Source organism: Chryseobacterium indologenes (assembly GCA_016025055.1).
Taxonomy (GTDB): domain Bacteria; phylum Bacteroidota; class Bacteroidia; order Flavobacteriales; family Weeksellaceae; genus Chryseobacterium; species Chryseobacterium indologenes.
Genome location: CP065590.1, coordinates 2,537,543 through 2,595,213 on the forward strand (window position 1 = coordinate 2,537,543; position 57,671 = coordinate 2,595,213).

Annotated in this window: 47 protein-coding genes, 14 tRNA genes and 3 pseudogenes (2 of these 64 running past the window's edge); 48 read left to right on the forward strand and 16 right to left on the reverse strand. The window is 36.0% G+C overall.

Annotated features, from left to right (window positions below):
• Positions 1-852 carry the 3' portion of a T9SS type A sorting domain-containing protein gene (locus H3Z85_11575; protein ID QPQ50194.1) on the forward strand. Its footprint begins 588 nt before the window's first position, so 852 of the gene's 1,440 nt are visible here — the last part of the coding sequence; its start codon lies off the left edge, out of view; it ends in the stop codon at positions 850-852.
• Positions 853-923: 71 nt separating this feature from the next.
• Here the strand turns inward: H3Z85_11575 and H3Z85_11580 are convergent, their stop codons facing one another.
• The 8 genes from H3Z85_11580 to H3Z85_11615 all read right to left on the reverse strand — a co-directional run bounded on the left by H3Z85_11580 (position 924) and on the right by H3Z85_11615 (position 10,072).
• A complete protein-coding gene (locus H3Z85_11580; protein QPQ50195.1) occupies positions 924-1,730 on the reverse strand; it encodes an ATP-binding cassette domain-containing protein in 807 nt (268 codons plus the stop codon).
• Positions 1,714-3,114, reverse strand: a complete 1,401-nt coding sequence (locus H3Z85_11585; protein QPQ50196.1) for a hypothetical protein — start codon at positions 3,112-3,114, stop codon at positions 1,714-1,716. Before H3Z85_11585 ends, H3Z85_11580 begins: the two co-directional genes overlap by 17 nt.
• A gap of 8 nt (positions 3,115-3,122) precedes the next feature.
• Positions 3,123-3,974 carry a hypothetical protein gene (locus H3Z85_11590; protein QPQ50197.1) on the reverse strand — a complete coding sequence of 284 codons (852 nt, stop codon included), beginning with the start codon at positions 3,972-3,974 and terminating at the stop codon, positions 3,123-3,125.
• 248 nt (positions 3,975-4,222) lie between these two features.
• Positions 4,223-5,254, reverse strand: a complete 1,032-nt coding sequence (locus tag H3Z85_11595; protein QPQ50198.1) for a hypothetical protein — start codon at positions 5,252-5,254, stop codon at positions 4,223-4,225.
• Between the two features lie 133 nt (positions 5,255-5,387).
• Positions 5,388-5,558 (reverse strand): hypothetical protein, encoded by a 171-nt coding sequence (locus H3Z85_11600; GenBank protein ID QPQ50199.1) that lies wholly within the window; start codon positions 5,556-5,558, stop codon positions 5,388-5,390.
• A gap of 110 nt (positions 5,559-5,668) precedes the next feature.
• A complete protein-coding gene (locus H3Z85_11605) occupies positions 5,669-5,827 on the reverse strand; it encodes a hypothetical protein (GenBank protein ID QPQ50200.1) in 159 nt (52 codons plus the stop codon).
• Between the two features lie 128 nt (positions 5,828-5,955).
• Positions 5,956-8,127, reverse strand: coding sequence for a TonB-dependent receptor (locus tag H3Z85_11610; protein QPQ50201.1), 2,172 nt, complete (start codon positions 8,125-8,127; stop codon positions 5,956-5,958).
• A 226-nt stretch (positions 8,128-8,353) separates the two neighbouring features.
• Positions 8,354-10,072 carry a helix-turn-helix transcriptional regulator gene (locus tag H3Z85_11615; GenBank protein QPQ50202.1) on the reverse strand — a complete coding sequence of 573 codons (1,719 nt, stop codon included), beginning with the start codon at positions 10,070-10,072 and terminating at the stop codon, positions 8,354-8,356.
• Positions 10,073-10,273: 201 nt separating this feature from the next.
• On the opposite strand from H3Z85_11615, the gene H3Z85_11620 reads away from it, so the two are divergent.
• From H3Z85_11620 to H3Z85_11655, 8 genes and pseudogenes are all read left to right on the forward strand, one after another.
• Positions 10,274-10,456, forward strand: a complete 183-nt coding sequence (locus tag H3Z85_11620; protein ID QPQ50203.1) for a hypothetical protein — start codon at positions 10,274-10,276, stop codon at positions 10,454-10,456.
• 11 nt (positions 10,457-10,467) lie between these two features.
• Positions 10,468-12,648, forward strand: a complete 2,181-nt coding sequence (locus H3Z85_11625) for a prolyl oligopeptidase family serine peptidase (GenBank protein QPQ50204.1) — start codon at positions 10,468-10,470, stop codon at positions 12,646-12,648.
• A 1-nt stretch (position 12,649) separates the two neighbouring features.
• Positions 12,650-14,838: pseudogene (locus H3Z85_11630) on the forward strand (lantibiotic dehydratase family protein).
• 8 nt (positions 14,839-14,846) lie between these two features.
• Entirely contained in the window at positions 14,847-15,692 is an 846-nt protein-coding gene (locus H3Z85_11635; GenBank protein ID QPQ50205.1) for a lantibiotic dehydratase, read from the forward strand.
• A 95-nt stretch (positions 15,693-15,787) separates the two neighbouring features.
• Positions 15,788-17,542 (forward strand): alkaline phosphatase D family protein, encoded by a 1,755-nt coding sequence (locus H3Z85_11640; GenBank protein ID QPQ50206.1) that lies wholly within the window; start codon positions 15,788-15,790, stop codon positions 17,540-17,542.
• Positions 17,543-17,640: 98 nt separating this feature from the next.
• Positions 17,641-18,327, forward strand: a complete 687-nt coding sequence (locus H3Z85_11645; protein ID QPQ50207.1) for a hypothetical protein — start codon at positions 17,641-17,643, stop codon at positions 18,325-18,327.
• Positions 18,328-18,586: 259 nt separating this feature from the next.
• The gene (locus H3Z85_11650; GenBank protein ID QPQ50208.1) at positions 18,587-20,167 is read left to right on the forward strand and encodes a Na+/H+ antiporter; all 1,581 of its coding nucleotides are present in this window, start codon (positions 18,587-18,589) and stop codon (positions 20,165-20,167) included.
• Positions 20,168-20,178: 11 nt separating this feature from the next.
• Complete coding sequence (locus H3Z85_11655; protein ID QPQ50209.1) at positions 20,179-21,225, forward strand: MBL fold metallo-hydrolase; 1,047 nt, start codon at positions 20,179-20,181, stop codon at positions 21,223-21,225.
• A gap of 52 nt (positions 21,226-21,277) precedes the next feature.
• Here the strand turns inward: H3Z85_11655 and H3Z85_11660 are convergent, their stop codons facing one another.
• Positions 21,278-22,117, reverse strand: a complete 840-nt coding sequence (locus tag H3Z85_11660) for a DUF4822 domain-containing protein (GenBank protein ID QPQ50210.1) — start codon at positions 22,115-22,117, stop codon at positions 21,278-21,280.
• A 422-nt stretch (positions 22,118-22,539) separates the two neighbouring features.
• Here H3Z85_11660 and H3Z85_11665 point away from each other — a divergent pair, with 422 nt between their 5' ends.
• The 3 genes from H3Z85_11665 (at position 22,540) to H3Z85_11675 (ending at position 24,760) form a co-directional block, all read left to right on the forward strand.
• Positions 22,540-23,253, forward strand: coding sequence for a DUF434 domain-containing protein (locus H3Z85_11665; GenBank protein QPQ50211.1), 714 nt, complete (start codon positions 22,540-22,542; stop codon positions 23,251-23,253).
• Between the two features lies 1 nt (position 23,254).
• Positions 23,255-23,905, forward strand: a complete 651-nt coding sequence (locus H3Z85_11670) for a hypothetical protein (protein ID QPQ50212.1) — start codon at positions 23,255-23,257, stop codon at positions 23,903-23,905.
• Positions 23,906-23,974: 69 nt separating this feature from the next.
• A complete protein-coding gene (locus tag H3Z85_11675) occupies positions 23,975-24,760 on the forward strand; it encodes a TatD family hydrolase (protein QPQ50213.1) in 786 nt (261 codons plus the stop codon).
• 75 nt (positions 24,761-24,835) lie between these two features.
• On the opposite strand, the gene deoD is transcribed toward H3Z85_11675, so the two are convergent.
• A complete protein-coding gene (deoD, locus tag H3Z85_11680; protein QPQ50214.1) occupies positions 24,836-25,546 on the reverse strand; it encodes a purine-nucleoside phosphorylase in 711 nt (236 codons plus the stop codon).
• A gap of 277 nt (positions 25,547-25,823) precedes the next feature.
• On the opposite strand from deoD, the gene H3Z85_11685 reads away from it, so the two are divergent.
• The 28 genes and pseudogenes from H3Z85_11685 to H3Z85_11820 all read left to right on the forward strand — a co-directional run bounded on the left by H3Z85_11685 (position 25,824) and on the right by H3Z85_11820 (position 41,903).
• Positions 25,824-26,213, forward strand: coding sequence for a VOC family protein (locus H3Z85_11685; GenBank protein ID QPQ50215.1), 390 nt, complete (start codon positions 25,824-25,826; stop codon positions 26,211-26,213).
• Between the two features lie 155 nt (positions 26,214-26,368).
• Positions 26,369-27,013: a hypothetical protein gene (locus tag H3Z85_11690; GenBank protein QPQ53879.1), complete on the forward strand. Its 645-nt coding sequence runs from the start codon at positions 26,369-26,371 to the stop codon at positions 27,011-27,013.
• Positions 27,013-28,146, forward strand: coding sequence for an AAA family ATPase (locus tag H3Z85_11695; protein ID QPQ50216.1), 1,134 nt, complete (start codon positions 27,013-27,015; stop codon positions 28,144-28,146). Before H3Z85_11690 ends, H3Z85_11695 begins: the two co-directional genes overlap by 1 nt.
• Entirely contained in the window at positions 28,119-28,862 is a 744-nt protein-coding gene (locus tag H3Z85_11700) for a hypothetical protein (GenBank protein QPQ50217.1), read from the forward strand. Before H3Z85_11695 ends, H3Z85_11700 begins: the two co-directional genes overlap by 28 nt.
• Entirely contained in the window at positions 28,853-29,365 is a 513-nt protein-coding gene (locus H3Z85_11705; protein QPQ50218.1) for a hypothetical protein, read from the forward strand. The genes H3Z85_11700 and H3Z85_11705 overlap by 10 nt, the downstream gene beginning before the upstream one ends.
• On the forward strand, positions 29,319-31,232 hold the full coding sequence (locus tag H3Z85_11710; protein ID QPQ50219.1) for a hypothetical protein: 1,914 nt from the start codon (positions 29,319-29,321) through the stop codon (positions 31,230-31,232). Before H3Z85_11705 ends, H3Z85_11710 begins: the two co-directional genes overlap by 47 nt.
• Entirely contained in the window at positions 31,222-32,919 is a 1,698-nt protein-coding gene (locus tag H3Z85_11715; protein QPQ50220.1) for an APC family permease, read from the forward strand. Before H3Z85_11710 ends, H3Z85_11715 begins: the two co-directional genes overlap by 11 nt.
• On the forward strand, positions 32,912-33,931 hold the full coding sequence (locus H3Z85_11720; protein QPQ53880.1) for a hypothetical protein: 1,020 nt from the start codon (positions 32,912-32,914) through the stop codon (positions 33,929-33,931). Before H3Z85_11715 ends, H3Z85_11720 begins: the two co-directional genes overlap by 8 nt.
• 302 nt (positions 33,932-34,233) lie before the next feature.
• Entirely contained in the window at positions 34,234-34,362 is a 129-nt protein-coding gene (locus H3Z85_11725) for a penicillin-binding protein (protein QPQ50221.1), read from the forward strand.
• A 568-nt stretch (positions 34,363-34,930) separates the two neighbouring features.
• Positions 34,931-35,003, forward strand: a tRNA-His gene (locus H3Z85_11730).
• A 9-nt stretch (positions 35,004-35,012) separates the two neighbouring features.
• A tRNA-Ile gene (locus tag H3Z85_11735) sits at positions 35,013-35,086 on the forward strand.
• 5 nt (positions 35,087-35,091) lie between these two features.
• A tRNA-Lys gene (locus H3Z85_11740) sits at positions 35,092-35,168 on the forward strand.
• Between the two features lie 3 nt (positions 35,169-35,171).
• Positions 35,172-35,245: transfer RNA gene (locus H3Z85_11745), tRNA-Arg, on the forward strand.
• Between the two features lie 8 nt (positions 35,246-35,253).
• Positions 35,254-35,325, forward strand: a tRNA-Asp gene (locus tag H3Z85_11750).
• A gap of 68 nt (positions 35,326-35,393) precedes the next feature.
• Positions 35,394-35,465: transfer RNA gene (locus tag H3Z85_11755), tRNA-Pro, on the forward strand.
• 83 nt (positions 35,466-35,548) lie between these two features.
• Positions 35,549-35,622: transfer RNA gene (locus H3Z85_11760), tRNA-Met, on the forward strand.
• Positions 35,623-35,627: 5 nt separating this feature from the next.
• Positions 35,628-35,699, forward strand: a tRNA-Asn gene (locus H3Z85_11765).
• 300 nt (positions 35,700-35,999) lie between these two features.
• A tRNA-Cys gene (locus H3Z85_11770) sits at positions 36,000-36,081 on the forward strand.
• 159 nt (positions 36,082-36,240) lie between these two features.
• Positions 36,241-36,324, forward strand: a tRNA-Tyr gene (locus tag H3Z85_11775).
• Positions 36,325-36,405: 81 nt separating this feature from the next.
• Positions 36,406-36,476, forward strand: a tRNA-Glu gene (locus tag H3Z85_11780).
• A gap of 180 nt (positions 36,477-36,656) precedes the next feature.
• A tRNA-Leu gene (locus H3Z85_11785) sits at positions 36,657-36,732 on the forward strand.
• Positions 36,733-36,773: 41 nt separating this feature from the next.
• Positions 36,774-36,846 (forward strand) — tRNA-Phe (locus H3Z85_11790).
• A 146-nt stretch (positions 36,847-36,992) separates the two neighbouring features.
• A tRNA-Trp gene (locus H3Z85_11795) sits at positions 36,993-37,063 on the forward strand.
• 109 nt (positions 37,064-37,172) lie between these two features.
• A pseudogene (locus tag H3Z85_11800) lies at positions 37,173-37,659 on the forward strand (hypothetical protein).
• A gap of 142 nt (positions 37,660-37,801) precedes the next feature.
• Positions 37,802-38,086: a hypothetical protein gene (locus tag H3Z85_11805; protein QPQ53881.1), complete on the forward strand. Its 285-nt coding sequence runs from the start codon at positions 37,802-37,804 to the stop codon at positions 38,084-38,086.
• Positions 38,087-38,089: 3 nt separating this feature from the next.
• Positions 38,090-39,103, forward strand: coding sequence for an RNA ligase, Rnl2 family (locus H3Z85_11810; GenBank protein QPQ50222.1), 1,014 nt, complete (start codon positions 38,090-38,092; stop codon positions 39,101-39,103).
• A 154-nt stretch (positions 39,104-39,257) separates the two neighbouring features.
• A complete protein-coding gene (locus H3Z85_11815) occupies positions 39,258-39,809 on the forward strand; it encodes an exonuclease domain-containing protein (GenBank protein QPQ50223.1) in 552 nt (183 codons plus the stop codon).
• Between the two features lie 111 nt (positions 39,810-39,920).
• Positions 39,921-41,903: an AAA family ATPase gene (locus H3Z85_11820; GenBank protein ID QPQ50224.1), complete on the forward strand. Its 1,983-nt coding sequence runs from the start codon at positions 39,921-39,923 to the stop codon at positions 41,901-41,903.
• A gap of 30 nt (positions 41,904-41,933) precedes the next feature.
• Here the strand turns inward: H3Z85_11820 and H3Z85_11825 are convergent, their stop codons facing one another.
• Genes H3Z85_11825 through H3Z85_11835 form a run of 3 tightly spaced genes read right to left on the reverse strand, consistent with a single transcriptional unit; the run spans position 41,934 to position 43,600 of the window.
• Positions 41,934-42,824: an alpha/beta hydrolase gene (locus H3Z85_11825; protein ID QPQ50225.1), complete on the reverse strand. Its 891-nt coding sequence runs from the start codon at positions 42,822-42,824 to the stop codon at positions 41,934-41,936.
• Entirely contained in the window at positions 42,821-43,165 is a 345-nt protein-coding gene (locus H3Z85_11830; protein ID QPQ50226.1) for a GIY-YIG nuclease family protein, read from the reverse strand. Before H3Z85_11830 ends, H3Z85_11825 begins: the two co-directional genes overlap by 4 nt.
• A gap of 9 nt (positions 43,166-43,174) precedes the next feature.
• On the reverse strand, positions 43,175-43,600 hold the full coding sequence (locus H3Z85_11835; protein ID QPQ50227.1) for a MarR family transcriptional regulator: 426 nt from the start codon (positions 43,598-43,600) through the stop codon (positions 43,175-43,177).
• Positions 43,601-44,359: 759 nt separating this feature from the next.
• Here H3Z85_11835 and H3Z85_11840 point away from each other — a divergent pair.
• On the forward strand, positions 44,360-47,056 hold the full coding sequence (locus H3Z85_11840; GenBank protein QPQ50228.1) for a hypothetical protein: 2,697 nt from the start codon (positions 44,360-44,362) through the stop codon (positions 47,054-47,056).
• 3 nt (positions 47,057-47,059) lie between these two features.
• On the forward strand, positions 47,060-48,409 hold the full coding sequence (locus H3Z85_11845; protein ID QPQ50229.1) for an SWIM zinc finger family protein: 1,350 nt from the start codon (positions 47,060-47,062) through the stop codon (positions 48,407-48,409).
• Positions 48,410-48,477: 68 nt separating this feature from the next.
• On the opposite strand, the pseudogene H3Z85_11850 reads toward H3Z85_11845, so the two are convergent.
• Positions 48,478-48,923, reverse strand: a pseudogene (locus H3Z85_11850) (VOC family protein).
• Positions 48,924-49,196: 273 nt separating this feature from the next.
• On the opposite strand from H3Z85_11850, the gene H3Z85_11855 reads away from it, so the two are divergent.
• The 3 genes from H3Z85_11855 (at position 49,197) to H3Z85_11865 (ending at position 52,080) form a co-directional block, all read left to right on the forward strand.
• Positions 49,197-50,714 (forward strand): TROVE domain-containing protein, encoded by a 1,518-nt coding sequence (locus tag H3Z85_11855; GenBank protein QPQ50230.1) that lies wholly within the window; start codon positions 49,197-49,199, stop codon positions 50,712-50,714.
• Positions 50,715-51,033: 319 nt separating this feature from the next.
• Entirely contained in the window at positions 51,034-51,558 is a 525-nt protein-coding gene (locus tag H3Z85_11860; protein ID QPQ50231.1) for a hypothetical protein, read from the forward strand.
• 300 nt (positions 51,559-51,858) lie between these two features.
• Positions 51,859-52,080 carry a phosphate ABC transporter substrate-binding protein gene (locus tag H3Z85_11865; protein QPQ50232.1) on the forward strand — a complete coding sequence of 74 codons (222 nt, stop codon included), beginning with the start codon at positions 51,859-51,861 and terminating at the stop codon, positions 52,078-52,080.
• Between the two features lie 1,012 nt (positions 52,081-53,092).
• Here the strand turns inward: H3Z85_11865 and H3Z85_11870 are convergent.
• Together H3Z85_11870 and H3Z85_11875 are read right to left on the reverse strand one after the other, a co-directional pair.
• On the reverse strand, positions 53,093-53,431 hold the full coding sequence (locus H3Z85_11870; GenBank protein ID QPQ50233.1) for a helix-turn-helix domain-containing protein: 339 nt from the start codon (positions 53,429-53,431) through the stop codon (positions 53,093-53,095).
• Between the two features lie 11 nt (positions 53,432-53,442).
• Entirely contained in the window at positions 53,443-53,874 is a 432-nt protein-coding gene (locus H3Z85_11875; GenBank protein QPQ50234.1) for a transposase, read from the reverse strand.
• 628 nt (positions 53,875-54,502) lie between these two features.
• Here H3Z85_11875 and H3Z85_11880 point away from each other — a divergent pair.
• The 3 genes from H3Z85_11880 to H3Z85_11890 form a co-directional block, all read left to right on the forward strand.
• Positions 54,503-56,041 (forward strand): SulP family inorganic anion transporter, encoded by a 1,539-nt coding sequence (locus tag H3Z85_11880; protein ID QPQ50235.1) that lies wholly within the window; start codon positions 54,503-54,505, stop codon positions 56,039-56,041.
• Positions 56,042-56,305: 264 nt separating this feature from the next.
• The gene (locus tag H3Z85_11885) at positions 56,306-56,974 is read left to right on the forward strand and encodes an HAD-IA family hydrolase (GenBank protein ID QPQ50236.1); all 669 of its coding nucleotides are present in this window, start codon (positions 56,306-56,308) and stop codon (positions 56,972-56,974) included.
• A 6-nt stretch (positions 56,975-56,980) separates the two neighbouring features.
• A protein-coding gene (locus H3Z85_11890) for a phosphoribosyltransferase family protein (protein QPQ50237.1) crosses the window boundary here: on the forward strand, positions 56,981-57,671 show its 5' portion. The gene runs 134 nt beyond the window's last position; 691 of the gene's 825 nt are visible here — the first part of the coding sequence; the start codon lies at positions 56,981-56,983; its stop codon lies off the right edge, out of view.

Consider the following 57,671-nt stretch of genomic DNA (forward strand, 5'->3'; position numbering starts at 1 on the left):
AATGCAGATGTTAAGACTATTGCCTTGCAATCTGACGGTAAAATTGTTGCGGGTGGCAGTTTTAAATCTTATTCGTTCGCCAATGTAAATTATATTGTCCGTCTGAATATGAATGGTACTATTGACAGTTCGTTTAATATTGGGACAGGATTTGGTGGCAGTCCCGGTGGAGCAGTTGTTCAGACAATCGTAGTTCAACCTGATGATAAGATCCTTGTCGGAGGATATTTTACCACTTATAAAGGAACGACCCAAAACCGGATTGTACGACTCAACACAAATGGAAACGTAGATACATCATTTGTGGCAGTCGCAGGTGTAGATAATTATTTTGTGAATGACATTGAATTACAGCCGGATGGAAAAATCCTTTTAGGAGGTGGCTTTTTAAGCTATAATGGAATTGCCAGGAGATGCCTGGCGAGAATTAATGCGAATGGAAGTCTTGATACCTCATTTGACATCGGAACCGGATTTTTTGGAACACTCAGCAATGTAGAGACCGTTTCATTACAACCTGACGGGAAAATTGTGGTTGGAGGATATTTTACCAGTTATAAAGGGGTAGATCAGAATAGAATTGCACGTCTGAGTGTTGCAGGAACTTTGTCTGCTTCCAGTTTCAATACAAAAGAAATGATAACGGTGTATCCGAACCCTGTAAGTGAAAATCTTCATTTTTCGGAAGAGATCTCCACAATCAAAATACTTGATATTTCGGGAAAAGTGATCATTCAGACTTTCACTGCCGGAAAATCTTTCAATTTGGGGAAACTTGTTAAAGGAGTATATTTTGTCACAGCAACTACAAAATCAGGGAAAATCATCACGCATAAGGTCATAAAGGAATAAGCTTTTGGGGAAATAAAAAAATCAAACCACTTACAGTAATGTAAGTGGTTTTTTTTAGCTATAAGTTGTGATCAACTGTCAAGTTCCAGCTGATTTTTTACAAGGGTATAATATTCTTTTTTATTATCCACCAGTTGCTGATGGTTTCCGGCTTCCACCACTTTTCCTTGTTTCAGCACTAATATCTGATCGGCATTTTTTACTGTTGAGAGTCTGTGAGCAATAATGATCACTGTTTTTCCTTTGAAAAAATTTTGCAGATTGTGGTGTATTATTTTTTCATTTACAGAGTCTAATGCACTTGTTGCCTCATCTAAAATGAGAATTTCCGGGTTTTTGTACATAGCCCTTGCGATAAGAATACGTTGTTGTTGCCCTTTGCTTAAACCTAATCCGTTTTCACCGATTTTTGTTTCAGCATTTTGAGGGAGTATATCTATGATTTCATTTAAATTGGCCTGAGAAATGATGTGATTAAACTTGTTTTCATCGTATTCCTGTCCCATTACAATATTTCCTTTAACGGAGTCTGAAAAAATATACCCATCCTGAAATACGACACTTATTTTTTCTCTCCACTTATTAAAATTGAAATTTTCGATCGAATTATTGTTGAGTGTGATCTCTCCCGTGAAGGGCTCATAAAATTTCATTAGGAGTTTTATTAAAGTCGTTTTGCCGCTACCACTTGTACCCACGATGGCTGTTGTACAATTGGATTTTAAAGTTAAATTTAAATTTTCAAAAATTTTGTATTCATTGGGATTCTGATAGCCGAAGCTCACATCCTTAAAAATAATATCACCATGGGCTGAAACTTCATTAATAGAACCGCCTGAAATATCCTCTTCATCCTTTTTTTCATAGACATCTATCAACCTTTCCAGGCTTATCTTGGCATCTTGTAAGGAATAGATAAAGAGTACGAAATGTTCCAGAGGGGGCATTAAGCTGGCCAATAATAAATGAAATGGCCAGCATGGTTCCTAATGTTATGGAGTCTTCAATAACCATAAAGGCAGCCAGACCGAGAATGATAGTGTTTTTGATCTGAGTCAGATAATTAATTCCAAATTCCTGAGTATTGGATAGTCTTAGATTCTTTTTGTTGACTTCAACTAATTCTTGTTGTGTGTCTCTCCATTCTTTTACTTTTTTAACCTCAAAATTGTTGATTTTTATGTCAGAAATACCATTGACAACTTCATAGAGAATATTTCTGTTTAAAGATTCAAGTTCAAATTTTTTATAATTTAAAAATTTTCTGACTTTATGGAACCAAAGAACCCATAAAACCGAGATTATTGATCCTGTGAAAAAGACCAAAAAAATCATATTTGAATATTGGATGAGGACGATGGAGAAAATAAAAAAAGAAAGAACAGAAATAATGAACTGCATTGTATGCTGAGAAAAGAAGTTCTCAATTTTGTCATGGTCAGCTATTCTTAAAAGAATGTCAGAAGATAGCTTGTTCTCAAAAAATGAGATGGGCATTTTCATCAGTTTAATGAGAAAATCATTAACCAGTTTTAACCCAAACCTAACCTTTACAGTAAGAAATATCCATCCCTGAATAAATTCCATAATCATGGATGAAGTATAGGTGATCAACTGTGCTGCAAGGAAATAGATGATAAAATATACGCTTTTATCCTTCACTCCTTTATCAATCAGTTGCTGATTAATATAGGGATAAAGAAAATTAAATGATGCGATGAGCAAAATTAATGTGAATATAATCGCCAGTTTTCCATACACGGGTTTGAGGTACTGCAGGAAATACGAAAATTCAATTTTTTTTACTTCACTATCCATATGGGGATTAAAATTGGTATGAGCTTCAAAAAGGAGCGTAATTCCTTTTTTCTCATGATCCACATTCCATAGGGACTCAGTTTCTTTTTGCTGTAATTTTAGTTTTCCATAGGCCGGATCGGCAATATGAATAAACTGTTTGTTGTTTTTCTTTTCAGATTTATAGGCAACCACATAATGGGAGTTTTTCCAATGCAGTATTGCAGGGAGTGGAACATCATTACATAATTGGTCGAAAGTTATTTGTGTAGGAAGAGTTTCAAAGCCAATGGTGTCTGCAGCATTAATCAGGGAAGACAACGTTACTCCGTTTTTATTGGTATAGGCAATCTCCCTCAGATATCGGATATCTATCTTTCGATTGTAGAACTGTGCTATCATTTTAAGGCAGGTAGCTCCGCAATCAGCACTCTCGAGCTGTTTAAAAAAAATGAACTTTCCCATGGCCTTTTTTAATTTATTATTTCATATAAGCCCTCTGCTGTTTTTCTAAGGTCGTTGGACACAAGCCGGCTGTATCTTAATTCATCATCCTTCAGACCAAGTATCATATCATGTGATACATGCCAAAGCTCTTTAATTTTCGTTTCTTTTAGAATTTGAATAATACTGTTTTTGTTAATATTACCGAATATCAGTTCGTTTTTCAAACAATTTTTTATATTTCCCAAATAGTCAATACATACTTTTTTATTGTAATATGGATTGTACTGCAGGGATTCTCTGTAGTATTCAAAATCAATAATTAAATCTGTTTCCTCAAAGTTTTTGCTCCTGATATATTCCATGTTTTTTTTCGTGAACAGGATATTTTGCGAGACATAATTTGCCTTTGTTTTATCTGATTCATAAAATACAATAGCTTCAAGTTTTTTAAACTTTTTTAGTGTATGATAAATTTGTAAGGATGCCTTATGACTGACGTAGGGAAGGTATATTTTAAGGGATCGTAAAACCAGATCATTACAGTACTTCAGAATTTCTTCTATGGATGCCATATTTTTCTTTCCGCAAGCCAGAAACCGGATTTCCAGGAACTGACAATTTAAGTCATCAAGCTGTTCAATGGCCTTAGTAATAGTATAGTTTTCAAATCCGTATTCTATGATAGCATTGTTTATCACCTGTGGTGATTCCCAGATATCTGATATGGGGATAAATTCGTCCCGCAGATCGGAGAAAAATGCAAACTTTTCTGCAAGCAATAGAGTGATATAGCTATTGAAAATCTCCTTTTGATCTGAGAAAGCATTTTCAACTTCAAGGTAAGGTAATGTAGAAAGCATTTTGATGACTTCCACCATCGATGAGGGGATATATTTTATATTTTTCTTTTGAAAATCGCAAATAATAGCATTTTCTTTTCCCTCAATCACTTTGCAAAAAGAAAAAATATTCAAATACTTATTCATCTTTCTTTATAATAAAATTTGATATGGGTTTTGTAGAAATGTACATTTTATACCCTGTTGAAAAATGTTTTTTACTGTTGGTAAAAATGGATCGTGTGTAGAGTTCTCCTACGCTGTCGGTATCCATTTGTGTCATCAATCTATAGGTTAACGGCAGTTCCTTCAGCGTTTTTTTGCTGAATATGGTGGTTTTCTCTTTCTTTTTCATCATTTTCAACGAGCCAGTGGGCAATTTTTTTTTCAATTTTATAATTACATTTGTTACCAGGGGCTGTATACTGGCCGGCCGGGTTTATGTCCAATAAGATGTATTCATTGTCATGAGTAAGCATCACATCAAAGGAGCAGGTATTTAAATGTAAACTCTGGAAAAAATCAATAAGTTGTACTCTGTAATCCTTTGGGAGTTCGTAAGGTATCCAGTTGATGCTGTCTGTGCCGAAGCTTAATTTTACATCTGTTTCCTTGTTCTCTTCGGTAAGGATAATTGCTGTCGCATAAAAACTGCCGTCAATATAGAAGACCCTTATTTCCATTTTAGAGTCTACTTTTTGCTGGAAAAGGGTAGGTGTAAAATGTTCCGGTAAGGTTTCAATAAAATTCTTTTTTACGGTATTGGTATATATAGAAAATGTTTTTTCTCCTTTTGTAAAATATCCGCTGTGTCTGATGGGCTTCATGATAATCCCATGTGTATGCTTTTCATAAAATGATAACAGGTCTGCTTTGCAATTGCAAAGTATTGTTTCAGGCATTTTTACGCCTCTTTTTTTAGCGTGAAAAATGTGATCAAGCTTATTTGCATTTATTCCCAGATAATGAGGCATCCATGTCTTTTCCTTAAATCGCTGGAAAAGATATTGCATCAGCTCTCTGATTTCCAGTTGTAATTCGTAGTCGGCTTGTTTTAGTAAAGGATCGTCAGTTTTTTTTGAAAAATCAAAAGGGATATCATGCTCAAACCTCCTGAACCAGATGACATTTATCTTATGGCTTATTTCAATTCCATTGACCCATATTTCTCCGGTATTGATGTCAAGTCTGGTATCGGTGGTTCTGTTAACCAAATCATTAATTGTAATTTTGGCGAAGTCTGCCTTCTGATAGATAAGCCAGTCTATTACAGGGTCGGTTCCCTGCTCATACCAGTCATAAGATAGTATAAGTATCATTTTTTTTGATGTTAAAGGATGGATGATCTTAAAAGAATACTTTCTGACTTTCTGTAGGGCAACTTTGAGTATGTAGAGAATTCTTACGCGATGATTTGTATTGGTAAGACTGCCTTATACAGAAACGTATTTGTTACATATTGTCGCTCCAATGCGATTCTATATCGCGGGCCTGGCTGTCTCTTCCGGTACTTTCAATGTCTTTTGAAAGGCTTCCTCCAAAGGTAATAGTCATTGCTTTTTTATTTAATAGCTTGACTGTTTTTAGAGTTGTTAATTTGATTTTAGTTTTGTTTGGTGTCATTTTTTTTTGTTTTTGAAGGTTATGGCATAATAAGTAATATTTGTGATATTCTATTGTAGAAAACCGTATACCGTCAGTAAAAGCCTGACAGTATACGGATATTCCTTATATTAGTCTCTCTTCAAAGAGTCATTTGAAGTAGATTCTACATCTCTTTTCTTAGAGCCTTCTGCGATTTCAAGGCTGTCTTCGATCTGATATCCTCCAGATACAAGTTTAATAGTTTTAAGATCTAATGGTTTAACTGTGTTTAAATTTGCTAATTTCATTTTAATTAATTTTAGTTGGATTAATAATTTTATTTTTTGTCATACTATCCCTGACAAGGGTTTTTGCTAGCTAGCGATTTATTATGGTCTTTTTGTACTGTACACTTACAAAAAGAATCATTCAAAGTTTATTTTCCTGTTCTGTTTTTTTCTTCCTGGTTTCCAAAATTATGTTTTGAAACTTTAAGTTTTTGATTTCCAAACTTATAAGATAGGGATAAGGTAAAAAACTGCGTGTCATAATAGTTTCGATACATCGTTTTTATACCGTTGGAATATGACGTATAAACAGGTTTTTGTGTTTTTAAAATATCATTTGCTATAATGGAGAGCTGTAAATTTTTATCTAACATTAAAAATTTAAGTCCTGCATATAAAGATTGGTTGGTACCCACTTTATCTACTCCGTTTACTCCGGGAAGGCTTATCCAGTATCCTACATTAAATGATAATGTTTTTTTTGAATTTAAAGAAAATTCATTATCTGTAGAAAGGTAAGTATTCCATCCATTCAGAGAACCAACCGTTATCGGGGTGTCTGATGTAGATTTTGTATAATTAATATCAAATGAATTGGTTGTTGTCCAGAACTTTACAGGATTAAACGATATGTTTTCTGTAAGGCCAATATTGTAGGTTTTAAGGAAGTTTAATACAAAATAACGGGTTATTTTTGTATCATTATCCAATATACCCAGCTGTTCAAAACCATTTTTTTCATATGAATAGTATATCTTAGACTCCAGATTATCAAATGTATAGATGAACTCAAAGTTACTGGTATAAGAAGGTTTCAGAAAAGGGTTTCCTTCTACATACGAGTAAGGATTATCATATATCCTGAAAGGGTTCAGTTGATTATAATTGGGTCTGTTTATTCTTCTGCTGTATGTCATATTAAATGAGTGGTTGTCATTTGGAGTATACGCAAGATAGGCGGTAGGAAAAAGCTGAAAATATGTATTTTTATTTTCCTGATCAAGATTCCTTGAATATCCTTTCGTCTGTGTATTCTCGGCTCTCAGTCCTACATTTGCTTCCCATTTTTCACCCAGTTTTTTGTTGGCTGAAAAATATAATGCCTGTGTATTTTCTGTAAAATCAAATTCATTGGTTTGTTTTTCATCTATAATCGGGGTACCTGAACTATTGTCATAAAAAACGACATTGTTATGAGTCCTGGACTGTGAAATCTTACCTCCAAATGAGAGTTTTGCCCATTCTAACGGAAGTTCAGCATCTATTTTTCCTGAATAGTTTGTAATATCTTGGTTATTATTATTTATTGCTGCAAAGTACGATTGCGGAATATCATTCTTATCCCAGGAATTACCATCGTAATTTCGGGTGTTTTTATCTTTTAAAGAAAAATAATCCACATCAAATGATATTTTTTTTCCTAACGAATCCAATTTATAGATTGTATGAAAATTAAACTGATTCAAATTGGGCTTCTCATTACTTTTTGCCTTCGAAATAATATATGATTTTAAATAATCCCGGCTGTCATAAATATATGATGCTGTATTATTTTCATTAATATTCATCTCAGAAAAACTGCCTAAATACTGAAATCCCATTGAAAGTTTATTGGTCAGATCATAATCCAGCCCAAGCCTTGTTGAAAGGAATTTATTCTCAATCTTTCGCGGACTTTTATTTTCCCATCTCTCTTCAGGATAATAAATACTGCTGTTATCAATGTTTTTTCTGGTTCCATCTCCCGTATTAATAGAAGAGAACAGCGTGATTTTATCTTTTTGAAAACTAAAATCTGCTCCAAGATTCCCTGTCGCATAAGTGGCTTGCTTATAAGATGACCTTATGGTAGCATTCCAGCTATTCTTTTTAGTTTTTTTCAATACTATATTAATAAGACCTCCGTTTCCCTGTGCATCATATTTTGCCGGTGGAGTAGTGATAACTTCTATAGATTTAATCTGGTCAGAAGGTATAGTCTTTAAAAAGTTGGCTAAATCATCTCCGGCAAGGTGCATAATTTTGTCATCTATCAGAACTGAAACTCCACTTTTACCAATGATGGATATTTTATCATTAATTACTTTTACTCCGGGCGTAACTCTTAATGCGTCCATTGCATCTCCGCCTGTTGCAGATGTAGAGTTCTGTACATTAAATACTAGCCGATCAATTTTTCTTTCTACAAGCTTTTTTCTTGCCTTTATTTCAACTTCCTGTATTTCTTTTTCTATTAATTTTCCCACAGAATCATTCTTTTTCTCTTGCGAAAAAGCGAAGATTGTAAAAGTGATACTTAATGCGGAAAATACTTTTTTCATTTCTAAAGGTTATTACAAATTTTGATAAACTCAAAAATAAGTGTTTGATGTTTTATCTGGAGCAAAGATGCACGAGCTTTTGCGATAAAACAAGAAAAGCCTATCAGGATTTATAAATTTAAGGTGAATATGGTAAGTAATTTATAAATTCAGTATTTGATTTTATAAAAATTAAGAAAAGTAAATAGTTGAAAGTGAGGTATTTATAGTGTTGCGGAAAATGAAATTATTGAATAATTGATTTCTCAATTTCTTTGATATAAATAGAGGGAGTAATTCCTGTCTTTTTCTTAAAGGCAATAGAAAATGCCTGCACATTATTGTAACCTATTTCTTCCGCAATAGCCGGTAATTTGTAAGATCTAAACTTTTTATCCTTTACAAGCACATCTAATACGTAGTCAATACGTAGATCATTAAGGTAAGCAGTGAAGTTTTTACCTTTATGATTATTAATAATTTCAGATAGATAGGTCGTATTTGTTTTTATACTTTTTGCTAAACTGGCCAGGGTAATGCCATTCTTTAAAAACTGCAGTTTGCTTTCAAAAAGGTCTAAAGCCTTTAAAATAGATTGAGCAACATCGTCAGGAACAGTTTTGATCATTTTAGTTTCAGTAATTTCAGCTTTTGCGGATACTTCCGGTAGGTTTACCTCATTTTCACTTGGGACATATACTGTTTCTGATTTCTTTTTTTCAACCCATTGAATCAGCTCTTGAGCAATTTTTCGATGTTTTTTTTCGGCTTTTTTTGTTTTATAGTAAAATGCTGCGAGCAATAAAAGCAAGAGTATTAAAATACTGATAGAGACATGTAAAAGTGTTTTTCTATGTTTTAAATCGGTAATAATATCTTCCTTTTCCTGCAGCAGGTTCGGAGTATCGTATTTTTTAGGGAGTTCGGTGGATAAATACTGGAATTGTTCATCAAGCTTTTTATCAACTTTTAGAAAACGATCAATATAATATAGTTGTTTCTCCTTATCGTTTTTTTCTTTATAATAATCTATAAGATAAGTGTAGGTCTCCCGAAGCTCAGGAAAGGTAATATTACTACTCTGTATATTAGAATCTAACTGGGTAAAATATTGTACTGCTTTTTCCTTGTTTGCTAATCCGTTATATGCCCTGCCTATATGGTATAGTGCATAATTTTCATTATTATCTTTGATTCCTGAAAAATAATTATAGGCTTTTAATAGCTCATCGGTTGCAGTTTTATATTCCTTCTGCTTTAGATGATAAAGCCCTGATAAGTATTGATACTGACTAATGCTATATTTGTTTTTGTTTTCAATCGAATATTGTAATCCCTGTTGAATCAATATATTGGCAGAATCCAGTTTGTTAATTTCAATATAGCAGTTGATCAGGTTTACCCTGTTTTGATTATGTTCTGTCTTAAGGAAATCTTTTTTATTGTAATAATATCTGAAAATTTTAGCCGCTTCAGCGTTTCTGCCTATATAGCTGTTGATATAGGCAATGTTTAGGTTGGTATAGGCAATGAGTTTTTCATCTTTTTCTTCTTTTGCATATTTTAAACTTAAGATATAATTGTCCAGTGCTGCTTTTAATTGATCATACTTGTAGTACTGATTCCCTTTTAGTCTGTATACTGTGGAAATCCAGTAACTTCCTTTAATATCTTTTGTAACTGTGGATATACTGTCAATATATTGTAAGGCTGTTGAGAAATTTTCATTAAAATGCATAAGAGTATATCCTTCCGCTATCTGAACAATATTTTTTTCTCTTTTTGCTTTCTGTAAATAGTATTTAGCAATTTTTTTAGATTCAGAAACATTATCATTATTATAATAATCGTCAAATTTATTCTTCAGTTGTGAATAATTAAACTCACCTAAAGAATCAATTGTTTTTGTTTGAGCATTTCCAAAGCTACTCAACAGCAATAAAATTATAAATATTAACTTCATCATTTTTTCAATACAGTACAAATTTACATTTTTCTTACTCAAAAAACTACTAAGTTGAAAATCAATATAAAAATATTTAATTGTCTTATTTTCAATACTTTATATTGTTTGTTGTATGTTATTGATTTATAAATTCGTAAGCCCTTTTCATTGTTGATTTGAAAAATATCCTTTTATTTGTGTTAAAATTTAAAATAAATTTAGATGAAAAAATCAGTTAAACAAGAAAAAAAATTATCGTTGAAGAAAGTACAAATTATGAAAATTAACGATATGAAAGTAATTAAAGGTGGATATAATGCAGGTAATAATGGTAGTATGGCTATTGATAGTGATGGCGATGACGATCAGACACCAACTCCATTAAGAAATACTCATGTAAAATAACTAACTTATTTATGAGGCCCTTATTTTTCATTACTTGCTTTTCTTCTTTCCTCTTTCATGCTCAACAATCAAATTTACCTCCATCAGTGCGTGCTACAGATGAATATTTTGGAGTTAAAATTTCTGACGATTATAGAAATCTGGAAAACCTTGATGATACAAATACTATGAACTGGATGAAGTCCCAGACTTCCTATACAAAATCAGTATTAGACCTTATTCCCAGCAAAAATTATTATTTGAACAAAAGGCTTGAATTTGATAAAAGACAGGGCTATTCTTTGACTAATCTCAAAGTGACAAGTAATGAAAAATATTTTTATTTAAAAAAGAATGATACGGAGAAAGTAGCAAAGTTGTATTCCAGAGAAGGGTTATCAGGAAAAGAAGAATTACTATATGATCCCAGCAGTTATAGAAGTAATGAAAAAACAAATCACGAATTTGTAATCAATTACATAAATCCAAGCTGGGATGGAAGTAAGGTTGCCATCTCAATGGCGGAAAAAGGACAGGAATTGGCAGAAGTTATTGTTCTTGATGTCAAGAAAAAATATATTTATCCTGAAGTTATTGGACAGATTGAGCCCGTAAGTGGCGGAGGCATAAAATGGTTAGATGATAATAGCGGTTTCTTCTATCTTTATTACCCTACTACGGATTCTAAATCCTTAGATTTTTATAAAAATACCCGAACTGTTTTATATAAAATCGGAACAGATCCGAAAAAGATAAATGATGTATTTTCTGCTAAAAATAATCCTGATTTAAATATTATCGACGAACATTTTCCGATGATTGTCGATATTGACAGAGAGGATCCATACTATGTAGGGATGTTAGTAGATTATGAAAGCTATAGAAAAACATTCTTTATCAGTAAAAAAGACTTATTAAATGGTAAGAAAAACTGGAAACCATTATATGATGCTAGTGATAAAGTAAGAAATCTTGATATATGTGGAGATCAGGTATTTTTTTTATCGTCATTTAATACGTCATTTAATCAACTATGCCAAACTAGTATTAACAACCCCAACTTTAAACATCCGGAAATTCTTGTTCCCGAGAAAAAAGACGAGTTTATTAAAAGCTATAAGATTACAAAAGACGGAATCTATTATACTACAACTAAAAATGGGGTAGAAGCAAAATTATACCTGTACAAGGATGGAAAAGATACTCCTATTCAACTTCCATATGCATCTGGAAGTATTAATTTGCAATCTCAGGGAGAAAATTCTTCTGATATCTGGATAATTTGTGCTGGTTGGGCTAATGAAGGCCAACGTTTCAAATATGATGTGAAAAACAATACATTCATTCCTGAAAACTTGTCTCCTGTTGCAAAATATCCCGAATTTGAAGATATTATTGTCAAAGAAATTACTGTAAAAGCAAAAGATGGAGAAGAAATCCCAGTTTCTTTGATTTACAATAAGAATCTTAAGAAAAACGGAAATAATATGGTTTTGATTGATAGTTATGGATCATACGGCCTTTCAATAAACCCATCCTTTTCTACTACTTATTTACTGTGGGTGAATCAAGGAGGAATGGTTGCAGTGGCTCATGTACGAGGTGGTGGTGAAAAAGGAGAAAAGTGGCGCCTAGGTGGTTTAAAAGAAACAAAACCCAATACATGGAGAGATCTGATTGACTGTACTGAATATTTAATCAAAGAAAAATATACTGCAAAAGATAAAGTGGCAATTTGGGGTGCCAGCGCAGGAGGCATTACAGTAGGAAGAGCTATGACCGAAAGGCCTGATTTGTTTAAAGCTGTTATTGCTGAAGTAGGCGTTATGAATCCAATTAGAGATGAAACAACTCCTAATGCCCAGCCAAAAGAATTCGGAACGATAAAAGATCCTAAGGAGTTTAAAGCATTACTCGAGATGGACTCCTACCACCACATTAAAAAGGGAACAAAATATCCTGCTACCTATATTACAGGAGGAATAAATGATCAGAGAGTTGCTGTATGGGAGCCTGTAAAATATGCCGCTAAATTAATGGCTAGTACCACATCTAATAATCCGGTATTACTAAAAATAGATTTTGAAGGCGGACATGCAGGGAATGTACCTGTTGCACAGCGTTATTCGAATATTGGAGAAATGTTTGCGTTTGCATTATGGCAACTTGGCCATCCGGATTATCAACCCAAACAAAAAAATACAGAGAAGTAGAATGCCTCGTTTTCCTTATCAGTTTTTTAATGAGTATATGATGCGTACTCCTTTGTTTTCATATAAAAAATTTTATGAAAAAGTAGGTGGTGAAGAAGTGTCAGATGAAGAGTTGAGAGAAATTTTTAATGATAAGGTATTTCAGGAAGCCATTTATTTAGCCTCACCGAACTTGTATGAAGAACTATCTAAATATTTTAGCTCGGAACGGGAAATATCTGCAAAAGAATATCAAAAACTAAAAAATACCATTTTAAAGTATTATAGCCGAATGTGTACTCGTTGTACCCCATTCGGCTTATTTTCTAATGTCAGTATAGGGAATTTTGATGATGTGGTTAGAGAAATATCTGATCATACTGATGATTTAGTTAGAGATACAAGGCTGGATATGCATTTTCTTGTTACTTTGGGACAACATTTTGTAAAGACACAGGAAATAAGACAAAAGCTTTTGTTCTTTCCAAACAGCAGTCTTTATAAACTTGGAAATAAAATCCGGTATATAGAATACCAATATGCAAATGGCAAAAGAGAGTATATCATCTCCTCAGCTCCTCTTTCAGAAGAATTACAGCAAATATTAGAATTTTCAAAAGCAGGAAAAACGATTCAGCAACTTTCAGAAATTCTTGTAAACGAAGAAATAACTTGGGAAGATGCTTTGGATTTTTTGGAAGAACTAGTAGATAATCAGGTTCTTGTAAGCGAACTTGAACCTAATGTTTCAGGAATAGACTTTTTGGAAGCCCTACTCTTAGTTTTACATAGAATTAAAGCAGATAAAGAAATATCTCTTTTACTTTCTGTAAAACAAAAAATAGACGAAATAGACCAGGAAATAGGAAATCATATTTCAAAATATCATGAAATTGAGAAACTTATACAGCCCTTTGAAATACAATATGACCGAAAGTATTTATTCCAGACAGATTTATATTCCAATATTAAATTCACTCTACCAAGGATTTGGAAAAATGAATTGAAGAAGGCGGTTATTTTTTTAAATAAAATACATCAGCCTCAGCAGGGTACTACATTAGAAAAGTTTAAAAAAGCCTTTGCAAAGAGATATGAAACACGGGAAGTTTCTCTAAGCCTTGCTCTTGATACTGAAGCCGGTATCGGATATAAGCAGAATAGTGCCATAAAAGGGATTCATCCGTATTTGGAAGATGTAAAGATTTCTAATTCAAAGAAAGGTCAAAATAGTACTATTATTCTTAATCCTATACAGAAAATTCTCAATGAGAAACTACAAAGTGCTTTGTTAGAAAGCCAATATACAATAGAATTGTCTGATGAAGACTTTAAAGATTTTGAAGAAAACTGGAATAATTTGCCCGATACGATCTCTTTTCTGGCAGAAATTGTTTCAGACAATAGTCAGGAGAAACTATTTATAAATAGTCATACAGGAAGTAGTGCTGCTAATTTTTCTGGAAGATTTTGTTCAGAAAAATCAAAAATAGAAGCTTTAACAAAAGTAATTACAAAAAAGAAGAAGAACTGAATCCTGAATATATTTTAGCTGAAATAATTCATTTACCGGAAGCAAGAATAGGAAATGTAATTCGAAGACCTACTTTAAGACAATATGAAATTCCATATCTTGCCCAATCGGTTTTAAATAAAGAAAATCAGATATCGGTAGATGATTTGTATATTTCTTTGAAGAATGACGATATTATTTTACGATCTAAAAAGCTTAATAAAGAAGTACGGCCTTATTTAACAAACGCTCATAATTATTTTACTAATTCCTTACCCGTTTATCATTTTCTTTCTGATTTATATTCACAAAATGCAGACCCGAAACTATATTTAGATTGGGGAAGTTTAGATCAGATCTATAAATTTCTGCCAAGGGTAGAATATAATAATATCATTCTTTCAAAAGCTCGGTGGAAAATTACAGAAAAGGATATTGCTCATCTTGATGCCATGATTCCGGATAAAAAACTTTTTTTAGCTGAATTGAAAAACTGGAGAACAAAAAGAAAAATTAAACCCTGGATTCAGTGGGCAAAGTTTGATAATACATTAACAATGAATCTGGAAAATTATGATATGGCAAAACTTTTTATTCAAACTATAAAAAGTGAAAAGTCGATCAATATTGAAGAGTTTCTGTACAATGAAAATTGTGACTTTAGATATGAATTTGTCTTTCCTATGTATAAAAATTAAAAATTATAATGGTGTCCCAGAGACAATTTTTTCCCGGAAGTGAATGGCTGTATATTAAAATTTATACAGGAGTAAAAACTGCTGATATTATTTTGGAAGAAGCTATTGCTTTTTTTATAGAAGATCTTCAAAAAAATAATCATATCTCAAAATGGTTTTTCATTCGTTATACTGATCCGGAGCCACACCTAAGAATAAGGCTGAAGGTCAGTAATATAAATAATTACAATACAATTTTTGAAAAAATCAATGATGCCTTAAAGGAATATACAGAAAGTGGAGAAATCTCCAATATTATTGTAGATACTTACAATAGGGAAATAGAGAGATATGGAGAAAATACAATGGATGATGCCGAAACCTTATTCCAAAACAATAGCGAATTTACTCTGCAGTGCTTGCATTATGATGATGAGGAAAAAATTATTGTTTCTATGTATTATATTGATCAGACTCTCGACGAAATCAATCTTACTATTCCGGAGAAACTAGGATGGATCAGGAATTTCAATAATGTTTTTAAACAAGAGTTTAATGCAGATAAAAAACTCAATTCACAATTAGATAAAAAGTATAGAGAATTCAAATTAAAATTTGTTGATTTTCTTACTTCTGAAGAATTTTCTAAAGAACGGGAATATATTATTAATATTCTGGCAGGCAATCTTGCATTTCAAAATATTATCAACCATAATGAAAACCAATCTTTAGGAATGTCCTTACAGGTTTTTTTTCAAAGTATATTTCATATGAATATCAACAGACTTTTCATATCTGATCAAAGATTATTTGAAATGGTAATCTATGACTATCTACTCAGACATTATAAAACTACAATTAATTATCCTTTGTAAACTGTAGTTAAACATCCGTTTAAAAAACCATAAAAAATAATTAAAACTCAGTTAACAGCCTTCTTCTTCAGATACCGTTGCTTTGCAAAAAAGTAATGATGGAAAACAACAACCAATTCAGCAGAAGGAGATTTCTGAAAAATTCATTATTAGCAGCCGGTGGATTTTTTATCGCACCTCTTATTGAAAGCTGTAGTGATGATTTCACCGGTGATGCAGACGCAGCTCCGGACGGGTTAAAAAATTCAGGATTTGAATCCGGGGTAGCCAGTTTTGATCCCGGAGCAACAGGAGTAATTATCTGGACAAGATATTCAGCGGGCTCCAATGCTGAAATTACCTGGGAAATCAGTAAAAATAATACTTTCTCAGAAGTCATAAGACGTGGAAAAGCCAATGCAACGACTGTTAATGATTTTACCATTGCCATTGATGTACAGAATATTCCTTCCCATACAAAATACTATTACAGGTTTTATAACAGAACTACGAAAGAAACCAGTGTTATTGGAGAAACATTGACATTACCATCCAAATCTGATTCCGTGAATGATGTGAAAATGGCCGTCGTTTCCTGTTCTAATTTTCCGGCCGGACTTTTTAACGTCTATGGAGCCATTGCTCAGTCCGAAGCAGATGTTGTGGTGCACCTTGGTGATTACATTTATGAATATGCACCGGGACAATACGGAACCAATCCTTACACCAACCCACTGGGAAGAGCTCATAAGCCCGCTAAAGAAATTCTTACCCTTGATGATTACAGAGAACGATACAGGCAGTACAGAGGAGATAAAAACCTTCAGCTTCTTCACCAGAAAAAACCATTTATCTGTGTTTGGGATGACCACGAATTTGCCAACGATACTTATAAAACCGGAGCAGAAAATCATCAGCCGGACGAAGGCGATTTTCAGGCAAGAAAAATGGCGGCATTCCAGGCATACAGCGAGTACATTCCCTTAAAAACCGGAAAAGATCTTAGAATTTACAGAAGTTTTAATTTCGGAAATATACTTTCCCTTTACATGATGGATACAAGAGTGATTGCAAGGGACAAACAAATGGAATATTCAGATTATCTGGATAGTTCAGGAAACTTTAAACAGGCAGAGTTTCAGACAGACTTTCTAAGTACAGGCAGAAAACTGATCGGAAGTGAGCAAATGGCCTGGCTGGGATCTCAGATTAATACAGATACAGCGAAATGGAAAGTGCTGGGGCAACAGATCCTCATGACCAAAATGTTGGTTCCTGCCGAATTATTGATGCTGCTCAATCAGATTCTGGGTGAAATAAAAAAGTATGGAAGTGCACAGCCTGCAACAATGCAGGCCCTTCAGACCACATTGGCCCAATTGATTGTTATCAAAAAAAGATATCAGCAGCAAGATCCGGCTTTAACACCACAGGAAATCGCCAGAATAAAAACCACTCTCCCTTACAATCTGGACGCATGGGATGGCTACTTTATGGAAAGAGAACAACTTTATTCTATTTTGGCGGGGAAGAATGTAGTCGTTCTGGCAGGAGATACACACAATGCATGGTTGGGTAAACTCAACAACGCACAGGGAAATTTCATTGGAACAGAATTGGCATGCAGCTCAGTCTCTTCACCCGGATTAGAAGGCTATCTGGGAATTAGCTCCGATCCTGCTAAAGCTCAGGAACTGGCTCAGGCATTTTCGTTACTGATCGATGACCTTGAGTATGCTAACCTTCATAAAAGAGGTTATCTGCATATAAAGTTTACTCCAGGAAGCGCTCAGGCAGAATGGAGGTTCGTAGACAATGTCTTTTCCGAAACTTATAATACCACTACTGAAAAAACACATAGTATATCATAGTTTTAAGAACATCTTTATTTTAATTTTGTACAAAAAGAGCTGCAGCACTATTGCAGCTCTTTTTTGTTTTTATAGTCTTTTTTTCATATCTTGAGATTATGCAAGAATATGTAGAGAAAGAATTTTTACCACTGGAATCAAAACCCTGGTGGATCATAACGTGGCTGATCAGGATTTTTTGCCCGATTTTTTTATTGGTGGCTATTGTAATGTTTCTGGTATTCCCGTTTCTGTTGGCCAAGAACGTAACAGCTTTTATCATACTTGCCTTGGTATATTATCCGGCGTTGATTTACATCGGTTATCGTTTATTCCGTCAGGGTAAAAAAGCTTCCGCAGAAAGGGTGACTAAAATTCTGGTAGATAATGAAGGACTTCACTATTATAAAATAAACGGAAGTAAAGAAGAAATTCTTTACAGTCAGATTCAGGGGTGGAGCCTTGCCGATGTGTATGATGTCGGGGTAGCGCAAAAAGTTAAAACCTGGTTTCTGAAATTAAGGTATGATGATGACGTTGTTGAGGTTGATTTTGGTAAAATAGATCCCGGATTTAGCTATTACACCGGCAATAAAAGGGCACTCAGAAGAAAATTTATTCAGGGAATTGTCTATTTCAGACCAGATCTAAGAGTAGATCCTTTCGTATTCGATGCCTTTTACATCAATCCTGAAAACTTCCGGTTTAATGCCCTACAGTACTGGAAAAGTATACTCGGCACAGTTGCATTGATGTTGGGACTTATTATGGTATTTACTCTTTTGGTGATATGGCTGGTAAAATAAGACCTAGCAGAAAAATAAAATGTCGTTCTCTCAGTATAGTTGACTTAGATATTTTTATAAAGATCTGTGTAATCCGCCTGACCTGAGACAAAAATAAATTAAATTTTATCTTACAATATTTCAATTTAATTACTACCAGGTAAAAACCAAATTGTTAAAAAAATAACATTTTCCGAATCTATTGCTTATATTTATTTTTCTATTGAGATTAAAACCAAATAAAATATATCATTAGGTTTAAAAATTAATTGAAAAGACAATGGTGGAAAATTTTATTTATTACTTAGGACTCGTCCTCGTAATCATTGGCTCTATTATGCTGGCCAATCGTTTGAAAGTTGCATATCCTATTATTCTGGTCATTGCAGGATTACTTATAAGTTTTATTCCCGGTTTGCCTGTTATCAAAATTGATCCTGAACTGATCTTCATTATTTTTCTGCCACCCCTTTTATATGAGGCCGCTTTTGCCGTTTCATGGAAAGAAATATGGAAGCTAAGACGTGTCATTACAAGCTTTGCATTTATCGTGGTTTTTCTTACTGCAATTTCAGTTGCCTTTGTAGCCAATTACTATATTCCGGGGTTTTCTTTGGCTTTAGGTTTTGTATTGGGAGGCATAGTATCTCCTCCGGATGCGGTAAGTGCCGGGGCGATTTTGAAATTTGTAAAAGTTCCTAAAAATGTTTCTACAGTTTTAGAAGGAGAAAGCCTTTTCAATGATGCCTCTTCTTTGATTATATTCAGGTTTGCCATGGTGGCTGTCGCTACAGGCCAGTTTTTATGGCAGGACGCTCTTGCAAGCTTTGGATGGATGATCTTCGGAGGATTGGGAATAGGTGTGTTGCTTGCCTATATCTTTTTGAAGATCGAAAAAATATTCCCTACAGATGTCAATATGGATGCGATATTAAGTCTTGTAGCACCTTATGTGATGTATATTGCTGCAGAAGAAGTTCATGCTTCCGGAGTATTGGCCGTAGTAAGCGGCGGATTGTTTCTTTCGGTCAGGAGACATGAGATCTTCAGAACCCCGGAATCAAGATTGAAAGGATCCAACGTATGGGAAAGCTTTGTATTTTTAATCAATGGAATTGTATTTTTATTAATAGGATTAGATCTCCCTGAAATTATGGTGGGGCTACGTAAAGAAGGAGTAAGCTTTTCAGATGCCGTCAATTATAGTCTCGTGATTACGGCAGTATTGATTGTAGTCCGGTTTCTGGCTTCTTTTGGGGCGGTATTTACAACAATGATAATGCGGAATTATATCAACGTTGCAGACAGAAGCCCGGGGATGAAACTTCCCGTTCTGATGGGCTGGACGGGAATGCGCGGAGTGGTTTCCCTGGCAGCCGCATTATCCATCCCGGTACTGATGGATAACGGACAACCCTTTCCACATCGTGATCTGATTCTCTTTATTACCTTTGTAGTGATTCTGGTCACATTAATCCTTCAGGGACTTACATTGCCGGCGCTGATCAGGAAGCTCAACTTATCAGATTCCGGAGGAAGGTATTGGTCGAAAGAAGAATCCGAACATTTTCTGCGGAGAGAAATGCGTCGTGTAGCCCTGCATTATCTTAACGAAAACTATAGGGAAAGAAGAGCCGAGAATGAATATTTTAATCGTATGCTTGATCGTTGGGAGAAAGAAGATAAGGAAGACTCCATTCATAAAATGTCTGATGAAGGTAAAAAAATATATTTTGAGGCACTGGAACAGCAACGCATATGGCTTCGCGAAGAAAACAGACGCAATATGAATATAGATGAAGAATACATCAGACATTATTTAACCAGATTGGATATGGAAGAAGAAAGAGTGAGAATGTAAATACCAGAAGAATGAATTTAGTAAAACAACTGGGGCAATTCCCCGATGAAAAAAGAAAAGAATATTTCAGTACACTTCCCAATTATATTAACGGGAAATTCCAGAATATACTTGTCACACCAGCCTTATTAGAAGGTGAAAGCATGACCAAAGCTCTTGTGAGCAGCTTATGCAAAATAGAAAATACATCACCCCGAACAGCTCTTCCTTTTGTAACAACTGATCTCAAAAACCTTACCCGTGAAGAAAATATTCTCGTATGGTTTGGACATAGCTCTTATCTGATACAGATTGATGGTAAAAGATTTTTAATAGATCCGGTTTTCAGTGGAAATGCTTCTCCAATGCCAGGGTCTATCAAAGCTTTCCAGGGTGCAGATTATTATAAACCGGAGCATATGCCTGATATTGATTTCCTCCTTATTTCCCATGATCACTGGGATCATCTGGATTTTAAAACCGTACAGGCCTTAAAAAATCATGTAGGGACTGTCATTTGTGGATTAGGTACCGGTCAGCATTTTGAATACTGGGGCTGGAAACCGGAAAAAATTATTGAAAAAAACTGGTGGGAAAGTATCAGTATTGCAGAAGGTTTCACCATTACGCTGACACCGGCAAGACATTTTTCCGGCAGATTGCTGAACAGGAATATCTCATTATGGACTTCATTCGTATTGAAAACCCCATCCAAAAACCTGTTTCTGGGAGGAGACAGCGGCTATGGAAATCATTTTACCGAAATAGGAGAAAAATACGGACCCTTTGATCTGGCTGTAATGGAGTGCGGACAGTATAACGAGAAATGGCCGTACATCCATTCCTTGCCTGACCAGATTATTACCGAAGTAAAAGAATTGAAGGCGAAAAATTTCATCCCTGTACACCATTCAAAATTTAAATTGTCTCAGCATACCTGGTACGAACCTCTGGAACTGATCTCAAAATATGCAGAAGAAAACCATCAACCCATTACCTTGCCGCTCATCGGTGAAAAAGTAAATCTCGATCACCTGGAGCACACGGTCTGGGAAAAATGGTGGAAAGAATACATATAATTAAACCCCTGTTCGGCTTGAGCAGGGGTTTCTTGTGATCAAAAAAATAATACTATAAAGGTTCCTTATGGTTTACCTTAGTATGGATGATATCATAAAATACAGCCGGATTTGATGCATCAGGCGTTATTCTGTATGTGAATGTCGTTTCGTTGAGAGTCAGAATATCCACGACTCTGGTAAATGTAGGGGTAGTCAGTGTTCTCTTTTTCCCATCCGGAGAAATAGACCATGTCCCTTCAGAGCGTAAAACATCATTTAGCCCGAAGATTTTAAAGGTTCCGTTAGCTTTAAAGTAAGAATATCCTACGTAACCGGCCACTTTATTGTCATTTAATGCCACGCTGTTTCCATCCTTATCTTTGGCACCTGTTGTTTCCCAGGGGGTAGAAGCTAATGTAAGCTGTCCATTGGCAGGTTCAGCATGAGATGTTCTTGTATGGATAATGTCATAATAAACTGAAGGATCTGCAGAATTAGGACGTATTCTGTAAGTAAATTCATTTTTGTTTAAAACAAGAATTTCAACATCACGGGTAAAAATAGTGGTTCCGTCCGGGTTCAGGGAAGAAATAGTTCTTGTTTTTACCTGCGCATCTACAGACCATGTTCCCATCGACCTTAAGACATCAGTCAAATTATAGATCGCAAAGCTTCCATTAGTTTTGAAATAGGCAAAACCTACATATCCCGCAACGCTGGAATCAGTTAATGCCACGCTGTTTCCGTTTTTATCTTTAGCTCCGGTTGTTTCCCATGGTGTGGAAGATAAAACCTGGGAAGGAGTCTGCTGTTCAATAATCATTTCATTGTCATCATTTGAACACGATATAAAAGATGCTGATAAAAGCATTGCTGCAGACAGATAACATAATTTTTTCAGTGTATTCATAAGAGTATTTTTAAGTCTTTTGCAAACATATTCCTTATTGCTGTTTCAAACTTTGTATAAAATATCTCTTTTGTTGTAGAAAACATAGCTTTTCGTTTTTAAGATTTTCAAATCAATAAATCATCTTTTGAGAAATATTAGTAAAAAATTGTCGTAGATACACTCCGTTGCGTTTTCTAATATTTGTAAGGCTATAATTTTCAAACCACATAGGCACATAGAATGACAAAAACTTTTTAATCTTGCATTCGTGGCAAACAATAGACAGATCACAAATTTTACCGAAGATAAAATCCCTGTACCTTAAAAAATGAAGCTTGTTAAAAACCTTGGCGATCCTTTGGCGACAATACAATATTTTGCTTTCAACTTAATTAAGATGTAGGTTTTCCTATTTCTTCCTAAAAAAGTATTTTTGAAATATGAATAACAGAAACCGTGGAAAGAATACCGGTGATGATCCCTTGTTAGACTCAGAAAATCAGTTGGGTAAACTCAGAATGGCTGTGCAGGATATGCACTATTTGCTGACAAGAGGTTATCCAGAAAAAGCAACATCCGAACTGGTAGGAAACCGATACAGGTTAAAAACAAGACAGGTTCAGGCGTTGAGGGGAGCTTCAGCATCTGAGCATCAGCTGACCACCAGGAAAACAAAAGAATTGAATGCTTCAGATTTACAGGACAAAATAGTTTATCTCGATGGGTTCAATGTCCTGATATTGTTAGAAAGTTGGCTTTCGGGAGCTTATATTTTTAAAGGGCTGGACGGATGTTTACGTGATCTTTCAGGTGTTCACGGTACATATAAAAGGGTTCATCAGACCCTGCAGGCGATTGAACTGGTGGCAGCTTTTCATGTGGAGAATAAAATCCGGAAAATAGTCTGGATTTTTGATCAGCCGGTTTCCAACAGTGGCAGAATTAAACAAATGATTCTAGACTTTTCCAAAGAAAACAATCTCAACTGGGAGGCTGAGCTTCAATACAATCCAGATAAATTTTTATCCGAAAGTTCAGAAATTATTATTTCCTCAGATGCTTGGATTCTGGATCATTGCAAAGAATGGTTTAACCTTGTCGGGTATCTGATTGAGAAAGAAAATTTATCGGTGAATCTGGTGAAAACATACTGAAATGAATCTGATAAAAAAATATATTCCCTTTATTTCAAAGGAGTGGAAAGAAAAATATCTGGCTGTACTGGCAGAAGAGCATCTAAATAGTTTGAAAAGCAATATTGAAAAATATCAAGCTGGTATTTTGGAATATGACCTGCCTTACTTTAATGAAGAAATAAAAATCAACAGGCAGGAAATCTTCGAAAACTTTATAGGTATTCTTGGAAATGATCAGTCCGATGAGGTAAAAGCACAAATTTTAGAGACAATTCCGTTTGAAGACTGGCTTATTCTCTTAGGTCAGAGACTGACATCAGCAAGTATTCGCGATGAAAATGCAGCTCCTCCCGTTAAACCAGTTTTGATAAAAGCCTGTCTGGAACCTTTTAACAATGAAATTACCATTGCCCAGAGAGCCTGGGAAAAACATATCGGAAGAATGGATGATGACTTCTGGGGTGAAATCAAAGGAAATAATCAGCAAAAGCAGGAAAAAGTGATGGCTAAAATCTATGATATTCTTGAACACCAAACCTGGTGGAATGTATTCTTCCACTATAAACACGGCCTTGTTTTTGAAGTCAGAGAAAAAGAAGGACACGGCCTGCGCTGGAGTCATGGCGGAACAAAGCTCATCGGTTTTCTCGAAAAATTTATCAATGAATAACTGAATACCGTAAAAAGGTTGCGTACTAACCTGGTAGCTTTGCTGCAAAATATAATAAATCAGTAAAAAATGAACACTTACATCGATATTGGCATTAATCTGACCAATAAACAGTTCTGTAATGAACATGATGAAATTATCAACAGGGCCTTGGATCAAGGGGTAGATCATATGATTCTCACGGGAACAAGCGTACGAGGCAGCAAAGAGTCTGCTCAAATCGCAGAAGAATACCGGGATATTTTATTTTCAACAGCCGGAATACATCCTCATGACGCTAAATCATTGACTGACCAAAGCATCAGGGAGCTTAAAAACCTTTTGGAACAAGATCACGTTATTTCTGTAGGAGAGTGCGGGCTTGATTTTGACCGCGATTTTTCTCCGAGGCCCATACAGGAAAAATGTTATAAAGCACAACTTGAGCTGGCCATAGAAGTCAATAAACCTCTTTTTCTACACGAAAGAGCAGCCTTTAAAAGGTTGAATGAAATAACAGACGAATATATTTCACAATTACCGGAAGCTGCAGTTCATTGTTTCACCGGAACTTTGGATGAAGCAAAAATATACCTGGATAAAGGATTTTACCTTGGGTTTACCGGGGCTATCAGCGACGAAAGAAGATTTAAGCATCTGGAAGAGGTGATCAGGTATGTTCCGCTCGATAGAATGATGATTGAAACCGATGCTCCGTTCATGCTTCCGAAAAATATGCCCAGAATACAGAACAGGAGAAATGAGCCCTCATTTTTGCCCTATGTGGCACAAACAATTGCCCGTTTAAAAAGAATAGAAATTTCCGAAGTTGCAGACGAAACCACAGAAACTGCCAGACAGTTTTTCAGAATATAAAAAGAGCTCTACACTAAAGTAAAGCTCTTTTTTTATAGCAGTTTGCGCATTCTCCTGGCCGGCGTCCCGGACTTCTTATAAACTCTTGATTGCCGATTCCAAAGCCAGTTCCATCATTGGATTCAAAGCTTTTTCTCTTTGGTCAGCTGAGATTTTTTCGTGAGTAGGAATGATATCCGTTACCGTAAGAATCGTTGCGGCATTTTTTCCTAAGTGCTGTGCATTGGCAAACAATCCGAAAGCTTCCATCTCTACTGCAGGGCAGTTGTATTTTGTAGCAATTTCAGGAGTAGCAGGATCTTTTCTGTAGAAAATATCACTACTGTGGATGTTGATTGCTTTGGCATTCAATGATAATTCTTTAGCCGTTTCATTGATCGTACTAAAGATATTTCCCTGGTGAGGAAGAATCTCATCTTCAATTCCCCAAGCGTATTTAGCATAAGTACTTTCGCTGGCAGCATTTTCAATATTTAAAAGATCAAAAAGCTTAAGATCCGTATTATAAGCACCACAAGTTCCGATTCTGATGATGGTTTCTACTTCATATTCTGTATACAGCTCAAAAGAATAGATCCCGATGCTCGGAAAACCCATTCCACTGGCTCCTACAGTGATTTCTTTACCTTTGTAAAGACCGGTATAATACAATATTCCTCTGGTTTTGCTTACCAGTTCAGCATTTTCTAAATAATTTTCAGCAATGTACTGTGCACGAAGCGGATCCCCCGGCTGTAATACTACTTTAGCAATTTCTCCTTTGTTGGCACTGATGTGAATACTCATAATTTTATTTTGACTGCCGCAAAGATAATAACTTTTAGATTGCTGACAGTATTGTCATGACTGAAACAAGATAGGCAAATCATGGCAATAAAATCTACAGGATATTCGGAATAAATATTGTAAATCCTAAAATACAGCAAGACCTTTATAAATTTCATATTCTTTCTGACAAAATGTAAACCCGGTACATACAGAACAAAAACAGAACAATACGGAGCGTGTATCAGGAAGCTCCATCCGTTATTTTTGCTCTATTCAATCAGCTAAAATTTAAAAAATGAAAATTGAACACATCGCTATCTGGGTCAGAGATCTTGAAAAATCAAGAGCTTTCTATCAGAAATATTTCGGAGCTGTTTCCAATGAAAAATATGATAATCCTCTTAAGAAATTTCAGTCTTATTTCCTGAGTTTTGAGAATGGATGCCGTATTGAAATCATGACAAGGCCTGATATTCAGGAAGGGGGAAACTCCTACGATTCCCAACAGTTTGGAATCATACATCTGGCATTTTCAGCAGGAAGCAAAGAAAAAGTCGATGACCTTACCAATCTCCTGAGACAAGATGGGTATACGATTGCCGGAGAACCCCGTACGACAGGAGATGGCTATTATGAAAGTGTAATTCTCGATCCGGAAAATAATATCATTGAAATTGTCGCTTAACTCCTGCCGTGCGTTGTCAAGGTTTAAAATACTGACAACGCACGGTTTCTTGATTAATCAGTTTTTCACATTAAAAAATTCCGTTACGGTATTTAACACCAATACTTTGATTAAAAATTTTATTCTAAACGAAATAATTTTATTTTTGTTAGATGATGGATACCAGATCACCATTCCTAGACACAATCTTTTTGCTCAGACAAAACGAATGCATCACACTTTTTTCCAGCTTGCAGGAGATTTCCATGAAAGAGGAAGAAGGTGCAGAAGTATATTTTGAAACAGAATTTGAAAAAGAAAGATTGGAGTTTTTATCTGATCAGGTTGCGTATGATAAAAAAACAGCGGTTTGGGCAGCAAAAGTACTGTACCATAGTGCTCAGTTGTATATGATCAGAGAGAATACTGATAAAGATCTTAGCAGGCTTATTCCAGGATTTAAAGGAAGCAGAGATGTTTCTGCTATACTTTCGGCTGATTTATCACTGCGATTTTTACCGGAGATAATAACCGCATTATATTCTGCAGATCCGGAAGATATACTGATCAAAATGCTGGAAGATATTCTAAGCGTTTTCCATTATTCCGGAATTGGTTATGATTGCGACCTTAAAAATATAAATTGGGAAAAAGAATTGGAAAACAAAACCTACCGAAAATTATATCTGGAAAGAATTGTAGAAAAGAAAGATTATAAACTGGCAGAAATTCCGTTGATCAATAAATTGCTGATGGCAGAATTCGGGATGCATAAAGAGGCATTCTGGAGAGAACTAAAAATAATAACCCAAGAAAATTAATGATACAGAATATCAATAAACTCAATACGGCTCTCAACTATGTAAAAGATACATTTGTTGGTAAAAATGATGTGGTAGACCTGTTGGGGATCTGTCTGCTGGCCAGAGAAAATGCTTTTTTGTACGGTCCCCCAGGTACGGCAAAATCTGCTATTGTAAGAACATTGTCAAAAACCGTTCAGGACGGTAAAAATTTTGAATATCTGTTAACACGTTTCACGGAACCTAATGAAATTTTCGGTCCTTTTGATATCCGGAGATTAAAAGAGGGTGAGCTTCTCACCAACACTGAAGGAATGATGCCGGAAGCTTCAATGGTTTTTCTGGATGAGATTTTCAATGCCAATTCAGCTATCCTGAACTCTCTTCTGACGGCTTTGAACGAAAAGATTTTCAAAAGAGGAAAAGAATCCAAACACCTGCCCGCTCTGATGTTTGTGGGAGCCAGTAACGTACTACCCGAAGATGAAGCTTTGAATGCCTTGTTTGACCGTTTTCTGATACGTATCAATGTTGATTATGTAAATCCGGAATTATTACAGCAAGTACTTTTAGCAGGAAGAAAACTCGAAAATGAAGAAGAAACAGAAGTTCCGGGAATTCATGCCGATGAAATCAGAGAACTCCAGAAACTCTGCAGAACAGTGGATCTTAAACCCATTTATGAAGTGTATCTCAATACCATTATGAGCCTTAGAAATACGGGAATAAGTATTTCAGACCGTAGAGCAGTGAAACTCCAGAATCTTATTGCAGCAAGTGCTTTAATCTGTGGAAGAAATGAAGCCGTCCTGTCTGACCTTTGGGTATTGAAGCATATTTGGGATACAGAAGAACAAATCGAAATTCTTGAAGGCATCATCAACAGGACCATTGAAAAAGATGATCATCCCCGTTCACATCCTCAGGCCATGCAGAATAAAACCCCCAATCCTGAAGACGTGATGAAAGACGTGAAAATTCTTGTTGATAAATGGAATGAAGGAACCTTGAGTTTCGAAGAACAGAATGTGATCAAAGATAAATTAAGATATCTGCAGACCCGTTGTGACTGGATCAGAAATCCCGAACAGAAACAATATATCCAGCAGGAAATTGAAAGCTTATGGCAGAAAATTCTTCAGACCATATAAAAGAATTCTGGGCGGAATTACCCCGTGCAGGAGAAGATTTTCTGGGCTCTGTCAGAGACTGGAAGAATATCCATATTGCAACAGATGATCAAACCATATGGCTTAAAGGATTCACCGATGAACAGGCTTTATCTGCGGAAATTCATCAGCTGCCGGATTTTTTGCTGTATGAACTTCGCGAAGGACTTCTGTTTAAAAAAGAGGCATTGGTCCCCAGTAAAAAAATGAGAACCGGACTTCTCTGGACCCCTATTGATAAAGCTTTACGGCTAAGATTTCCCGCTTCCAATCAAAATTATTTCGGAATTGATGAAAAGATAACAATTAATATAAAAGAATTAAGTGAAGAACAGCCAGCCGTCGCATTATTAACAAAAATATCAGATATTAAAGAAATTATAGCAGGAGTTCCAAAATTTAAACTTGAAAAAATAAAATGGACTTTGATAGGAGAATATGCGCTTTTCATAGGAAACCCTATTGTAAGCCTTCCCGGAAAAGCCTTTTGGGAAAAAGACGGACATTTACTACCAGCAGGTTTTGATTTTGAGTTTAAAAATATGAGCATATTTCTGCAACAAAAATATAATAAAGATTCAGACGGATGGCTTTTGTGGGATGAAAACGGAAATTTCCTTTCCATCGGGAACTCTGATTTCCAACCACTGTCAGTAAGTTCTTTCCGTCTTACCATAAAATCAAAAGAATGGAATTAAAGGCCTATTTCCAGTCCTACGAAAATTATTTCTGGGAATGGAAAACCGATGAAGATGTTCCCGGTGATTCCGGATATCACAACAACAACCTTCTCTCAGTACCGGGAGTAGGGGCCATTGCGTACAGGCCTTACGTAATGGAAATTTTAAAAGAACTTCAGCCACAAGGTTGGCCGCCATTCGGGGCATTGCTAATGGTTTTGTATGCCATGCAGGACGGATACATCGATTTTGAGAAACCTTTGAGAAAGACCGTAAACTTTTACAGCGTAGGTGATGTTGATTTCAAAGCAGAAAAGCAGATTGAATTTCTTAAAAAGGTACAATCTCTTCCCAAAATTTACAAACAAAAGCAAAATAAAATTGTTCTTCTCCAAACCTTATTCAAAAATGGGCATAATAGAACATCATCAGTAGTTGCAGCCTTCAATCTACAAATTTATAGTAAGAGACCTCATGAAATTGAGACCTGCGCTGAAAAAAAAACATGCAAGGCCTTCTGATTTAAATAGAGATTTAAGCGCTTTAGACCTGAATACGAAATTTCCTGACGTTCAATCGATCATTGATGCCATGAAAGATCTCATTGGAGAGCCGGAACTGGATGATGAGGTGATACAGGAAGAAGCCACAGCCAATACAGATAAAGACTTTATCAGAGAGCTTACCGAAGATCCTAAAACCTTTCAGGTCGGAAGCCTGATCAAAAGAATATGGAGCGGATTAAAAATTCCGATGCGCCATCTTTCCCCGGGAGAACAACCTGTCGGAGGAATATCCGATATGACCAACAAAGGAGATTTTCACAGGATGCTCCTTTCAGAATTTGCGAACGATGAGGAAGTATTTATGAATCGTGTAGCCAATAACGAAGTCTTGTACATCCAAAGGGAAATACCGCCGGAAGAAAATATTTTTGAAAGAATTATTTTAATCGATACCTCTCTAAGAAACTGGGGCACCCCAAAAGTACTGGCGTTCGCCTCCGCTCTCGCTGTCATTAAACACCCTAAAGCCCACTCAGAATGTAAAGTTTTTGCTCTCGGACAATCAGGAATTCCGATTTCTTTGGATAAAGTGGAGGATGTGATTGAAAACCTTAATCAGGTAAGCTCTGTTCTGCAAGTGTCGGAAGCACTGGGGAAATTCTTTACCGAACAGCATACCGAAAAAGATATTGAGGTGTTTTTCATTACCCATCAGGAAAATATGGCTGATGAAAAAGTTCAGAAAATTATCCATGAAAACAGAGACAGACTTAAATTTCTGGTAACAACTACCGCTGATGGAGAAATTAATTTTTATAAACATCATCTGGGAACAAGGAAGCATATTCAGAAAATAAAACTTCCTCTTCAGGAGCTATGGGCCAATCCGCCACAACAAAAACAAAAGAACGATCACAGAAATGGAAAGAAAACCGATCTGCCACAAAATTATCCTATTTTGTTTCCCGCACCCGTTAATACAATAGCCCGGTTCTTATATGAAGGAGAGTTTTATATCCTCAGTTCTAAAAAACAGTTACTGAAAACATACCTTTCAGATAACTATTACGATAGACATTCCTATGATTACTATAAAACCTTCCATGGTTGTGAAGTTTTATTTGAAAATATATCTGTAAAACCAAGGGGACAGTTTGCTATGGCAAAAAATAAGCAACAGCATTTTATTTTATGCCAGTACCAATATGATAAAAAGTTAGTTTCCAAGCTGAATCTGAATACAAGGGAATATTCGGAACAGAATCTTACGGGATTACATATTCCTGAATCTTATCATTTAATTTATTTCGGTAAAAGCTTTTACCTGCATGAACCTTCAAATGATACTGTTTACAGAATAAATATAGACGGAAAAATCTCAGTAGAAGTCATTTCCACTAAAGATAGAGAAATAGAAAAAAACAATATCAAGGCACAGGCAGAAGTGGCCAAACTGAACAGAAGCGGACTGAAAATCATTAGTAATTTTAATGGAATCGGGATCACTAATTCCGGAGATCTTGTTGTTTCCGGAAATAAACTGTACAGTGCCTCTGAAAATACATTGGATTTTTCCAAAAACAGAGGTGAAATTACAATTTTTGCAGAACAGAATAAAAATAAATTTACCTTCCCTGACGGAAGTGAAATCATTACAGATTCCCGTGGAATGCTGACTTTCAGAAGCAGCAATAAAGGAATTGAAGAATTTTTTATTCCTTCCACCCTTAATGGGTATCTGGCACTTGCGACGTATACCGAATTTGGAGGCTCCGAATATTATCTTCCGGAACAAGCCCTGTTGAAGGTAAAAACAATGGATGAAATGTGTCAACGGTTTTTGAAAGCATTTATAGAGCAGATTTTGGATTATGGAGCTTAGAATACACCCTTTTCCGAAAAATAATTATCCTAAAAAAGGCCTTTTAATTAAAGGGGCTTCACCGCTGATATGGCTTCAGGAAATGGAAATCCTCGGTATTGACCTTAGCGGTGTACAGGCATATGCTATTCCGGATAACGAACCCCATATTCTCTATGGATGTTTTCTCGTTTTTAAAGATCATGCTCCTCAGGAAATTGGCAGGAATGCCTATTTTCAATGGGTGGATGACAGGCTTTTTATTCCGGAAAATAGTACATTTTATCCTAAAATTACTCCTGAAGACTGGCAACAGCTGGATGCCCCTTTTATTATCATGCATCCCGGATTTGGACTGGTAAAACTGTCCGAACCTATAGATTGGATAGCATTAATTCAGGATCCGGGAAAAATCAGTGAGCCCGTCAGAAGGCCGCTGAACGGAGTAAAAATCCCTCAGAAAATAGAAAGTTATACGGTTGAAATGGATGATGAAAAAGTCCTTGAAACATTAGAACCGCGACAAACTGAGGAAGAATGGATGAATAACCTGCCATTTGATCTTAAAAAAGTAATGGCCGGAAACAAAAAAGAAATAGAAAAGTATTTAAAATATATTGAAAAATATCCGGAAAGGGCTATAGAATTGGGAGTTCCTCTGGATGTCATGGGAACGTCTCGTGGAAATGGCTTTGCAAAATTTACCTGGCTGGAAGGTTTATTCGGAACTAACCAGGAAGGTAAACCGGAGACTGCCGGGACCAAAAAATTTCGTAAAATTTTCTGGGCAGTCATTGCCATAGCTATTGTTTTAAGAATTGTATTGCCATCAGATAACAATACATCAGAAGGAGAGACAACGGGAAAATCGTCGGGAACTGTTTTCACAGATGCTGTAAAGGCCCCGTCAGATATGATTGCCTTCCAGTCCGGAACCTCTGAAATCGATCAGAAAATAGATTCTATGTACTTCCTCAAAAGAAGAGGTCTTTCCAATGAACTTCTTACAGCTGGTATGATGGAAGCCAAAAATGAGAAGGAGAAAAAAGAATATAAAAAATCAGGAGGCAGGGAAGTAAGTGAAATAGGACACGATATTGAAAAACTGGGAAACAGAGAACAAAAAAGCAGGGATTCACTTAAAATTATTTACACCAAAAGAATTAAAAAGCATATTGAAGAAAAAACAGAAAATTTAAAACGTAAAATATCAGATTCCCTGAAACAATATACCAAAGGAAAACCTGTAAATGGGGATGTCGTCAAATACCTTTTGAAGAAAAGACAGGCACTCATCGAAGACTCTCTGGGAAGGTTATACGGAACTGTTGACCTGGCTGATCCTTCACGGTATTACGGGAAAAACTCAAAAATCACAGGAATTGATACAGGAGGAAGTATAAAGAAGGAAGACACTCCGGTGTCGGATGTTTTATATCTGGTGATAGCGATGATTGGTGCAGTGGGGTTATATTCTTTCATTGTCAAAGGCAAATTTTTTAATCTCGGTGGAGATCATGTACCGGGATGGATCAAATTTTTCCTGATTGCGGTCCTGGTGGCAATGCTGGTGTATCTTTTTTATCCGTTGGTGAAAATGTTCGGTTATAATTGGTTTGTTTGGCTGCTTGTAATCTGCGTGATGCTGCTTCTGTACCGTCTTTTCAGGGAGGATAAAACAATTTTAAACTCAGAAGATGATGAATAGACAGAAGTTTATCGACAAATTTATGGCTGCTTTTGTCCTGCTGGCCATGTTTAAAATCATCGGAATTGTCGCTCAGCTGTTTCATGAGAGCTTCTGGAGTGTTGTAGGAACATTATTCCTTTTTCTTATCGTAGCCTTTATTATTTTTATGGTGATTGCTGCTTTGAAAGATAAAGAACAGAATGAACGAAATTCCCGGAAAAGAAGTGGTGGCGGTGGTAACTTTTATCTCGAAAACTCATTGTTTGATAAGATCAGAAGTAAATATGAAGAACTGGCACAAAAATACATTGCCGAGAAGGATTACAAAAAGGCGGCAAAAGTTTATATGAACCTGCTTCAGGATAATTATCGGGGCGCAAAAACATTGGAAGATGGTGGCTTTTATAATGAAGCTGCAGCGGTCTATCTTAAAAAATTAAAAAATAAATCTGATGCCGCAGCATGTTATGAAAAGGCCAAACAATATAAAAAAGCCATTGACCTTTATAAAGAAATGGAGCAAAAGGAGAAAGTGGGAGACCTCTATAAAGAAATGAGTGATCTGAAAAATGCCCATGCCTATTATCAAATGGTGGCAGATGAGTATATCACCAATCATCAAATGGTAAAAGCTTCTTTGATATACCGGAAAAAAATGGAAAATACCGAAGAGGCACAAAAAGTCTTATTGAAAGGTTGGGAAGAGAATAAAGACTCCTTCAATTGTTTGAATAATTATTTTGCCAATATATCTGATACCCGAAAACTTGAAACAGAAATCCGTAACCTTTACGATAAAACTCCTTTTTACAAAAAAATCATTTATCTGGATGCCATGAAGCATGAGTTTAAAAAAGATCCCAAGCTGCAAGCCGTCACCCGAAATATAGCCTACGAAATTATTGCAGAAAAAGTAGAAAGCCGCTCTGAAATTGTCAATGAGTTAAAACACTTCAATCCCGATGATGAGGTGATTTTAAAAGATATCTCCAGATATAAAACCGGAAGAAATAAGATGTTTAGAAATTGATAAAAGATAAAAGATACAAGATACAAGATACAAGATATTGTCTTTTAAATTTCAATATTATTCCACTACATCAATAGGATTGGGCTTTTAACCGAACTATTCAAAAATAACCACATCTATTGACTTTAGCTAAAACTAACCATTTCAAAAAATCAATCTTCAGCATTTTCGGAAAAAGTCAGCATTAGAAGTCCATAGGAGATAAACTTCAGAAAGTGCCATTCTAAAGCCATTTTTCATGCCTCCTTGCTGTAAACATCATAAAATAATAGCAAAAAACAGTATCTTTGCCACAGAAAATTATGACAATACAAAGAGCACATATCAATGCAGAACTATGCAAAAGTCCTTTAAATAAAGGATTATTCGCGTATGATGAGATGATATGGAATGAGGTGAAATGTGCTGACTTTGGAAATTATTTACTGTAAATTCGTAAAAAATTAATCAAAATATTGCAGAAACGCCTCGATTTTTCGAGGCGTTTTTTGTTTTTTAGGTCAGAAATTATTTAGAATGAAAAAAAATAACCATAAACATGAAAATTTTTTAATTAACAATGAAACTTTAATACGATAAAATAGAGTGATAAGCAACCCGATGAGAGACAGTCATTTAGGTAATTAAGAGATCTGCAAAATATTGCGGACACATATTTCTTATGCTTTATTTTTTATGTAAATAACTGTTTTTCAATTACTTAAGTTAAAAATTTATTTGGTGGTTTCAAAAATTCATATTTACTTTGCAACCGAAAATTGAAAGCAACAGGTTTTCAGGATTCAACAAAAAATAATTTAAAAACAAACAAAAAATAAAATGAAACAATTACACAACATATTCAATCAATATTCAAGACTATTCGGACAGGAGCCGGTAATGAGTCTGTGTATTCTTGATCTTGAAATTGTGGATAAAAGGTGCTTATATACGTGGGTCAGCTAATGATCTTTTACGTAAAAATATATAAAGCGCCTCCCGAAAGAGGCGCTTTTTTATGGTTTCTTTAGCTTATCTGGTAAAGCGCCGGTCTGTGGAACCGGAGAACAGGGTTCGATCCCCGGAGAAACCCAAAATATAAAATCCCATGGCTCAATTGGTTAGGGCATCGACCTGATACGTCGAAGGTTGAAGGTTCGAATCCTTCTGGGATTACAAAAAATCTCATAGCTCAAATGGTTAGAGCACCGGTCTTTTAAACCGGGGGTTGAAAGTTCAAATCTTTCTGGGATTACCAAACGGTTCCGTAGCTCAACCGGATAGAGCATGGGTTTTCTAAACCCAGGGTTAGAGGTTTGAATCCTTTCGGAATCACAAAAATTGGTCTATTGAGGTAATGGCTAACCTGCCCGACTGTCTCTTGGGCACTGCGAGTTCGATTCTCGCATAGACCGCAAAGATTCATACACCATAAAGTTCCGGCTGTCTCCCGGAAAAGAAAGGTAAACGTGAATCTGTAAAACTGGAAAGATAACGGTGGTTGTTTACCCGTCTTGGACGCGGGAGGTCGCAAGTTCAAATCTTGCTTTCCAGACAATTGGTTCCATTAGCATAGGGGTAAGTGCATTCGGCTTTCTACCGGAAGACAAAGTTCCGATCCCCTTATGGAATACAAAAGGTTTCGTAGCTCAAGTGGCTAGAGTATCGGTTTCATAAGCCGGAGGTTGAAGGTTCGAGCCCTTCCGAAACTACAAATGATTTTGTAGCTCAATGGTAGAGCACCGGTCTGTTAAACCGGAAGTTGAAAGTTCGAATCTTTCCAGAATCGCAGATAACTCAATGTTAATTGTTTCAGGAGAAAAATGAAAGTTTGTCGGGAGCAGAAGATCTTTACGCCAAATACAAAAAATATAGACAAGCTTTTGTTTCTCCGATGATTATCAAATTAAAATGTAAAAACAGAGAGTAATAAAATGATAATCTCTTTTACAGAATATCCTTATTGAAAAAGAAAAGCCTGTCAAGCGCAGAAGGTCTTTAATCAAAATACAGACGGGCCTTTCTTTTTAAAAAACTAAAAACAAATAGTGAAAGACGCGCATTACCCGTCAATCATTATGGGTTAAATGATGGTTCGCCGAAGTGGAAGAGTCGGGGCGGTCTGCAAAACCGTTGTGTAAACTGAGTGGGTTTGAATCCCATAGCCATCTCAAATTCCTAAAATGAGATCAGTTCAGGAGAAAAAATAAAGCTTGTCGGGCATAGAAGTTCTTATATCAAACAAAAAAATTAAGACAAGCTTTATTGACTCCAATGAGAAAGAATAGCAAAAACGATGTACTGTTCATTGTTGATTACTCATGTAAAAAGGAAGTACGCCGAAGTTGGAGAGTCGGGGCAGACTGTAAATCTGTTGCTTCATAGCTGAGTAGGTTCGAATCCTACTACTTCTACTATACCACCGATAATGTAATGGCAGCATGCAGGAAATGTACTCTTGTTGTTTGGGTTCGATTCCCGGTCGGTTGGTTTTTGCTCTATTCGTCAACGGTAAGGACGCCTGCCTTTCGAGCAGAAAACAAGGGTTCGATTCCCTTATAGAGTACTGGATGTGAATGAACCGGTCAATCTTGAATTGATAATAATACCATGAAAGTTCAGATGTTGAAAAAAAATTGGCCGGTTACCATTCAAAAAATAAAGAAAAGAGAAAAGGGCTGCCCGGGAGCAGAAGATCTTTAATCAATAAAAATAAGGACAGCCTTTCTTTTTTATTATAAAAACTGCGGGAATGGTGGAATGGTAGACACTCTTGATTTAGGATCAGGCCGTTGGGGGTTCGAGTCCCTCTTCCCGTACCAGAATATACAGGATAAGTAGTGAGTAATCACTCATATAAAAAGGAAGAGTGGTGTAGAAGGTCTGCACGTTAGTCTGAAAAACTAAAGGTACAGGTTCAATTCCTGTCTGTTCCACAATAAGTAATAGACCATGAAAACATTATCAAAATGGATTTTAATCGTATTCATTGCTCATCAAATTGATTCATAGTGTAATAGGCAGCACACAAGATTTTGATTCTTGGAGTTTAGGTTCGAGCCCTGATGAATCAACACAGTTTACTCCGATAGTGTAACGGCAGTATCTCAGTCTCCAAAACTGACAGTACTGGTTCGAATCCGGTTCGGAGTTCAAAAAGTAAATTGTCAATAGTGAATTTTGCTTTGCAAATGGCTGTAAAAATTGACGATTTACAAATTCACAAATTAATTTAAAACAAAATTTAAAACATGTAGAAAAAATGGAAACGCAACAACAAACATGGCAGAATATGAATGGAAAAATTTTCCGGAATTCTATCACGCAGCTGGTAGAAGAAGCCATCATTCGCGAACAGGCAAACGGACATCGTCTGAAAGTATGTGTGGGATCAGACTCTCATGTATACGGAGACGCTTATCAGCTATGCTACGGCAGTAGTATTTATTCGTGAAGGAAAAGGAGCGTTTACCTTTATCAGAAAAGAAAGAGAAATACAGACGATCAGTATCAAGGAGCGAATGCTGAACGAGGTCAACAAATCTGTTGAAATCGCCTACGCAATCTGTTCTGTATTGGACACTTATGGAGTGGAAATGGAGGTACACGCAGACATTAATACCGATCCGGATTTTAAATCCAATGTGGCTTTGAAAGATGCTATGGGATATATTCTGGGAATGGGATACGTGTTTAGAGCAAAACCTTTTGCCTTTGCAAGTTCCAATTGTGCTGATATGATGGTATAAATTACCGGAAGGGGAAGAAGGAAGTTTCTAACAACCTTATCCATCTTCCGGACTTACAAAACCGTAAAAAATGACAAAAAGATTATTATTTCTGGATGATATAAGATATCCTGTTGAGGCGTATAAGTATACCAGACAGGATATTTTCCTCAGAAAAGACTGGCATATTGTTCGCAATTACGGGCAGTTCGTCCACTGGATTTTGGAAAAAGGAATTCCGGAAATGATTTCTTTTGACCACGACCTTGCTGATCTGCAACACGATTCTCAAGAATCCGTTGAAAAAACAGGCTACGATTGTGCCAAATGGTTGATAGAATATTGCTTGGATCATTCTTTGAATATCCCCAAATTCTATTGCCATTCCATGAACCCTGTAGGAAAGGAAAATATTGAAAGCCTTTTAAAAAACTTTAAAAAAAACTAAAAAATGATTTTTAAAACATATAACTCTATAGAAAATGCTTACCAAACCCGCGTCATTGAGCAAATCAGACTGCAGGGTTTTGGGGATGAGGTTTTCATCGTGCAGGAGAAAGTTCACGGGGCTAATTTCTCTTTCTTTACCGACGGAAAGGAGATTAAAATCGCGAAGAGAACTGCATTCATCGGTAATGATGAAAAATTTTTCAATGCCCATCAGATATTGGAACGTTACAGAAAAAATGTATTGGAAGTATTCCATGCTGTGAAAAAGCTTTATCGGGATGTTCAAACAATAGTCATTTATGGAGAATTGTTTGGTGGCGGCTACAAACATAAAGATGTAGAGGCGGTAAAAGATGCGGTAAGAGTGCAAAAAGGTATTGAATATGCACCTTATAACGAATTTTATGCCTTCGATATTAAGTTAAACGGGGTTACTTACCTGGATACAGATATTATCAATATTATTTTTGAAAAAACAGGATTTTTCTATGCTAAAACCTTGTTTCAGGGTACATTGGAAGAAGCGTTGAAGTTCCCGAATGTTTTTAACTCTAAAATCCCGGCATGGCTAGGGCTCCCGGAATTGAACAATATGTGTGAAGGAACCATTGTAAAAACTTTGAAAACCAGATATTTTGGCAACGGTGCAAGAGTCATTCTGAAAAATAAGAATGAAAAATGGATCGAGAAATCTAAAATGGTGAAAAAACAAGCAAAAATTGCTCAGAAACCAATTCATTTCAGCGAACAGGCTCAGAATATCTGGGAAGAAATCCAGCAATATGTGACAGCCAACAGATTGAATAATGTGCTCAGCAAGACCGGTGAATTTGAGCCTAAAATGATAGGAAAAGTAATCGGTCTTTTTGCTCAGGATGTTCTGGAAGATTTTGAAAAAGATTTTCCGGCAGCTTTTGCAACCATTGAAAAGGAAGAGCAGAAAAGAATCAACAAAAAGTTGAATTCTATAGTTATTGATTGTGTAAAAGAAGAGCTGATGACTCTCAAAATATAGTTTCGGTATTGGTTACCGAAACTTTTTATGTAACAGGACCAGGATATTAAACTAATAAGTAACAAATTAAATGGAAAAATAATGAAGCATTTGACTCTTGAAAGTTATTTCATTCTATATTTTGATTTCCATTGAAACAAAAATTTTAAACAAAGTGAAAACAACAGAAAATATATTAATTGTAGACCTTGAGGCCACATGTTGGGAAAACCGACCACCAAGAGGTCAGGAAAGTGAGATCATTGAAATCGGAGTATGTATGATGAATGCCAGAACCGGTAAGATCTCCAAAAATGAAGGAATTCTGATCAGACCTCAGCATTCAAAGGTAAGTCCGTTTTGTACTGAGCTTACCACATTGACCCAGAATATGCTGGATAGCGAAGGAATGATGCTGGATGATGCATTTGACATCCTCAGGGCAGAATACGATTCAGAAGAACTGACATGGGCCAGCTACGGAAACTACGACCTGAATATGCTCCAGAACCAGGCCAGAAGGTTCTATACGGATTATCCGATGAGTGATGACCACATCAATGTGAAAACACTATTCGGGGAAATTCATCCTACCATAAGGAAAAGTGTCGGTATGAACAGGGCTTTGGGCGAGCTCGGAATGACATTGGAAGGCACTCACCACAGAGGAGTGGATGATGCGAAAAACATCGCCAAAATTCTTCATTGGTGCCTGAAAAATTACTAAAAAGATGGAGCATCTTTAATATTCCTCAATACACTGACTCTCTTGAAAAAGGGAGTCTTTTTTATAGTAATCTTGAGATTTTCTTTTTTATCAATTAACTTTGATGAAAATTTGTATCCATTGGAAGCACTTGTTGAATTGCTTGAACATACCGCCAGAAGTGTTTTTTTAACAGGGAAAGCAGGAACAGGAAAAACTACTTTTCTTAATGATTTTGTAAAAAAAACCCGCAAAAAACACATTATCGTTGCGCCGACAGGAATAGCAGCTATCAATGCGGGTGGGGTAACCATTCATTCATTATTCGGACTTCCGTTACGAACTTTTGTACCCACTACAGAACCAGTGGATCCTAATTTGGCTATGAATATTAACGAGCTTTTTCCTCATTTTAAATACCGGAAAGATAAACTCGATCTGTTCCGCGAAATTGAATTGATCATTATTGATGAAGTTTCGATGCTTAGAGCCGACCTGCTGGATATGATGGATCATTCACTAAGACGGGTCAGAAGAAATCAACTGCCATTTGGAGGTGCTCAATTGCTGTTAATAGGTGATTTGTACCAGTTGCCTCCTGTGGTAAGAGAGGATTCAGAAAGGATCTTATCAAAATTTTATCCAACACCCTTTTTCTTTTCTGCCAAAGCACTGCAGAGACTTCCGTTGATAAGCGTAGAGTTGATGAAAGTATATCGCCAGCAGGATAAAGAATTTCTTGAAATTCTCAATGCCGTAAGACATGCAGATTTTCGTAATCTTGATTTTGAAGAGCTAAATTCGCGATATCAGCCAGACTTTGAGCCTGAAAATGAAATCTATATTCATCTTTGCTCCCATAACCGTATGGCAGACCATATCAATCAGAAAAAACTGAGAGAATTATCCGGAACTTCTCATTTTTATCAGGCTGCAGTAACAGGAGAATTCAAAGAAACCCAATATCCGAATGACGAAATCCTGGAACTCAAAGAAGGAAGTCAAATTATGTTTATCCGAAATGATTCATCACCCGAAAAGAAATTTTATAACGGACGGCTTGCCACCATTTCGCATGTGGAAGAAGACCTGATCAAGGCTGTTTTTGAAGAAACCGCAACAGAAATAACCGTAACCAAAGAAGTCTGGGAACAAAAAAGATATAGCCTCGACGCAGAAAAGAATATAAAAACCGAAGTCATCGGAAGTTTTGAACAGTACCCGATACGACTGGCATGGGCGGTGACCATTCATAAAAGCCAGGGATTAACTTTTGACCGCGTCATTATTGATGCAGGAAGATCGTTTGCGAGTGGACAGGTCTATGTCGCACTCAGCCGTTGCCGTACTTTGAAGGGAATTGTTCTGAAATCTAAAATCACCCCCGAAGCCGTATTTTGTGATCAAAGGATTGAACATTTTCAAGAGTCTACGAATGCCAATGATATTTTGGAACAGCTGGTCAAACAGGATAAATATGATTATAGCCTGCATAAAATTCAGATGACGGCAGATGCGGGCTGGCTCAAGGAAGCTGTCATACATTGGAAAGGTTTTGCTGTGTCTTCAGAAATACCGGATCAGAAAAAATTAAAAGAACTTCTTCAGAACTTTGAAAAAGAAGCCGGAAAGCTGGAGGACATTTTCCGAAAGTTTAAGAAAATTATTCAGCAGATGTCAGAGAGTTTCGCGGTGGGAGAAAGGAAGTGGTCTGAAATTGAGGATAAATGCAAAGGTGCTGTCGATTTTTTTTACAACAATACCATGGAAAATTTCTTCCTCCCTTTAAAGGACTTTTATTCTGAAACTTCAGGTGCCAGAGAATTAAAAGCTTTTAATGCAGAAACCAGAACATTATTGTATGATCTTGCAGACTATATTGACAGATTAAAAGATTGCGATCTGCTGGGAGTTCCTCTTTTTGATAAAGAAAACGAAGTAGATACCTCTGTAGTGATTGTAAAAAAGCCCACTCATCTGATCACATTTCAATTATTTGATGAAGGAATGCCTCCTTATGAAATTGCAGAAAAGAGAAAGATTACCGTGGCAACTGTTTACAGGCATCTTGCGAAAATGGGGCTTACTGAAGTGGAAAAGACTTTTAAGATGTAACTCATTTTCTCAAAAGTCTTTTTCATAACCTTATTCACTGATCAGGTTGCTAATGCGCTCAACAATTAATGCGTAAAGTCCAGAGGGAATAGAATGCCCCATTCCTTCAATAAGAAGCCATTCAGAGTTCGGAATAGAATCTGCGATATCCTTTCCGCAATCCGGATGAAAGATCTTATCATCTGTTCCATGGATGATTAAAGCAGGAATTGTTATTTCCTTAAGAATGTCACGATTATATGGATACGATCCCATGGCCAGAAGCTGTCTGATGATTCCGTTTTTGGTTTGAGAACGCAAAAGTTCTGCTTCGATCATATTTCTTTCGTGATTTGCATCAAGAGGATATAAGCTGCCTGAAATTTTTTCAGCAAAATTTATTCTTTCCTTGATATAGGTTTCTTTCTGCGTGTTGGGATCAGTACCCGGTTTCATCATCATTCCCATAATTTCGGGATCAGGTTCAGGCAGTAAAGGATTCAAAGAAGTTGACATGATGCAGGTGAGTGACAGCATTCTTTCAGGATAATAAACTCCTAATAACTGAGCAATAATTCCTCCCATTGAACGTCCCGCAATATGGACTTTTTTAATATGTAAATGGTCAAGTAGTTCAATCACATCCTTTGCCATATCCATCAATGGATAAGGTATATCGTCTTCGCCCGGTGTCGAAAACATTTTCTCAATATTTTTGTCTGTGGCGATGGGAGATTGAGCTGTGAAAACTGATTGTCCCGAATCCCTGTTATCAAAACGGATCACTCTGAAACCGTTGCTTACCAACATTTCGCAAAAGGGATTTTCCCAACGGATCATCTGACTTCCCAATCCGGAGATCAGCACAATAGTATTCTGTTCTTCTTCTCCAAAGATTTCATAGCAGAGATCAACATCTTTTATTCTGATGACTGCGGTCATGGTCTGTATAATTCAGTTGTTGCTTCAGAAATAAATACTTTTTCAGCTTTTGAGATCTCCTGACGGTAATTGACGTATGGATTGGCCTGTTCAGGAATAACAATAACAAACTCAAAGGTAAATGCCTCACTTCCCAGTTCCTTCCAGTCTTTTTGCAATGAAGTATCAGCAAATAGTCCTCCGTCCAGAAGGAATTTCATTTTATTAACCAAGGCTTCAAGATGTACCGAACCCTGAATATATTGCTTACCGTTTTTTGCATTAGTAACGGAAAGCACACCCATCGTAGTTTTGTGGTTTTTTGCTTTTTCTCTTAGCTCTCTTTTTATCGTATTCTTCATAATAATAGGTTATTGGATATTCGCTCCCAGGTCAGATAACAGCTCTGCAAAAGCTTTTAAAGATTTATTTTTTTTAGGACTGAGAATATCTTTCGTTATCGTTTCTGCTGTAGTTTTTGCTTCTTCAAATATAGCTTTGCCTGTAGGTGTTATAATGACATAACTTACCCGTGCATCTCTTTCATTTATTTCCCTGGAGACAAGGCCGATTTTTTCAAGTGGATTGAGTAAACGGGTAATTCCTGAAGCAGTCAAACCTATTTTTTCCGCCAGATCAATTCTCCGTATTTTACTTTTGGCAGAAGTACTTAATATATAAAGAATTACAAAATCATTAAAACCTAATCCATGTACACTGAGAGAATCAAATTTTCTTGAAATGACAGATTGTAATTTATTAATGTTGATTAAAAGTAATAATTCGTTGCTTATCATTGAAAAGTATTTGAGTTGTCAAGTATTTGTATGTTGCAAATATATGCATTTTAATGAATTAAGATTTATTTTTTTAATCTTTTTTAAAGACGGTTGGTATTTTTGTCCTTTTTAAGTGAGAAGTTCATTAACACACTGGAAAGTGTGCTATTTTAACAAATGAAATACTGTTTTGTGGTAGGTCCTTTTTGAAAATGCTCTTCAGACTAGTGTTAAAAGCATAAATTTTTGTTAAAAAATTCACTTTTTAGGGATAACTTATGTCCTGTAGATCAAATTTTGCTATTTTAGCTAAGAAGAACAAATTGATGCTTATCGGAGAATATTTAATCTTCCATGCCTTAGTGAATTAGTGAAGTGATCCCTTTGTAAGAGGAATTGATATCTAAAAGTTCTGATAGGGGAACAGAAACGATAATTCAGTCTACCGGTTTGTTTAATAAAGAGAAGCATTCTCTGGTATACCTTTTGAAGTGCCGGTAAATAGGGAGGTTTCATAGATTTTGAAGTACATGCCGTGGAGAAACTGTCAGTGAAACGGCCGGTTTTGAATAGATCATCTGATTTGATCAATCCCAATGCCTGTTTCGGTATTCTACTTTCAGCTGTTAAGAATCTGTGTTTAATCTCAAAAAGCTGTTAGAATTGTATAATGAACTAATAATCCTTAATCAGTCTGAAGCAGATGAAAAATTACTGACCAGCTGATGAACGGAAGAGAAAATAACCTGAAAAAAACTATTTATCAAATTAAAACAAATGAAAGAAAGACTTTATGAAATCCTTAATGAGGAAAAAATACATGAGATAGTCCCTTTTCTTCAAGAACTAACAGAGGACGAAAGAAAAACACTGATCCCCACGATAAAAAAAATGGATCGTGAGATCAGCAAGATCGTAATGACCAAGAATTCTTATCATACTGCAGGATCTGCCAACCAGCATTCAATTATCGATATTGCATCATTTTTATGTATGGATCAGAAAAACTTTGGTAAAAATTATTGGAGTGTTTTCCGGAATATACAACAGACGGAAGAAATACTGAAATGGGGATGTCCCAGCTGGTTCTCCGATTTTATCAATGAATCCATCGATGCTGAATTTACAGCATTTAATTACCAACATATTTTAAGATGGTCAGAGAAAGGCTATATACAGCCAAATCCTGAATTGCTGGGTCATCATCTGAGCAATTATCCTACTGATCTTGATCAGCATCCCGAGACTCTTACAACGCATTTCTGGTATCTGTGTGAATTTCCTTCAAAATCATTACCTTTCCGTAAAGAATGGTTTCCCATCGTTCAAAAGCTTATAGCAGAACAAAAAATTGACCGAAAAAGATTTTTAAGAGAATGCCTGTTGGCTGCCAACAGAAATTTTAATAAAAATGTGACCGGTTGGTTTATGGATGCATTTACTGCCCTGAAACCTACAGATCAGGAATTGGTTGATCTGCAGGATGAGCTTCTGGCAGGGCTGGCATCCGTACAATCAAAAGCCAGCAATACCATACTGACTCATTTGAAAAAAATAGTGGCCGCTCCTGCCTTTAAAAGTGATGAATTTTCACATTACCTTCCCAACCTTTTAAGTTCAGAAGTGAAAACAGTAGTGGTTTCAAGTTTAACGTTAACGGAAAAGATTTTCCAGCATAAGAGGCTGGACCCCGAAATGCTGGGCATTGCTCTGAGCACTGCATTTGTAAGCAAAGATGACGGTATACAGTCAAAAGCAGCAAAAATCATAGTGAAATATATTCCGGTATCGGAAAATATAAAAGAGGCACTCTCACATTATGCAGATAATATTCTCACCAATGTACGCCCTGTTTTAGCAAAATATATAGAAGAAAAACAACTGGAACTGGAAGCTATATCTTCGGAAAAACTATTTTTGATTAACGAAGAAAATAAGCTCAGAGAACTTTCAAGCTTCGAGGATTTGATGTTTTTCCTTCCACTGGCCATCGACGATCCCTACAGCTATCATTGTGATGTGGCATTGGCAGGATTTATCCGTTTTTCAGGTGAGGTTGATACAGAATCTGTGAAGTTGATCGAGCCGGTATTCCTGAAAGCCTGTAAGACGATTTCCAAATGGGAAGTCCCTTATCTGAATGTTTTATTGTGCAACCTGATTATTAATTACGGACTAGGTTTATTGGAAAAGTATCCCGTGCAGCTTAAAAATCTTGAAAAAATATATCAGAAAACGAAGGAAGATGAGGCTGCAAGAGAAAGCTATTCGAATTATAATAAAAAATTGGGACCTGTAGAAAAAGTGGGTGTAGAGGGTTATGCTGCAAAAGCTTTTAAAGAATTTGCAATATGCATCCATCAGAAGATAAAATTGCAGGATACGATGCCGTTGTTGTTTACCATTACACACGCTCCCTGCTGGATTTCTCCCGTTGCGTTAGTAGAAAGGATTATAATTTATCAGGATAATAACAGGGAACCCGATCATCTTGACTTCCAGCTGGCATTACAACGTTGCGCATTGGATGATACAGCGGAGGCCTTAAAGATGGTTGAGGAAAAACTGCAAGGTGAATATAAAGAACTCTTGCTTTTCTTCTTTGGCAAAAATGATAAGCCAAAAGGAAAATTTGAGCATCCTTCCTGGTGGATGACTGCCGGATTTACACGATCGCCACAAACTGTTTTTGAAGAATTCAGTCATTTCGGATATAGTAATATTCCTTCAGAATTCTTTACTGGAGCTTACCAGTGGAAAACAATTGATAACAAAAAAAATACATATTACCCTGTCGAATTAAGTATTACCATTCCAAAATATCATCTTGAAAAAAGGAAAAATCCTTTGTTTATGGAATATTTTGTTGCAGATCAGAAAGAACTTTCCGAAATCCCTGCTTTGATGTGGTGCTTTCCTAATACTCCGGGAAATGCTTTGGCTAAAGTCATCAAACATTGTCTTTTCTATTCCGGAATTGCCGAAGTCTATGAAAGAAACCTGGTTTTAAATACAACCCAAGCCCTCTATCAAATCAAAAAACCTTTGGATGAAATGGGATACCTGTTTCTGGGAACAATCTTTCTTGACGGTGATAAAACAATCCGCGGAACAGCAGCCGAAATCTGGCTGGAACATGTTTCTCATCAGATGATAGATAATACACGCTTAGGTAAAGTAATCGGATTGCATGAAAAGCTGGAATGGGCACCTGTAAAAAGATTGACGGATCTTATGCAGAATCATATGCTGAATGTAAGTAAAAATCATAATATTGCGCTGGAAAAATTAATCACCTATATTGTGCTTCAAATGGAAAAGCCAGTGACCAATTTGAAAAAACTTCTGGAGGTGTATCATGAAGTATTAGCTTTGAACCAGTCGGAAGCTGATCTTGCAATTAAAGAAAAACTAAACAACTGGAAAGAAAACTCTAGTCTGAAAAAAATCTGCAATCTTCTTCTCAAAAAATAAATTATGGAAGATACGCTTATTTACAATTATTCCGGTTCATCATCAGTCGTAAAGAAAAATGCTCTGGAAGAACTGTTTCTTGCTCAATATAGTGAGGTACGGAAAAATACTGATGTTCCCTGTTTTTTCTGGGGAAATGTACATCAACCCTTTATCCTGGCAAGGTGTCTGATTAGCCTTTCCAATATTGTGAAGTCCAGTTTCAATCTTTCGTCATTTCAGATGGCTTTGCTGAAAGATCCTATTGTAACTGTAGGAAATGAGAAACTCCGTTTTGAAGGATTTTCCCATTGTGCAGGAGTATATGCAAGAGTGGATGTTTTGCCTGATGGGTTAGACGGGGAGTTTCTGGAAAACGGAACTACAAACGTAGATTTTAATCAAGTAATGATAACGGCTTTGGGAAGTATTCGCCCCAATGAAAAAATAATGCTGTCAGTTGGTGCTAAAGAAGTTGGACTCTATAAAGAAGAAAAAAAGGTAGTAGAAAGAAAAGTACCCTTGCCTGTAAAATGGATCAAAGGATTAGGAACTGTTCAGATATATTTATCAGAATCTGAAGAACGGTACACTTTTAATAAAATTCAGACACAACAGCTCTTCAGGGGGATGCCAAAAGGAATAGTAAAATCTGATTATTATCTTATCTTAAGAGGAAACAAACCGATGTTCTCGCCTGTGAAATCCGCAGATGCCATATGCATCGGAGGGCTTCATCGTCTCCGCCTGCTGGAACCTTTGCTTCCATATATTGATACCATACAGGTTTTTGCACATCCTAATATGCGCTCTACTACCTGGCAGCTACGTATGGGAAATATAAGGTTTATTTTTTCTTTATCAAGAGAATGCTGGCGTGGCTTTTCGGGTGAAGGGGCGCTTCTGGATAATCTGATAGAAGAGGTTTCAGATGAATGGATCGATGCTGTTGATAAATATGCCTATGCAAATCAATCTTTCAGTACGGCAATGTTGTTATTAGAGGAAAACATCAGTTTGACAAAGGTTGATAACCTTACCGGAAGACTTGCTGCAATGGGATTATTAGGGTATGACCTTGATGATCGTGAGTTTTTCTATCGCAGATTACCTTTTAAACTAAACCGTATTATAGAATTAAATCCTCGTATGAAAAATGCGGAAAAGCTGATCAATGAAGGGAAAGTAGATATTCTGAATAATACAGAAGAACGAACGGAAGCCAGGGTAGAAGGAACGGGGGTACACCACACTGTAATTATTGAAGAAGAAAAAGAACGCTGCACCTGTGAATGGTTTAGCAAGTATCAGGGAGAAAGAGGTCCCTGCAAACACGTTCTGGCTGTGAAAAAAGTAATAAATGTAGTACATTAGAAAGATTCCGGCAAGCCCAGAGGGCTTGCCGGAATCTTAGTATTATTGTCAGGACTTATCCCGAAAATTTATTGAAGATTCATCCAGTCTTTATAAGGTAATACCCCAAGTTCCGGTTTACCTTCTCCTTCCAATATTGAGATAAACTCGAGCTGGTTACCATCCGGATCATTAAAATAAATAGCCAGTGCAGGCATCCATGCAAACACCATGGGCTGTACAGATCCGTCTTTCAGAAAATTATAAGGTTGTAAAGATTTGTTTGTAAGAAAATCTACCGAATAATTCAGAATATCTTCCTTAGTACTTGTAAATGCGAAATGTCTGGTCTGAAGATTTTCCTTTTGTTCCCACAATCCGAGCATAAACTCTTTTTTTCACCAATCCATAAAAAAGCAATGGGTCTCGTTTCATCCCTATGAGCCAATGTTAATCCCAATACGTCCGTGTAAAACTGAATTGCGTTTTCCAAATTACTTACCTGAACATGTGTTTCATATAGTCCTTTAATCATAGCTTTAATTTATGGATACAAAACTAGAAAACATGAATCCAAAAGCCTGATAATACCGATTTCTTTCATGAAAATCAATCATAGAAGAATTTTATGAATTGATATCTGTTCGTACTATGCTAAGCCTTCTCCATATTCGAGAATAACAATACAGCTAAAAAAAAATCACATAAAAATTAATTACGCAAAAAGATTGCGCAATAACGTTTTTACTTTGCATCAGAAATCAGAGAGGAAGTGATCTTCCTAATGTTTAACAAAAAACAGTAACTCATGAAATTTAATTTTTTAAGAAAAGAGAATAAAGTAGTATTGAACTATGAAGGAGCCAAAGCATACACAATCACACCTGCAGAAGAATTGTATACTGCTGTTGTTACAACAGGACTGTCAGATACAGCCTATGAAAAAGGAAATGACAGATTGGAAAGAATCCGTTCTCTGATCAAAAAAAATGATCCTGAATTCGTAGCGAAGCTGGCCGTATATGCCAGAAAAGATATGTACCTGCGTTCCATTCCATTGGTTTTGACGACTGAATTGGCGAAACAGGTTTCAGGTACTGATCTGGTAAGCCGTACGGTAGACGGCGTTGTTCAAAGAGCAGACGAAATTACAGAATTACTGGCTTATTATCAGCTTGCCAACAAAAGAACAGAAACCAAAAAACTGAATAAATTATCCAAACAGATTCAGAAAGGTTTGATGAAGTCATTCAACAAATTTGATGAATACCAGTTTGCAAAATACAACAGGAAAGCTGAGGTAACCTTGAGAGATGCCCTGTTTTTGGTTCACCCGAAGGCTAAAGATGAAAGCCAGCAGATCATTTTCAACAAAATCGTGAATGATATGTTGGAAACACCTTATACGTGGGAAGTAGAGCTTTCAACACTGGGTCAGAAGAAATTTGTCACCGATACCGAAAGAAAATCTGCATTTAAAAATAAGTGGGAAGAATTAATTTTCAGTAATAAACTGGGCTATATGGCCACGTTGCGAAACCTGAGAAATATCCTTGAAGCAGGTGTTTCATCTGATGCCATGAACAAAGTATGCAGATATCTGTCTGATGAAAAGGCAGTATCCCATTCAAAACAGCTTCCTTTCCGTTTCCTGGCGGCATACAGAGAATTAAAAACGGTCGATTCTCCTTACGTATCCTCCATATTGGAAGCCTTGGAAGAGGCCGTTATCGTCAGTGCCGGAAACATCAGGGGCTTTGGTTTTGAAACCTCTGTTGTGATTGCAGCAGACGTATCTGGTTCTATGCAAAAACCGGTGTCCAAAAAAAGCAAAGTATTGCTGTACGATATCGGCTTGCTGATGTCGATGATGTTGCAATCACAATGTAAAAATGTGGTGACAGGTATATTCGGTGACCGTTGGCTACGTGTTCCGATGCCTAAAAGTGGGATCCTGAGAAATGTAGACGCTTTTTACAAACGTGAAGGTGAAGTGGGCTACTCTACAAACGGCTACCTGGTCCTTGAAGACCTGATCAAAAGAGAGGAAAAAGCAGATAAAATCATGTTGTTTACAGACACCCAGCTATGGGATAGTTCGGGAAACAGAAATTCTTTTGAAAATTTGTGGAACCGATACAAAGCCATTGCTCCTCATGCAAAATTATATATTTTTGACCTGGCAGGTTATGGAAGACAGCCGCTCGATATCACAAAAAATGATGTGTACCTTATTGCAGGTTGGTCAGATAAAATTTTCGAGGTGTTGAATGCCTTGGAAGACCGTAAATCTGCAGTGCAGATGATACAAAAAGTAGTGCTGTAAAAGGCACTGCTTTTATAAAACTGATAGCCATTATTTTTTTCAGGAGCTTATTCCCGCTTTCCACTCTATCTTTTTCGCCAAGGCTTTTTTACAAAGCCATTTCAGAAAAAGGATGCCGTTGCAATCGGGGCTAGAATAAAAACTTGTAAATTATAAAACTATATTGAGGTTTATTAATACCCTTGAAATCAAAACGAACAAAATAATAGGCATAATAACGGCCAATGTCGTAGCTAAGAGTTTCATCGTCAACTTTTAATTTGAACAGAATCAAAAAACTCTTATCCATTGTTACTTGGTTTTCTAATAAAAATAAATAATGTCAAACATATTTTACAAAATCGAACAGGATTTGAAAGAAGGGAGAAAGAAAAAAGCATGTGATCGGTTAAGGAATCTGATTAATCAGTCACCGGATGATATTTCCCTTAGAAAGAGTCTGGGAAATATTTACTATGAGGCAGGCTTTCTGGATGAAGCTGGGAAATTTTGGATCCTCTGCGAGCCTGAGAATGATACAATGAAAATGGCAGTAGAAGTATATAGAAAATCCTTGAGTAGTTCAGGGAACGCCATTTTAAAAGATATTGTTTTCAGAGGGGATAAAAACCTGCTTGATGATTACGCAAAAAATGTAATCTCCGGACTTGAAGAGAATAGTTTTAAACTAACAAAACAGATACCTGAATTCAAACGTAAAGCAATCGTAAAGGAAATCCCGACATCTGAAATTAACTTTTTTACAAAAGCAGGCATTTTTTTACTAATTGGACTCGTTATTTTACTGCCTGTTTTAGGGATTGTAAAAATATTTGAAATACTAAATTCATTTTTTTCGCATTAAAAAAACAGCTGCGTAAAAAGAATGCGTACTTCACTTCTAATTTTGCAGTGTCAATATATCGGTGCCGTAAGAAAGACCTTCTTCGAATCCAAACTGACAGAGTCTTTCATCAGATTGTCCGGTAGTATAACCAATGCCGTAACTAAGAGTTTCATCGTCAACTTTTAATTGAATTATCATTTACTCTTAGAATAAATTGCTTGGTTTTTTATAAAAAATAAGTAGATAAAACTAATAGCTATGAGTCATCATAAACCTAATGTAAAGGGAGCATTGTATTGAGGTTAATACTCAATATTTATGAAAAAAGCTAAAAGGCTAAAGCAAAAATTCGGATTCAATACCTATGGGTTAATTGATTTTCCGAAGAAAATATCCGGGGTGCAGATCTCCAGAATTTTATATGGAACTGAATTGGGATGTTCATACTGTTTTCCACACGGTATCGAAGTGGTAAACGCAACATATACCAAATACCGGAGAAACTGGAAGAAATACAGAAAAACCCAATGGAAAAATTAAAAGAGTAAGTGTCGTAAAACAGAGATCCTTCGTGGGAACGGTAATACAGGTTCGAATCCTGTTCTGCAATGGCAGATAGTAGAATGGTAACACGCCGTTAGTAAGCCTCTGTTTGACGTATTACCTTGCTTCAACATACTCAGGTGTCGTTTTTTGGAATCATACTTCGATTCACACCATCCGGTCACAGGTTCGATTCCTGTCATTCCTGCTGTAAACGGAATGTAGCTCAGCAGGTGGAGCAGATGGAAAAAGAAAGATTCCGCCACTATTACCCTGATTGTATAAAAGAGTGCCGTAGAAAAGGCTTACTTCGGTAAATCTTATGATATTGGTTCGACTCCAGAAAGATCATGAAAGAGATCTGTAAAAGTCTTTTCACAGCTTGCCTCTTTATTATTTAAATATATTGATTAGCATAGAAAAACATAATCAGGTGTCGTCTCAGAATCATACTTCGGATTGAGTAAACATTGGGTCGCAGGTTCGAATCCTGCCTTTTCCCTCGAAAAGGAGAAGTAGCTCAGCAGGTAGAGCAAATGCACGAACGATTCTGGCCTTATTACCTTGGTTAAAAAAATAAACAAGTGCCGTAGAATAGTGTTACTTCGATCATCACGACGGGGACACGGGTTCGAGTCCCGTCTCTTCCACCGAAAAGACACAAGTGTCACAGGAAGAGTAGCTCAGTGGGGTAGAGCACGACATTACATATTCAGTGATTGCCTTGGTTTAAGATATATGGAAGCCGGAAGCGGGAAAATGGAAATCATCTTTGTAACATAATTTTCTAGCGGTAGGGAAGGGTAATTCCTGAAGACCATTACAACGTCCATTCTTTCCGCCTCCGGCCTCTTTTTAAAAAATAAAGTGTCGTTAGGAAGAAATCCATCGTACTCAATTGGGGAGGAATAGCGTAGCTGATCTTTACGGCAAGGCTATCCGGTTCGACTCCGGCTAACGTGAGCCCCGTTTTTTTCTTATTATTACCTTTACAAAAAAATGCCGGTATTTATTGACCGGCATTTTTTGTTGTATTCTCTAGCTCTTCTTCAAACATTGCTCTCCATTTTGCTAGGGTCGTTCTGCTTATTTTGTATTTTTTAGACATATAGCTTGTAGAATGACCATGCTTTTTTTGATATTGAAGCAACTTAAGCATTGTCTTTTTATCATATGTTTTAAGCTTTTGATTTTCTTTGGAAGGCTTAAAAAGTTTATCATTAAACTTTAAAACATCTTCTGTAGTAGAAAGTTTTTCTAAAAGTTCTTTTATTTTTGGATCTTTTAATTTATCAGGATACTCCATTTTCAGCATATCCTGATAAATCTTTTTATAATTGGGCCGCATGCATATGGTGTTTATCCGTTGTTGGTATTATCTGTCTTTTGAAGCCACCTGTGAAGGGTGCTTTTAGGAATTGAGTATTCCTTGATGACATCACTTTGAGTCATTTCTCCGGACAGAATTCTCTTCATAATAAAATCCTTAATTTCCTGAGTGTAAATGTTCTTTCTGAAATAAGGAATTTTTTCAGATTTCTGTTGATTTTTATGAACGGCTGCCGGAGGAGCATATAAAATTAAATGTGAACTATAGAGCCTGAAAAAATCATATTCCAATAATTTGCTCCACCTTAGAAGAAGATCAGCATCCAGTGACGCGCTGTTGTACATCTTTTCAACAGATTCTTCATCTTTACCCAGGAATTTACATATCCTCTCCATTGGTACTTCATTTTCATCAACCCTCTCCTTAATAAACTTTCCTATATGGATCTCTTTATATAACATTTATTGAATATTATCTTTTATTAAACTAATGCAACGAAACTAAAAAGGTAGTATATCATTATGTATTGTAGGACATAATTCAATTTTTTTTTGAAATTGCGAAAAGTGAAAATTATTCAGGAATCATAGAATACTTTAATAAAAAATGAAATTTCCGGGAAATTTCCGGGATAACTTAACTTCTTAAAAAAGATGTATTCATTGTTGCTTTAATACATGGAAATATATTCCTTATTATTGTAATGGGTTCATAACTTTCTTCTCCTTCAAACTTCTTTTTTCTTACCATTTGTGTAAATAATATATTACCTATTAAAGTTCTGTCATGCAATTCTATTTTTTAAACGGTGATTTATTGCCGGGCTGTATGTGTTGACAACCAGTAGATTATGCTTTGTTTTTTTAATTCGCAATAAATAATCTGCTTAATGAGTTTCAAATTTAAACAAAAATTAAAAGCGGAATATGAATATTTACAAAAAAGTGGGTTTATAATCAAATTTTAATTAAAATTAACATATTATGTAAGCGGATGTGTGAATTATTTTGATAAGTTGAAATTATTTTTAAAAAAAGTGAAAATAAAAAAATTGTATAGAATTGCGTAAGTGTATACCTTTGTAGCTCAATGAAAAATACGATTACCTTATCCGATTTCCCCAAAAAAATAAACTACAAAAATGAATTGCTGGCAGGTTTTACCGTAGCCATGACGATGATTCCGGAATCTCTTTCATTTGCTATTCTGGCAGGGCTATCACCACTTACAGGACTTTATGCCGCATTTATGATGGGGCTGGTCACAGCTGTTTTTGGGGGACGACCGGGAATGGTTTCAGGAGGAGCAGGAGCTACCATCGTTGTGCTCATTGCGCTGATACAATCTCATGGAATAGAATATCTTTTTGCCACAGTAGCTCTGGCAGGGATTCTCCAGATGCTTGTAGGAATTTTTAAACTGGGTAAATTCGTGAGACTAATACCGCAACCGGTAATGTATGGTTTTCTGAACGGTTTGGCCATTATTATTTTTATGGCACAGATTGAGCAATTTAAAATTACCGATAGTACCGGGGCTACAAGTTGGCTGCAAGGAACCTCTCTATACATTATGGGTGCATTAACAGCGCTTACGATTGCCATTGTCTACTTTTTTCCGAAGCTCACAAAAGCAGTTCCGGCTTCACTGATTGCTATTATGGTGGTCTTTGCGATCGTTTTAGGTTTCCATATCAATACAAAAACAGTAGCGGATATTGCTCATATCAGCGGGAGTCTTCCCGTTTTCCATATCCCTCAGGTACCTTTTTCATTGGAAACTTTACAGATTATTTTTCCTTATGCGATGATTATGGCCGGAGTTGGTCTTATAGAATCTCTTCTGACCTTGTCCATGGTAGATGAAATTACCAATTCAAAAGGAAACACCAATAAAGAATCTATAGCACAGGGGCTTGCCAATGTGACCAATGGTTTTTTTGGCGGAATGGGAGGTTGTGCGATGGTAGCACAAACCCTGGTCAATCTTAACGCAGGATCCAGAGCCAGACTTTCTGGTATTATTGCTTCGCTGATGATTTTAATGATCATCCTGTTTGGTGCTCCCGTTATAGAAAAGATTCCCATGGCTGCTTTGGTAGGAGTGATGATGATGGTGGCAATCAGTACATTTCAATGGGTGTCCATCAGAATTGTTAATAAGATGCCGAAATCTGATATATTTATCGGAATTACCGTGGCGTTGATTACGGTTATCCTGCACAATCTTGCATTGGCCGTTTTGATCGGGGTTATTATTTCCGCATTGGTTTTTGCGTGGGATAACGCCAAAAGAATCCGGGCTAAAAAACATACCGATGAACATGGAATTAAACATTATGAAATATCCGGGCCTTTATTCTTTGGTTCAGTTACAGCATTTGCCGATAAGTTTGATCCGATGAATGATCCCGAGGAAATTGTTGTTGATTTTAAAGAAAGCCGGATTGTGGATATGAGTGCTATTGATGCTTTGGATAAATTATCAAAGCGTTACAAACAAATGAATAAAACCGTCTATCTGCGCCACCTGAGTGAAGATTGCCGGAAAATGCTGAAGAATGCAGAAGCCGTAGTAGAAGTCAATATTCAGGAAGACCCGACGTATAAGGTCATGCCGGAAAGATAAGGAAAGATCAAAGTGAATCCTTTAAGTAATAATTCACGTATAAATATTGCATAAGAATGGGATCGTATCATTTTACGGTCCTTATTTTTTGTCTTTGTATTCTCTTTTTAAATCATAAAATATCTTAAAACAGAAAACTAAAGTAATGCATTTATGATAAAAATTTTATCTTTGGGAAGAATAGAAAATTAAACACTTTTTGATGGAAAAATATGAGTAAATCTTTTTCAACAAAAGCTACATAAAACTATTAACTGAAACATATTGAAAACAGATATCGACATTCACAACCACTGTCATTTTTCCTTTGACTTGTGGCTCACTCTAATCAAATCTCATCCCGAATTTAAAGCAAAAAGAGTTGAGCTGTTCTCCTCATTTTTTGAGGTTAACAAACCTATGGATGAAGTTGCAAAAACCGTAAAATATTATGATGATCTTTGCAATACGATCAATGAGATCACAGGAGGAAATATAGATACTTTTGAAATATATCTGATGATTCTGGGAGCTCTGGAAGTGGATGTAAAACTTTTAAACAAAGAAAAGCTTAACGAATTTTATTTGAAAAGTGAAGATTTGTTTTTACAATATAAGCCTGTTGTTATTTTTGAAAATATACATGATGTTTTTGACAATATTAAAAGTCATGGGAAGACGATTAATATTCTGAGCAACACAGGATTTATCAAAGGTACGACGATGAGAAAATTTCTGATTCACGAAAATCTCGATCAGTATATTGATTTCCATATCTATTCTGATGAAATCAACTGTTCCAAACCGAATCCCCTTATTTTTCAGGAAGTGAAAAATCAACTGAAAGATCAGGATCTGCCTCTTGAAAAAATTTTGCACATCGGAGATAATCCCATTGCAGATTATAAAGGAGCTCAGGACTTCGGTTTCAGTGCACATTTACTTAAACACTAATATAACATGAACAAAAGATACAGCTTACACCACATTCATTCGGCGGATGAGTTTAGTTTTTCACCGGCTGAATACAGCTATTTCAAATATGGCGATAAGTCGTATGCTGAAAAATTTGCAAAAGAATTATTTGACGGATTTATTTCCGGACATGAGAACCTTTTAGAAACAGATAAAGAAATTGTAGTGTTGCCAAGTCCATACATGGCCATTCCTACGGCTTCCAACTTTTTATGTTTTTTCTTCAAAAAACATCTTGATTTTTACCTTTTTCAAAAAGGGAAAAAATCAAGCATTTTATCAAAAATCAACAGAAATCATACCTACATCACAGATTACGGGAATCTTAGCTTTGAAGACCGTAAAAATCTGATTGCCAATGATACTTATTATATCGATAAGGATTTTTTGAGAGGAAAACTTTGTATTTTTATAGACGATATCAAAATCACCGGTAGCCATGAATATACAGTCAACAGAATCCTGGATCAATATGACGTGGAAGCAGACTTTATGTTTATGTATTATGCAGAATTAATGAACTTTGATCTTGACCCGAAGATTGAAAATTTTTTCAATTATTACGCAGTACAGGATGTAAAAGATGTTGCAGAAGTAATGCAGAAGCCTAATTTTGAGTTCAATACAAGGATTGTAAAATATATTTTAGGCCTGGATTCAAGTAATTTTGACTATC

Bases quoted from the DNA above. Each gene is read 5' to 3' on its own strand.
- H3Z85_11585 (QPQ50196.1), bottom strand. From the start codon at position 3,114: ATGGGAAAGTTCATTTTTTTTAAACAGCTCGAGAGTGCTGATTGCGGA.
- H3Z85_11590 (QPQ50197.1), bottom strand. From the start codon at position 3,974: ATGGTGGAAGTCATCAAAATGCTTTCTACATTACCTTACCTTGAAGTT.
- H3Z85_11595 (QPQ50198.1), bottom strand. From the start codon at position 5,254: ATGATACTTATACTATCTTATGACTGGTATGAGCAGGGAACCGACCCT.
- H3Z85_11600 (QPQ50199.1), bottom strand. From the start codon at position 5,558: ATGACACCAAACAAAACTAAAATCAAATTAACAACTCTAAAAACAGTC.
- H3Z85_11605 (QPQ50200.1), bottom strand. From the start codon at position 5,827: ATGAAATTAGCAAATTTAAACACAGTTAAACCATTAGATCTTAAAACT.
- H3Z85_11610 (QPQ50201.1), bottom strand. From the start codon at position 8,127: ATGAAAAAAGTATTTTCCGCATTAAGTATCACTTTTACAATCTTCGCT.
- H3Z85_11615 (QPQ50202.1), bottom strand. From the start codon at position 10,072: ATGATGAAGTTAATATTTATAATTTTATTGCTGTTGAGTAGCTTTGGA.
- H3Z85_11620 (QPQ50203.1), top strand. From the start codon at position 10,274: ATGAAAAAATCAGTTAAACAAGAAAAAAAATTATCGTTGAAGAAAGTA.
- H3Z85_11625 (QPQ50204.1), top strand. From the start codon at position 10,468: ATGAGGCCCTTATTTTTCATTACTTGCTTTTCTTCTTTCCTCTTTCAT.
- H3Z85_11635 (QPQ50205.1), top strand. From the start codon at position 14,847: ATGGTGTCCCAGAGACAATTTTTTCCCGGAAGTGAATGGCTGTATATT.
- H3Z85_11640 (QPQ50206.1), top strand. From the start codon at position 15,788: ATGATGGAAAACAACAACCAATTCAGCAGAAGGAGATTTCTGAAAAAT.
- H3Z85_11645 (QPQ50207.1), top strand. From the start codon at position 17,641: ATGCAAGAATATGTAGAGAAAGAATTTTTACCACTGGAATCAAAACCC.
- H3Z85_11650 (QPQ50208.1), top strand. From the start codon at position 18,587: ATGGTGGAAAATTTTATTTATTACTTAGGACTCGTCCTCGTAATCATT.
- H3Z85_11655 (QPQ50209.1), top strand. From the start codon at position 20,179: ATGAATTTAGTAAAACAACTGGGGCAATTCCCCGATGAAAAAAGAAAA.
- H3Z85_11660 (QPQ50210.1), bottom strand. From the start codon at position 22,117: ATGAATACACTGAAAAAATTATGTTATCTGTCTGCAGCAATGCTTTTA.
- H3Z85_11665 (QPQ50211.1), top strand. From the start codon at position 22,540: ATGAATAACAGAAACCGTGGAAAGAATACCGGTGATGATCCCTTGTTA.
- H3Z85_11670 (QPQ50212.1), top strand. From the start codon at position 23,255: ATGAATCTGATAAAAAAATATATTCCCTTTATTTCAAAGGAGTGGAAA.
- H3Z85_11675 (QPQ50213.1), top strand. From the start codon at position 23,975: ATGAACACTTACATCGATATTGGCATTAATCTGACCAATAAACAGTTC.
- deoD (QPQ50214.1), bottom strand. From the start codon at position 25,546: ATGAGTATTCACATCAGTGCCAACAAAGGAGAAATTGCTAAAGTAGTA.
- H3Z85_11685 (QPQ50215.1), top strand. From the start codon at position 25,824: ATGAAAATTGAACACATCGCTATCTGGGTCAGAGATCTTGAAAAATCA.
- H3Z85_11690 (QPQ53879.1), top strand. From the start codon at position 26,369: ATGGATACCAGATCACCATTCCTAGACACAATCTTTTTGCTCAGACAA.
- H3Z85_11695 (QPQ50216.1), top strand. From the start codon at position 27,013: ATGATACAGAATATCAATAAACTCAATACGGCTCTCAACTATGTAAAA.
- H3Z85_11700 (QPQ50217.1), top strand. From the start codon at position 28,119: ATGGCAGAAAATTCTTCAGACCATATAAAAGAATTCTGGGCGGAATTA.
- H3Z85_11705 (QPQ50218.1), top strand. From the start codon at position 28,853: ATGGAATTAAAGGCCTATTTCCAGTCCTACGAAAATTATTTCTGGGAA.
- H3Z85_11710 (QPQ50219.1), top strand. From the start codon at position 29,319: ATGAAATTGAGACCTGCGCTGAAAAAAAAACATGCAAGGCCTTCTGAT.
- H3Z85_11715 (QPQ50220.1), top strand. From the start codon at position 31,222: ATGGAGCTTAGAATACACCCTTTTCCGAAAAATAATTATCCTAAAAAA.
- H3Z85_11720 (QPQ53880.1), top strand. From the start codon at position 32,912: ATGAATAGACAGAAGTTTATCGACAAATTTATGGCTGCTTTTGTCCTG.
- H3Z85_11725 (QPQ50221.1), top strand. From the start codon at position 34,234: ATGACAATACAAAGAGCACATATCAATGCAGAACTATGCAAAAGTCCT.
- H3Z85_11810 (QPQ50222.1), top strand. From the start codon at position 38,090: ATGATTTTTAAAACATATAACTCTATAGAAAATGCTTACCAAACCCGC.
- H3Z85_11825 (QPQ50225.1), bottom strand. From the start codon at position 42,824: ATGACCGCAGTCATCAGAATAAAAGATGTTGATCTCTGCTATGAAATC.
- H3Z85_11830 (QPQ50226.1), bottom strand. From the start codon at position 43,165: ATGAAGAATACGATAAAAAGAGAGCTAAGAGAAAAAGCAAAAAACCAC.
- H3Z85_11835 (QPQ50227.1), bottom strand. From the start codon at position 43,600: ATGATAAGCAACGAATTATTACTTTTAATCAACATTAATAAATTACAA.
- H3Z85_11840 (QPQ50228.1), top strand. From the start codon at position 44,360: ATGAAAGAAAGACTTTATGAAATCCTTAATGAGGAAAAAATACATGAG.
- H3Z85_11845 (QPQ50229.1), top strand. From the start codon at position 47,060: ATGGAAGATACGCTTATTTACAATTATTCCGGTTCATCATCAGTCGTA.
- H3Z85_11855 (QPQ50230.1), top strand. From the start codon at position 49,197: ATGAAATTTAATTTTTTAAGAAAAGAGAATAAAGTAGTATTGAACTAT.
- H3Z85_11860 (QPQ50231.1), top strand. From the start codon at position 51,034: ATGTCAAACATATTTTACAAAATCGAACAGGATTTGAAAGAAGGGAGA.
- H3Z85_11865 (QPQ50232.1), top strand. From the start codon at position 51,859: ATGAAAAAAGCTAAAAGGCTAAAGCAAAAATTCGGATTCAATACCTAT.
- H3Z85_11870 (QPQ50233.1), bottom strand. From the start codon at position 53,431: ATGCGGCCCAATTATAAAAAGATTTATCAGGATATGCTGAAAATGGAG.
- H3Z85_11875 (QPQ50234.1), bottom strand. From the start codon at position 53,874: ATGTTATATAAAGAGATCCATATAGGAAAGTTTATTAAGGAGAGGGTT.
- H3Z85_11880 (QPQ50235.1), top strand. From the start codon at position 54,503: ATGAAAAATACGATTACCTTATCCGATTTCCCCAAAAAAATAAACTAC.